We start from the raw sequence: 57,671 nt of genomic DNA on the forward strand, positions 1-57,671 counted from the left end.
GCGGGGAAAATCGTGATATTCTTGTTTACACGTGTGAACAATTCTGTGTACGGAATATGGCGATTTTTGCTCAAAATCGGCAATTTTGACCGATTTAGAAGAAAAATCCGGCGGTTACCTGTGCATGGGTGGGGTGAAAGTTCGAGGTTTCCGTGCGCTGGAAGGCTGCCGTGAGGGCGAATTCGAGGAAGTCCCCGTAGATGCGGGTCTCGGTGCGGACTTGGAGCTTTTTCTGGGGGCTTGCTTCCGGCGCGACGAGAGCGATGCGGTAGCTGTTCCTGCGGCTGCCCGCGTTTTTTTGGCCGCTTTTCCTTGCGAGAATCTCGTCTAGTTCGGCGGCGATTTCGAGACGCGGCGCCTGCCAGGAATTGCCGGAGCGCTCGTGCCGGGTGCGCGCCCCGCCGGTAAACGTTGCGGTTTTTTGCCCGAAGGCATGCGAGGAGGCTATCTTGGCCTGGTATACGGTCTGGTCGCAGTCGCTTGCCGCTTCGATGCATGTGACTTTTATGGCGGGGCGAGCAATTTCCGGCCCGCCGGAAATGTCGATGGAGAATCTTCCGGAGATACTGTCGGAACGGAGCGGCCTCGTGGCCCTCGCGCTCACTGTTGCCTTCGTGTTGAGGAAATCTTTTGCGTGCAGGGTTAAGTTCTGCGTCGACCAGAAACTGTTCTTGAGGATGCTTGTGCTCAGGCGGGCCGGGGCCGGGATGGAATCTCCGTGGATATAGCCTGTCGTACTCCACGAGAAGGCGGAAGTGTTCCTGGTGCGGAAGGAGAATCGCACCAGCGGGGAAGATTGCCCGGCCTGGTACCATGCGGTGATTCTTCCGGAGGGGACTGTGAGCGTGAGGCTCCCCGATGGTGAATCCGTGCTTGCCGAGTCTCCCTTGCTGTACCAGATTGCCGCCTGTGCCGTAAACTTGGAAAACGGGCCTGCCGTAATCCCTGCGTATGTTACTTTGGATGTATCGAACGCTGCGGAAAGCCTGAATTTTCCGAGGGAATAGGAGATGGCGGTGCCCCAGAAGGTATCGAGCGGTATTTCGGAATGCAGTTCTCGTGAGGAGACCTGCCCGAAGTGCGCCTCGCCCCGCTTGCTCCTGTAGGTGAGGAGTTCCTGCGTACCGAGCCTGAGGGTGAGTCTGCGGAATGCAAGCTCGAGTTCCTTGCGGTGGCTCGAGACTGCTCCTGTGGAATCGAGCCGGAGTTTCGTTGTGTAGTGCCCGTGGTAGAACTTGCGTACGGAATCGGGCATGGGTATGGCCGGATCCCCGCAGGGCTCGTCGGAGTAGATTTCGGCAAGTGCGCATGCTTCCCGCATGTTGCCTTCGTCCATCAGCGAAATAATCTCGTTCGCCTCTTCGGGTGCGATTAAACCGTCGTCCCACCATTCGAAAACCTTGGCCTCGGTGAGTTCCGCAGCCAATACCTGTACGGCAGCCATCAGTGCCATGAGTAAAAGTCTCTTGCCCATTTCTTCTCCGCAATAGTGCTCTACTTATAAAGACGGTTTCGCGGGCAAAATAAGCCGTTTGATGACCTTTTTTCGTATCTTTTTTAAATTTGGGGTATGGCAAGTTCGTCCTGGTCAAAAAAAACATTCGCTCGCGCGGGCAGTTCTGCGGGTCGCGACTTTGTTCCGCATATCAAGGCGCCGCGTACCGATTTCCCGCTGTTTAATGGCAAGCGCGTGAAGCCCTCGCTTGAAGGCCTCGACAAGCTACTGCATTACTATGGCGTGGAACTTCAGGAAAGTTCCCTCAAGCAAATATGGGAATTTCACCAGTTGCTACGTGCCAACAACGAAGACCAGGACTTGACTCGCCTGAATGCGTTCGAGACGATGGTGGAACGCCACTACGCGGACTGCACTCTCATTAATGCGTTTGTTCCGGAGTGGCCCGCCCGCATGATAGATGTCGGGAGTGGCGCCGGTTTTCCGGGGATTCCGCTGAAGTTGGTGAATCCGCACATCCGTCTTACTTTGTGCGAACCGCGCCCGAACCGCATCAACTTCCTCAACATGGTCATCGAGAAGATGGGCCTTAAGGGCATCGACGTGTTCGGCCACAAGGTTACGAGCAGGAGCATGACCATCCCTGTGGATGGCGTCATCAGCCGTGCGTTCGAACTCATGGAGAAGACTCTCCCGCGCATTGCAAATTCACTCAAGGTCGGTGGTCGCGTCTACTTTATGAAGGGTCCCGGAGTGGCCGACGAACTCGCGGTATTCCACCCCGAAGATTTCGGATACAAGTTTGTCGGGAAGCATTTCTACACCATCCCGAACAGCACGCAGGACCGCGCCCTGATAATACTCGAACGTGTAGAATAATCCGCGCTTGTATTGAGGAATGAAAAAAGTCGGGCCCGTTGCCCGACTTTTAAACTATTGTCTAGTGACTGATTAGAACTTGAACAGGGCGCCGAAGCGCATCTGGCCGTCACGCACGCCGTCGTTGTCGCCCACGTCCATGATGGTCGCAAGGTCGAACTGCAGCATATCCGAAATCATGAATCCGATACCGAAGTCGGCTTCGTTACGCTTGCCGGTCCGGTCATAGAGGTAGCCGAGGCGGAGAGCCACGGTGTTCGAATAAATGAATTCCAGGCCGGTGTTGAAGACACCCTGTAGCAGCGAGTTCTTGAATGCGGTAAATCCGTGACCGCCGCGTTCGGGGTGCCCGATGGATTTCCAGCAGGCTATGTAGAACGGCTCGGGGTCGCCCTTATCGTCGTCGTACACGACTTCGCGGTTGTAGTCCGCGGCAATCGTGAGCCTGTAGTCGGCAAGCGAGAGGATTTCGTAGGAAAGTCCCACGCGCCAGGTGAGCGGAATCGGGTCCTCGATGGTCTTGTCTACGTAGTAGACGCTCGGGCCGATGTTCGCGAGCACGAGAGCGAAGTTCAACTTGTCGATAAACAGGTCCTTCTTGAGGATGCCGATATCGAATGCGTAGCCGAATGTTGTCGCTTCTTCTTCGCCGGCACCTGCACCGGAACTCAGGTCGGAGTAGAACAACTTGATGGAGAGGCCGAGACCCCAGTTGTTCGGGAACCGCGTGCCGTAGCTTACGCCGCCCACGATTTCGGAACTGTTGTAGGCCACGAGGTCGTCGGCGTCTACGTCGCCCGAGACAACGGTGGAACCGAAACTCACGAAGTTCACGAAGAACCCGAGTGTTCCCCATTCGGCAACGGGGACGGTCATGCCGCCGAAGAGGTGGTAGAGGTCGGGAATGTTCAGGATAGGCAGGAGCTTCTCGTAGAACGCGACGAGCTGGTAGTCGGCATCCTTGTAGAGTTCCATGCCGTTTGCGGTACTGAACCACACGTCGCCGCCCTGCGGCAGGACCTTCCATACCTTGTTTGTGCTGAGTCCGTTACCCGAATGGAAATGCAGCCACTCGTCTTCTTTCTTGACGCTGCCTTCCTGTTCGGCGACTCCGCGTTCGAGTTCTGCCTTGCGTCCGCTTGCGGTCGCGTAGTCGGGCAGGTGGCGCCACACACCCTTGTCGGTTGCAATCCAGATATGGCCCTTCTGGTCTACGGAAATGTCGTTCACCACGTTGCCGTCGAACTGCACCTGTTCCCACTTGCGCAGGTTGAAGTGGCTAAGGCCGCCCTTGTGCGCCGCCCATACGTGTGCGGAACTGTCTACGGCGAGTGCTGTCGGGTGCAGGTCCATGATGCCGTCCTCTTCGGTGAAGAGGCTCCAGCGGTCCTTGTCGTTGATACTCTTCTTGGGCACGAGGCGCGCGATGCCGGCGCCGTCGACTGCAACGTAGAGTTCCTTGCGTTCCTCGGACCACACGAGGTCGTTAATCTTCTGGCTCGGGAGCACCTTGCCCTTCTGCTCGAACTGCCCGTTACGGTACAGGAACAGGCCGTTGTCGGTACCGATCCAGAGCGATGCGCCCTGGTTCTCGAGTGCGTTGATACGGTGCGACCCGAGTTCGCTTTCGTAGCTCTTCCAGGCCTTGCCGTCGAAGCGGTAGAGCGCCTTCGGGGTGCCCACCCAGAGTTTTTCCGTGCGGCTCTCGTAGAGGAGCGCCGTGATGGTGTCCTTCACCACGAGGTTCCACGGGATTTTCACTTCCACGACATGCGATTCGTCGTCGGCGTTCTTGATGTCGTTGAACTTCTTGACCTGGCGGGTGTATTCGTCGAGCCCGCGCTCGGTGCCGGCAAACACACGCACGGCGTCCTTGACTTTCGCGTTGCCCTGGAGCGTCACCGTGTGGTAGTCGACCCACTGTTCGCTATCGTATTTCAGAATGCCGTTGACCGTACCTGCCCAGAGCTCGCTCTTGGAGAAGAATCCGTTCTTGGAACGGCTTGCCATCTGCGTAAAGTGGGGAGTCTTCTTGCCGTCGGCGGGGTACGAGACCTTCCATTCGTCGGCGAGAGGCCCGAAGGCGAGGCCTGCGGGGTTGTAGAACATGGCCGAAGCATCGTCGGCAAGTGCGGCACCCGCTTCGCCCATGCCGAGCTGGCGTGCGCCAACGGGCATTTCGAGGGTGATGATGGCCGAACCTGCGGCTAGCGAGATTGCCGGTGCAAAAAGTAATGCAGAAAGTAGAGATTTACGCAAGATGCCTCCAGTCGGGGACGTCGTAGGAGCTTCCGTGGGTGGGGACGACCGCTTTCCAGCCGGACTTGCTCGGGTTTTCCCAGGGCTGCTTGGGCAAAAGCTTGCAGTCGCAGCCGAGCACGTATGGCGGCAGTATTTCCGCATGGTTGCGGATCTGTTCGCGGGTAATAAAGTTTTCTTCGTGGACGAACTTCACGTATTCCTTGCCCTTGGGGCCGAGTTCAATCCTGTAGGTGACGGTGCCGTTCTGGTCGCCGTCGTCGATAGTCTTGATGGTTTCCTCGATGGAGGCGTTCCACTTGTCGAGATATTCCTTCCGCTGTTCGGGGGTGAGCTGTTCCTGCGTCTCGAGCCAGGCGCGGATGGAATTTTCGGAGGGTTTCACGGCTGTGATGGATTCCCTGGCCGGGCGGACGACCACGGCGTATTTGCCGGACACGTCGATGACCGGCTTGACTTCCTCTTTTTCGTCGGCACTATGGATGACTACATAGGCTCCAATTCCTGCGAGGATGACGGACAGGATGATGATAACTATGACAATGATGACTGATAGCATAATCTTTTCCGTTCTATATTAGAATTCCTCTTTTCTCAAAAACTAGCATTTTCTATCTTGTGGGGTAGGAGTTTTTATGTTAAAAATGAAGTTTTTTCTTGTTCTGTTGTTTTCTGGCATAGTATGGGCCATCCCTTTCAATGTAGAAGTGGTAAAAACAGGTGATGGCGACGAGATTCGTGCGGGCCAGCTTATCAAGGTGCACTACAAGGGCTACCTCTATGCAGATATTGTAAAGTTCGATAGCCTGAAGGTCGTGGCGGATTCCATTGCCAAGGCCGATTCCGTAGCGAAGGCGGCGGCACCGAAGGCCGATGCAAAGAAGGGCTCGAAGAAGGCAGACAAGAAGGTTGAAGAGGTTAAGCCGGATTCCGCTGCCGTGGATAGCCTTGCAGAAGAGGCTCCGGTCGATACGCTTACCCCGTTTGCCGATACGTATGCAAGTGGCGATCCCCTGGAATTTACTATTGGCGTGGGCCAGGTGATTGCGGGCTGGGACAAGGGCATTGTCGGGATGAAGGTGGGCGAGGTCCGCAAGCTTACTATCCCTTACGTGATGGCATACGGCGAGAATTCGCTCGAAGGCATCCCCCCGTATTCCGACCTTTATTTCGAGGTGGAACTCGTGGCCGCAGAAAAGCCCATGGAACCGGACGTGTTCCCGGCTGATTTGAACAAACTAAAATGGTCGGACAAGGGCAAGGGCCTCAAGATTTACGACGAGAAGGTCGGTTCGGGCAAACCGGCGATGATTGGCACGAACCTCAAGGTGCACTACACGGGTTGGCTCGTTTCGGGCCGCAAGTTCGGCAGTTCCAAGGATATGGGCAAGCCGTTCGAGGTGGTGCTTGGCGCGGGCAAGATGATCAAGGGCTGGGAACAGGGCCTTGACGGCATGCGCGAAGGCGGTGTGCGTTGGCTGCGCGTGAGCCCCTCCATGGGTTACGGCGCGACCGCGTTCACGATGATTCCGCCGAACTCCACTCTCGTGTTCCGCGTCGAACTTGTAGAATCGATGGTCGACCCCGAGATTGCTGCCAAGATGGACTTTTTCCCGGATACGACAACGCTCGCCTTCGAGCACGGTTCCGAAGGACTGCGCTATGCGGTTATCCAGAAGGGCGAGGGTGAACCGGCCCGCGCTGGCGCGAACGTGAAGGTGCATTACACGGGCTGGCTCACGAACGGTTACAAGTTCGACAGTTCGCGCGACCGCGACCAGGCATTTGTGTTCCCGTTGGGCGGTGGTCGCGTGATTCGCGGCTGGGACCTCGGTGTGGCGGGCATGCTTCCGGGTGAAAAGCGCATATTGATTATCCCGCCGGGCCTCGGCTACGGCAGCCGCGGCGCGGGCCCCATTCCGGGCGGTGCAACCCTCATATTTGCAGTGGAGTACCTGGGCGAATAATGCTCAAGATTCTGGCCGAAAAACTTAGGGAGGCTTTTGCGTCGGTTTTGCCAGTGACGCTCATTGTGCTGGCGCTCTCGTTCACGCCTCTTGTTGACTTTACGGCCAAGGAACTTGTGATTTTTGCGGTGAGCGCGGTGTTCCTCGTGATGGGCATCGGGCTTTTCAATTTGGGCGCCGACCTTGCCATGACCCCGATGGGCGAGCATGTAGGTTCGGGCCTTACCAAGTCGCGCAAGGTGCTGCTGCTCCTTTCTGTATGCTTCATGATGGGTGTGCTCATCACTGTTGCCGAGCCCGACCTTTCGGTGCTGGCCGAACAAGTGAAGAACGCTGTTGAACCCATGTTGCTTATTGTGACGGTGGGCATTGGTGTCGGCCTGTTCCTGTTGCTTGCCATCGTGAAGATTGTCTGGAAAAAGGACCTCTCCACGATTATCATATTCTTCTATATGGCGCTGTTCATGATAGGCATGCTCATGCTTACGTTCGGCAAGGAGGCGTTCGTGCCGCTCGCCTTCGATTCGGGCGGCGTGACGACCGGCCCCATCACGGTGCCGTTCATCATGGCACTCGGCGTCGGTGTCGCCGGCGCCATCGGCGGCAAGAACGCAAACGAGAACAGCTTCGGGCTTATCGCGCTCTGCTCCATCGGGCCTATCATTGCGCTCATGGGGCTTGTGCTCTTCTCGAAGGGCGACCTCACTTACCGCCTTGTGGAATCGAGCTATTCCATCGATGCCTTCCTCGGTGAAAACTTTATCCCGACGGTAGCGGGTGTCGCGAAGGAAGTGCTCATCGCCCTCGGGCTCATCATCGTGTTCTTCCTTGCCCTCCAGTTCGTGGCGCTCAAGCTTTCGCGGGCGAAACTCGCCCAGATGTCGTTCGGGATTTGCTATACGTTCATCGGGCTCGTCATCTTCCTTACGGCGGTGAAGGTCGGCTTTATGCCTGTTGGGTTCCAACTCGGGTGCGCTCTCGCGAAAATACCGCGGCTCCTCGTTGTTTCGGGTTTTGTCATCGGTATGGTGGTCGTGCTTGCCGAACCCGCGGTGCACGTGCTCAACAAGCAGGTCGAAGAAATCACCGGCGGGCTTGTTACCAAGCGCTCGATGCTCATCGCGCTTTCTGTGGGTGTGGGCATTTCCATCGGGCTTTCGATGTTGCGAATTTTCTACGGTTTCCCGCTTGTCTACTACCTCATTCCGGGCTACTTCATTTCGCTCGGGCTTTCGTTCTTCGTGCCCAAGCTTTATACGGCCATTGCCTTTGACTCCGGTGGAGTCGCGAGTGGGCCATTGACTTCGAGCTTTATTTTGCCGCTTGCCATCGGGGCGTGTTCCGTAATCCACGACGGCGGCGATTCCATACTGAGTTACGCGTTCGGCATTGTGGCAATGGTCGCGATGACCCCGCTTATCACTATCCAGGTGCTCGGTTTCAAGGCAATCGCCTCGAAGAAGATAAAAAACCGCCTGATGATGCGCCGTATCCAGGATGCCGACGACGAACAGATTATAGATTTTGTGTAGGTTGGAATATGGCAGAAGCTAAAAGGACAGGAATTGCGAGAAGGCTATACGGGAAGGCGAGTGGGCGTTCGCGTGTTACCATGAACCGTCTCAAGATTCTCGTGACCATCGTGAACCGCGCGAAGGCGGATTTCTACATGGACCATATCCAGTCCTTTGGCGTGAACATGCAGATGGTCGTGTTCGGGAAGGGTACCGCCCCGCGCGAGATCGCGACGGCGATGGGCCTCGCGGATTCGGACCGTGCTGTAATCTTCAGCATTATTGGCGAGGACAAACTCCGTTCGGCGCTTGACAGCATCGAGGAAAAATTCAAGACCATCGTCGGTGGCAAGGGCATCGCCTATACAATTCCGATGTCGAGCATCATCGGCAAGTCCATTTTTAACTTCCTGAGCGACAACCGCGATGCGGTACGGAGGAACGAAGCATGAGTGCAGTCAACCACGAAGTCATTTTCTGCATTGTGAACACCGGCTTTTCGGAAACCGTGATGGAAGCGGCGAAGGATGCCGGGGCGCGTGGCGGTACTATCCTGAATGCCCGCGGTACGGCGAACAAGGAGGCCGAATCGTTCTTCCACATAGCCATCCAGCCCGAAAAAGAGATCGTGATGATCCTAGTGGATGCCAAAATCAAGGATGCGGTGCTCCATGCCCTCTACCAGAAGGCGGGACTTGACACCATGGGGCAGGGGATTGCGTTCTCGGTGCCCGTGGAGAATGTCGTGGGGCTTACGCCGTGGAAGGCCGAAGAAAAGCCCGAGGCTGAAAAGCCTTCTAAAAAAGCCGAAACAAAATAACGGCACCCGCACAGGCATTGCCTGAGTAAACGAATAAACGAATTCGTTTACTATATTATTTCATTATGAACATCCTGGTCTATTTCCTGTTTGCCCTTTCCGGGTTTGCTGGCCTCATTTACGAAGGCTCGTGGGCCCGCTACCTCAAACTCTTTCTCGGGCATTCCAGCTACGGCCAGGTGCTCACGCTCTGCATCTACATGGGTGGCCTTGCCATCGGTAGCTTTGTTGCAGGCAAGATGGTCGAGAAGGTCCGGCGCCCGCTGCTCGGGTATGCCGCGGTGGAACTAGCCATCGGTATAGGCGGTGTGGCATACCACCCGCTCTACAACTTGCTCACGGGATTCTTCTTCGATAGCGAATGGGTCGCGGGCCTCGGCTTTACCGGCGCTGAAGTCGCGAAGGTCGTGCTGGCTACGGGCTCTACGCTCCCGATTGCGATTGCGGTGGGCATGACGTTCCCGTTCATTGCTGCTGGCCTTATGCGCAAAAGCGGTGCCGAAGTCTCGCTCCCGATGCTCTACTTCACGAACAGTTTCGGTTCTGCCATCGGCATCTTGGTCACAAGCTACATGCTCATTCCCGAACTCGGGAACCACGTTACGTTGTGTGTTGCCGCCTCCATAAACTTCTTGCTGGCGATGGTGTTCGGGTTTATCGGCTTCATGACATCGCCGACCCGCGAAGAGGATGAGGAAGACCTCCCGTTCGTGGGCGAGGGCAGCGCCGAACGCGAACCCCTGAACGAAGACTATGTGGCAGAACACAAGCTTGCGATGCCCCCGAAGAGCATGTGGTTCTGGATTGCGGGCATTACGGGCCTTACCTCGTTCATTTATGAAATTGTCTGGATCCGCCTGCTCAGCCTGCTGATGGGTTCTTCGAGCCACAGCTTCGACCAGATGCTTTCGGCGTTCATCCTCGGGCTTGCCATAGGCAGTGCCGTCTCGGGCAAGCTCCTCAAGAAGGATTCGCTCGTCGTGCTTTCGATGGCGCAGATCCTCATGGCGTTCTTCGCGCTGTGCACGCTGTACTTCCACAAGCCCTTCTGGGGCATGATGAACGAGGCGAACCAGATATTCAACCCCACCAATGACGGCTATGTCTGCTGGAGCCTCTTCAAGTATGCGCTCTCCGTGCTGTGGATGGTGCCTACGAGTTTCTTTGCGGGCATGACGCTCCCGCTGATTACGATTATCCTCACGCGCGCCTTCAGGAGCGAGGCCCCCATCGGAAAGGTGTACGGTTGGAACACCGTCGGTTCCATTATCGGTTCTGCGGGTGGCGGACTGTTGCTGCTCCCGCTGTTGCAACTCAAGGGTGCTCTCGTGCTGGCTGCCGTACTCGACTTCGCGATAGGCTTTGCGCTGCTTGTCATCTACCGCAAGCGTTTCCGCTATAGCGTGCCGTTCTACGTGATATGCGCCTTCATGATCTTGCCTTCCATCTTTATAGGCTTTGACCCGCACCTGATTACTTCGGGCGCCTTCCGCGCCTACAAGAACCTCCACCCGGACGAAAAAATCATAGTGCGCGACGGCAAGACGGCTACCATCAGTTTCCACGAATCCGAAGTGCATTACTATATCAAGACGAACGGCAAGGCGGATGCCAGCCTGGGCAAGAACCGTGAAAATCCCATCGAGGGTGACGAGCTCACGCAGGCTGCGACCGCGTTCATGCCGATGGCGGTAAAGACCGAACCCTACGACGCCGCGATGGTTGGGTTCGGAAGCGGCATGGGTGCGCACTACCTGCTCTCTGACCCGCTCTTGAAGGATTTCGACTGCGTAGAAATCGAGCAGGAGATGATGGACCTCGCGAAGGGGTTCTACCCGTGGAACTCCCGCGGTTATGATGACCCGCGCATCCATATCTACATCGACGATGCGCAGACGTTCTTCCTCACGAACCGCCGCCAGTACGACCTGATGATCAGCGTACCTAGCAACCCGTGGGTCTCCGGCGTGGCTAGCCTGTTCAGCCATGAGTTCTACACCAAGATGCGTCGCTACATCAAGCCGGGCGGACTCTGGGTGCAGTGGATCCAGACATACGAGTTCAACGACCAGCTGTTCCTGAACATCTTGAAGGCGCTCGACGTCGCATTCCCGTACGTGAGCCTCTACAAGGCGCCCGAAGAACCGGACATCATTATTATCGCAAGTGACGAGCCCGTATTCCAGAAGGGTATCGGGCGATTCAGTACCGACCCTGTCCTTGTGAAGGAATTCAACCGCATCCACCGTGACCCGGAATTTTTTGGCGAGCAGAACTTCTTGTTCACATCCAAGATGGTGAAGTCGCTACTGGACGGCGTGGCCCCGAACAGCATCTTTACGCCTATCGTAGACAACAAGGCCGAAGAGGCGCGCTTCGTACATTCGCAGGCGCATATCGTGCAGGTGTTCGACAGCTGCGAAGTCTGCTGGCCCGAATATCTCGACTCTACAGAAAATGAACTTCGCCGCCCGTTCCGCGTGAAGCAGATGATGCAGGCCGGTGTCGATCCGTACAAGAAGCTTGGCTTGCTCGCTTACCTCGACAGGGTGCAGGCGCAGGTGGATTCTGCGGTTGCCGTGAATGCTGCAAAGCAGGCCCAGGAAGCCTCTCGCGCTCCGGCCGACTCGACCGCGGACAGCGTTGCGGTTGCCGACACGACAAGGCCCGCTCTGCACTTCATGGTGGCGGAACGTTCGCCGGAATGGGTCAAGTTCCGCATGGAATATATCGAGTGGATCCGTGGGGTTCCGATGGAGGCCCGCGACAGCAACGAGGTGTACAACCGCGTCCGCGACCTCGTGGATATGGGCGCCTTCCCGGCATCGTTCACCGACGAGTTCAACATCCTGGAGGTCGCCCGCGTCAAGGATTACCCGACGGCGTCGCGCCTTGTGGCGGACTTCTACGAGAAGTACGAGATCAAGGAAATGGACGAGTTCTTCCTCAGGAACGTACTGCTCATCTCGCTCCTTGCTGGCGAACCCGAGCTCGCGAATGCCATCTACCAGGATGCCATCAAGAATCACGAGAGCTTCTTCCCGGTGGAGAAGTTCCTTATCGAGCGTGAGATCGTGAAACTCCGCCGCAGTTCTATCCGGAAATAAGCCAAGGTCATTTCGCAGCCCCGTAGGGGCAAGAGTGTCCACTGGCGTTAATCTCCCTACGTCTCACGCGCAGTGCCGTAGGCACAAGAGTGCCCACTAGCGTTAATTATCCTGCAAAGCAGTTTAGAACAGGAAGCAGATGCCTACGGAGGCGTAGCTTGTAAGGAAGTTCGAGTCCTTGAAGGAGGCCTCTGCGTTCAGCGTCTGGTTCAGGAGGTTCGTGAACCCTTGTACCAGGCGGATATTCAACTGTACCCAGCGCGTAAGCATGTAGCCCAGGTCGACCGCCGCACCGAGTTCGAAGCCCGTTGTCGCGATGGTGTTGGAGCGGGTCTTGTCTTCGCCCAGGTCAAGGTTCTGGTTGAATTCGGAGGAACCGGAGAGCTTGAGGCCGAGGTTCAGGCCGAGGCCTACGAACATGTTGAGGTCCACAAACGTGTAGCGCACCACGAGCGGGATTTCGAACATCATGATGTCGATGCTGGCATCGTCGTCACCGAAGTCCGTCTCGTTCGCATAGCGGTAATGGCGGTACGTGAACACCAGTTCGGGGACCATGTTCAGGTTCTTGACCCCGAGCGGCAGTGTCACCAGAAGGCCGGCGGATCCCTGGAAGCCGAGTCCCCATCCCGAGGTCTCGTTGCCGATAAACGTGTTGACGCCGGCGCTAGCGCGAACGCCCAGCAAGATGGAACGCGCGAAACCTTCGGCACGCTGCTTGTTGATCTCGGCTTTCGAGGTCTTTTCTCTTCTGTATTGTGCATATTCGGCTGCGTATTCCGCGTCGTCGGCGAATTCGCTTGCTGCCGAACCGTCGTACGACTCCGAACTGCTCCTTTCGGTAGAGGTTGTCGTTTCGTCATTATCGAAATCGTCAAATTCGTCTGCGAGGGAAGGCACAGTTGCGGCGAGCATTGCCGCGGCCAGGAAAGGTACGATTCTCAGGTTCATGCTTGAATTATAACAAAAGAAGGTTAAACACCTTCTCTATTATAAATATCTTTGCCGCAAAAAGACAGGGGGCAAATTTTTTTTTACCTACGGACGGAACTTTTTATGCCGTTTTTTCGAGTTTTTCCTACAGGAACAGCGAGATGCCGATGGTCGCGTGCGTTCCCAACAACTTCGCATCCTTGACAGAGGATTCAAAGACTACGTCGCTGTTCAGGAGATTTGTAAAACGCTGTATGACACGCAAGTCCACGGAGACGTTCTTGTTCACGATGTAGCCGATCTCGAGGACCGCGCCCATCTCCAGTCCGGCGGTAGGGAGGGTGTTGTCGTGAGTATCGTCTTGTTCCGTAGTCGTACTCGTGTTGATGGTCTGGTCGAATTCCGAGGAGCCCGTGAGTTTGAGGCCCAGGTCGAACCCGAGACCGAGGGTGATATTGCCGCCGCCGATTGCGTACTTGATGATGACCGGGATCTCGAACAGTGCGACATTGACCTTGGCTTCGTCTTCTTCGCTGTAGTCGTCGAACTCGAAGTCTGCCTCGTAGCGGTAGCGGAAATAGCTGAAGGAAAGCCCGACTGATGCGAACAATCCTTCGATGCCGAGTTTTGTCTGTGCGATGATACCTGCCGTGGCCTCGTATCCGATTCTCCAGTCATCGGTCTCTTCGCCGATGAAAAACAGGTTGAAACCGCCACCGAACCTGAACCCCAGGCTGAATCCGCTCGAAAATCCCTCACGGCTTGCGCGGCTGATGTCGGCGTTCTCGTTGGTGTAGCGGTCGTAGGTGTCGTCGTCGTCATCATCGTCGTCGCTGCTAGCGACCTTGGTCTCGGACGCGGAATCCTTGCATTCTGGGAGGAGCGAGTCTGCGGGGGTGCAGTCCTCTTCTTCGTCGGAATCGGCCCCTTCGTTTTTAGTTTTCTCCGCGGCTGATTCGGCTACGGCCTCGTTGCTGGCCTGCTCCGTGGTGGATTCGGCAGTGGCCTCGCCGCAGCCATCCCCGATGCATTCGGGGTTCGGTTCGTCGGAACCGTCGTTCATTTCCGTGCTGCCACCGTTCTGCGAGGCAATCCATGCGGAATCCACGTCGGCCTCGTAGGAATCCTGTGCGAAGGCAGAACAGACAATCCCCGAAAAAATGATGGTGGTAAGTACCCTAAACAATTTCATGGCGATGAATTTAGAAAAAAAGGAGGTGGTCAAGGGGGCGATTAAAGGAAACGGCCGCCAATTTCGCACATTTTTCTTACAAAGTACCCGCATAGGTGTCTTATGGATAAATTTATTATATTGACAATTGTATTACAAGGGGACTTTCCGCATGTCACTAACCTTCCGCAACATCCCTCTTTCGGCAATTGCCTTTGCAGTTGCCATGCCGCTTGCCCTTGTCGCCTGCGGCGACGATTCTTCGTCTTCTGCAAGCGATAACGAAGAACAGCCGGGCTCATCTGCAATCGAAGAAGAACAGCCGGGCTCTTCGAGTGATGAGACGCTCTTGTCCAGTTCCTCGAATGTCGACGAAGAAGATGAATTTGCTCGAATCGAGACGATGTGCATCACTGCCGGAACGAAAATCGGTGGTGTATGCGGTGTTTATGGGTATATTCCTGTGACGGGGTCGGTTTTCAGAGATTGTTATCTCTATACTGAAGATGGATGGGTTTCCAAGGGCCGGTCTTTTTCGTACTGTAGTGAGTATTTAAGTAACTCAGAAGACTATACGGATGTGGGCGCGACTGAGGGATGTCCTGCCGAAAGCGAGGGTGTGTACAAAACGGTGTTAGATACGATTGCCGTGTATGACAATGGGAACGTAATGGAATGGACTTCCTATTATCACTGTGAATCGGGAGAGTGGGTAAAGACTGAATGCCGTGACCCGCTCGACGCGTGTACTGCGGACAATGAAGGAGAAATGAAGAATGTTGTATGCTCGCAGCAACCGGACAATCCTAAGGCCGCAAAGACCGAGTGGGACTTTGTATGTAAAGATAAAAAATGGGAAAAAATGTCTGCTGAAGAATCAAAGACGGCTCGAATCAATGCTCAATGCACTACGGCCGATACGAAAATCGGGGATGTTTGCAGTATCGTATCTGGTGGAAACGTGTCTTTCGGGATAATGCCCAACCTTCTAACTTGTTATGTCTATACCGAAGAGGGGTGGGTTTCGAAGGCTAGCGGCAGCGTTAGCTCAACTTGCGAGGAACTCTTGAACGCTCCGGCGGATTCTACGGAAACACCTGCGGATTCTACTGCCGCGGAAGATTAGAATTAGCCGTAAAATGAGAATCTTTTTGTTTAAAAAAGATCGAATTTTGTTTATAATTTTGGATTTTTTTTAATTATTTTTCAAAAACTGCCTAAATTCGCTCAAAAAGGCCATTTCTGTTTTTAAAATAGTATTGCGCTACGTGGCGCGTTTTTTTTATTTTTATTATCATGCAGCCTGTTACCGAATACAAAGATTATCGTGAATATTTGTTGGATTATTATCGCGAACGAAAGCGCAGTTCCGCGTTTACGTGGCGCGAATTTGCAAAATTGGCGGGGTTTGCTTCGGGGGCTCATTTGAAACTTGTTTGTGATGGCAAGATGCGGCTTCGCGAAGAAGGGGCGAAGAAAACCGCACAGGCAATGAACTTATCCGCGTTTGAGCAGGAATATTTTGTCTTGATGGTGCGTTACGAACGGGCGAAAACGGATCTCGAGAAGAAGAAATGTTTTGAAGAAATGCAAGCGCTCTGTGAAGCCAATCGTGTGAAAATTCTCGGAAGCGAACTTTATTCCTACTATGAAACATGGAAACATTCTGTCGTCCGTGAGCTTGCTGTAGCGATGCCGGGGGCAAAGCCGAGCGAAATCGCCAAAGCATGCAAGCCTCCGATTTCTGCTGCAGATGTCAGCGAAAGTTTGTATTTCCTGGTGAAGTCTGGGCTTTTGACGCGCGATATCAAGGGGAACTATCACCAGACAAATCAATCGCTCTCGTCTGGACGCTTGAACGTTGTCGCTGTGGCGGTTCACTCGCTATTGCGCCAGATGGGCGAATTTGCTCTCGAGGCATTGGATAAATTGCCTATTTCGGAACGAAACTTTAGCGGTATTACCATGGGCGTGTCTGCAGAAGGTTATGCTAAAATTGTTGAAGAACTTGCCCAGTGTCGCAAACGCATTGTCTCGATTGTCACAGAAGACAAGAACGTGGAAAAAGTTTGTCGTTTGAACATGCAGCTTTTCCCGCTGACGGAAAATATTTGCAATGGTACTTCTGTAAGAGGCCCCAAAATAAATTGATTTTAAGCGAGCGAGTGAGAATATGAAATATTTGTTTTTATTTTCAATTATAGCTTTATTTTTTGCCTGCTCCGAAAACAATATGGCAGGTGGCACAAGCGAAGAAGCCGAAGGCATTGTTGCGATTACGGATCGTGAAATTGCAGGTGTAACGCAGAAGGGACCTTTCTTGGTGGGGTCCTCGGTGACGATTCAGGAACTCGATGGAAAAACTTTAGTTCAAACAGGTAGAAGTTTCAAGACAAGCGTAAAAAGTGATTATGGCGATTTTTCTGTCAAGAGCGTGAATCTCGCATCGCAGTATGCCTTGCTTGAAGTGACCGGGTATTTTTATAACGAAGTTACTGGGAAAAAATCTGAGGGAATGATTTCCTTAAATGCCCTTACGGATTTGACAAACCGCAATAACGTTAATGTTAATGTGCTTACGCATTTAGAGGCGGATCGTGTTCTTAACCTCGTTCAGAAACAGGGACTGTCTTTTACAAAGGCAAAAAAACAGGCTGAGTCAGAAATTTTTTCGTCATTCCGTTTTACGGGTAATCTAGGGTCTCCAGAAGATATGGATATCTTCTCGGAGGAATCTGATGGGGCGTTGTATGCTTTGAGTGTGCTGATGCTGGGAGATGGCTCTGTAGCTGATTTTTCTGAGCGACTTGCTTTGGCTGCTCGTTCTTTTGCGGAAAAAGGTGAATGGCAAGGTGCAGAAAAAGATGAAGTGGCGGATTGGGCGTATCAGATTGAAAGTTCTGCAGACCGTTTGGAAGAGATTAATCGTAATTTGGCGGACTGGATGGAAGAAAAAGTGGGTGATAAAGATGCTTACATCAATCTACCTTATATAAATGAACTGCTTTATAGGTTTTGGACAAATGAATATCACCTTGGACCATGTGATAGAGATCATTCTGGAGTTACGAAAAAAATCTCCAATATTCATAGCAAATACTATAATAAAGACTTTATATGCTACTCCAATAGTGATGATACGTGTACTGATGATGGTTTCGGATGCCGGTGGTATTTTGCGGAGGAACCGATGGAATTTAATGATGATTCTACCGATTATCTTGGACACATGACGATTGGGGATGTTTTTTGGACGGCCAAAAATCTAGAATATGATTTTCATGATACGGTTAATGCGAAACAAGCGTGTTATCGCGATGTGCCTACGTATTGCAAAATGTACGGAATGCTCTACGACTATAGAACAGCTTTGAAAGCGTGCCCGGTTGGATATCGTTTGCCTAAATATGGTGAGGTTGAAAATCTTTTGCAATATTATGGTGGCGCGGGCAAGAATGCTGCCGACTCTCTGCTTGTGATGAACGATTATGAACGTGGTATTTCTGGTTTTCAGGCTTTGCTTGGGGGGCATGGCGAATATGAAGGTTTGAATGAAAATACGGCGTTGTGGATTTCTTCGGACGATTCTATTGGTACAAGATATGTTTTATGGATTGATTCATCTACGGCAGAAATTAGGCCATATTCATCTGAATTAGCCTACGTTCGTTGTGTCTTGGATATCGATAGTCTTGTTGCCTCGCAGGAATACGATGAGATGAGAGATTCTCGAGATAAACAATTGTACCATTATACCAATATTCCGTCGGAATTGCCCGGAAGTCTTTGGCGAGATATTCTGATCTTTGTTGAAAATGTGCATTATGACGGTGATTCGCTCTATTCTTGGAACGATGCTGTGGAAGTTGCTTGTCCTGAAGGATGGCGACTGCCTACTATTGAGGAGTGGAAGGGTATTTTCACATGGAATGGGGATAATCCTTCTAACGTTCTTTCTGGGGATAGTTCACAGAACGTGGAGTATTATAATGTTTCTAGAATAGATGATCCATTTTACGAATTGTTTGGGAAAGACAAAAAAAATACTTATTGGACAAGTTCTGCGGGGACCTTTGTAAATTCTTTGGGTGAGAATATCTCGGCAGGATATGCGGTGAACATGAATACAAATGAGCATAATAGATATGAAGTGAGAATATTGTTGGATGATAAACAGGAAAGACATTCTGTTCGTTGTGTTAAAGATGAAAAATTATATAACATTTAAGGAGCGCTAAGAAGATGTGTTACAAAAAATTTATTGTGTCTAGCTTGATTCTTCTTGTTGGAACATTCTTTTGGGCATGTTCGTCCGAAAGTGCTTCTGGCGGTAACGAGCCCTTTGAGGGCTCAATTAACGGTGTTTCTCAGAAGGGGCCATTCTTGGAAGGTTCGTCGGTCGTGATGCAGGAACTTGAGGGGAAATCGCTTGCCCAGACAGGTAAAAGCTTTAGAGGGAAAGTGATAAATGACAGGGGCGATTTTTCTATCGAAAATATTGCCTTGGATTATCCCTATGTTTTGCTTGAAGTGAACGGCTATTACCGTAATGAGGTTACCGGTAAAAAGTCGAATGGCTCAATATTCATGAAGGCTATTGCTGATGTAAGTGGCCAGTCAAAAGTGAATATAAACCTGCTTACGCATCTTGAATATGAACGAGTTCAGACTTTAGTGGAACAAAACAACATGTCCATTGAAGAAGCAAAACGACAGGCGGATCGCGAAATTTTTGCAGCTTTTTATGCTGATGTCGATTATGATAAGGTAGAACACTTGAGCATCTTTGGAAATGGCGAAGGGGATGCTGCGCTCTTAGCAATCAACGTTCTTTTACTTGGAAACGAGTCGGAAGCTGATTTCATGGCGCGTTTTGCTACGATGGGCCAAGATTTTGCGGCAGATGGCGTTTGGAATGATTCCTTGCTCAAGATTAAAATTGCAGATTTCGCTTGCGAAGCGAGCCGTTCGGGAAAGCTTGCTGAGATCCGTCGAAATATCGAATCGTGGAAAATTGCCGATGTCCCGCCATTTGAAACCTATGTGAATAGCTTTTGGGCAAATCAGTATCGCCTTGGCAAATGCGATGCTTCGAATCTTGGAATGAGAAAATTATTTGTTGATAGTACAGAAAGTTCGGTTTTTCAAGATTCGGCGTTTAAATGTAGCGAAAACGGGTGGATCCCTTATACAAATGGTGAAGTCTATTCTAAATCAATTGCGGAGGAATGTACTGCAGAAAATGAAGGCGAGGTCAAAGTTGTGTGGGAAGGGAACCCCAAATACGGATACAATACTTACAATAGGTGTGAAAGCGGCTTGTGGGTTCGTGGGAATATTAGCCTCACTTGTGATACTGCTGGCGTGCAGGTGGGGGACCTTTGCCGAAAAACTGGAACGATAAACATATTCCAAGCTGGTATGAATGTTACGCCTTCTGAAAGAACATTCGCTTATGTTGGCAACGGCGTTTGGGAAGAATGTGACGGCTTGACCAAAATAACCAAGGAATGCACCGCCGAAAACGTAGGAGATAAAGAAAAAATTGTTTATGGTCGTGATGATAATACATTGTCTATGTATTACCAGTGTTCTAGCGACGGGTGGACTGAAATAGATGAGGCTACTTTTTACAACTGTGCGGATTCTGTCTCAGTTAGTGGAACCTGCTCATTTGAAGTAGATGGAAAAATGGTGTACTATAAATACAATGATGAAAAATTTTGGGTTAATGGCAAGATGGTGGATAGCGGGTGGGTGAAAGCCGGCTACGATCCTGAATTAGGTTTTTGTCCAATGTACTATTCTTTGTCTTCCTCATATAATCTGCCAAAATTGCTCGATTCCGGTTATTACTATTGCTGGGCCGGGCAATGGGAAAAAGTAAATCTTGTACCGAAGCAATATACGGACCCTCGAAAAGAAGGCTTGACAGACGAGGAATACGATGTCCTGGATTTGCCCAAGGATGCCAAGGTAGGCGACCGTGCCGGCGGTTTGCTGGAGACATGCGAGTATAATCAGGATTTATATACGGTAAATGGTTGGGAAGTGTATGATTATTGCATATCTCAAAATTATTACCGCTATCATGAAGATGGTTCTTGGGCAATAGAAACGACGGATGATTTTTTTGACGATATAAATTCCTCTAGTTTTGAATGTAACGCAGAAACAGAAGGCCAACAGAGGATTAGAATGCCGGACGAAGATCAACCAGGTACAGTTTTGCAATGTGTTGCCGTTGATAATGGGACTATTGAATATGATGAAGTAATTGTTGAATACATCTTTAACCGGTACGAAAAGAAATGAATCCCCCTCTTTTAAGGGCTTTGAACATCGGGATGGCTGACCGCCATCCCTTTTTCTTTCTAAATTTAACCCCGAAAAATTTAATGAGGCCGCGGCGGCATAGCCGGGGCACTAGAGGATAAAATGGCAAAGTACAATCCGCAAGAGATCGAAACCAAGTGGCAGGCCTACTGGGAAGAACATCAGACTTTCAAGACGGGCACCGATAAGTCCAAACCCAAGTATTACTGCCTGGACATGTTCCCGTACCCGAGTGGCGCAGGCCTCCATGTGGGCCACCCGGAAGGTTACACCGCCACCGACATCATTTGCCGCTACAAGCGCAGCCGCGGTTTCAACGTGCTCCACCCGATGGGTTGGGACGCTTTCGGCCTCCCTGCTGAACAGTACGCCATCCAGACCGGTACGCACCCGGCCATTACCACCAAGAAGAACTGCGACAATTTCCGCCGTCAGATCAAGCGCCTCGGCTTAAGCTACGACTGGAACAAGGAAGTCAACACCACCGACCCGAAGTATTACAAGTGGACGCAGTGGATTTTCAAGCGCCTTTACGGTACCTGGTTCGATGAAGACCAGCAGAAGGGCCGCCCCATCGAAGAACTCCCGATTCCTGCCGATGTCGAAGCAAAGGGCAAGGAAGAAGTCCGCAAGTACAAGGATTCTAAGCGCCTCGCTTACTACGCCGACGCTCAGGTGTGGTGGTGCAAGCACTGCAAGATTGTGTGCGCGAACGAAGAAGTCTTGAACGACGGCTCTCACGAAAAGTGTGGCACCAAGGAAGTGGAACGCCGTAACCTCAAGCAGTGGCTCATGCGCATCCCGCTGTATGGCGACCGCCTGCTGAAGGGCCTCGACAAGCTCGACTGGCCGCAGGGCGTCAAGGACATGCAGAAGAACTGGATTGGCAAGAGCTACGGTGCCGAAGTGGATTTTGCGATTGCCGACGCTAACGGCAAGCCGACCGAAAAGAAGCTCCGCGTTTACACTACCCGTTGCGATACGCTGTTCGGTGCTACCTACATGGTCGTTGCCCCGGAACACGCGATGGTCCCGGAACTCACGACTGCCGAACAGAAGGCCGCCGTGGAAGAATACGTGCACGCAGCCGCCTTGAAGAGCGACCTCGACCGTACCGAACTCGCCAAGGAAAAGACCGGCGTGTTTACCGGTAGCTATGCCGTGAACCCGCTCACCGGCACCAAGATTCCGGTGTGGGTCGCCGACTACGTTCTTACCGGCTACGGCACCGGCGCCATCATGGCCGTGCCCGCCCACGATACCCGCGACTTCGATTTTGCGAAGAAGTTTAATTTGCCCGTCATCTGCATCATGGAACCCGATGCAAGCTGCCCCGAAGACGTGAAGCCGCTCGTACTCAAGGGCGATGCTTGCTGGGCTGCCGACGGCACCTATATCAACAGCCAGAACGACACGCTTTGCCTGAACGGCCTCAATAAGAAGCAGGGCATCGCGAAGGTCATCGAATGGCTCGAAGCCAACAAGATCGGCAAGGCCACCGTGAACTACAAGCTCCGCGACTGGCTCTTCAGTCGCCAGCGCTACTGGGGCGAACCGTTCCCGGTCATCCACTGGGAAGACGGCGAAATCTCTACTGTGGATGATGCCGAACTGCCGGTGTTGTTGCCGGAACTCAAGGACTACAAGCCGGGTGACGGCGGACAGTCTCCGCTTGCTAACGCCACCGAATGGCTCCAGGTGACCGACAAGAACGGCCGCAAGGGTATTCGTGAAACGAACACCATGCCGCAGTGGGCTGGCTCCTGCTGGTATTACCTCCGCTACATCGATGCCTGCAACGGCGATGCATTTGTGGCAAAGGAACTTGAAAAGTACTGGATGCCCGTGGACCTCTATGTGGGCGGTGCCGAACACGCTGTGCTCCACCTGCTCTACAGCCGCTTCTGGCACAAGGTGCTCTTTGACCTCGGCCTCGTCTCTACCGACGAACCGTTCCAGAAACTCTTCAACCAGGGCATGATTCTCGCCTTCGCTTACGAAGATGCCGCTGGCTCCAAGGTCCCGACCGACGAAGTCGAAGAGAAGAACGGAAAGTTCTTCAAGAAGGGAACCGACATCGAGCTCAAGCAGATTGTGGCCAAGATGAGTAAGTCCCTCAAGAACGTCGTGAACCCGGATGACGTGGTGCGCGACTACGGTGCCGACAGTCTTCGTTTGTACGAAATGTTCATGGGTCCGCTCGATGCCGTGAAGCCGTGGCAGACCAAGGGCATCGAAGGTATGAACCGCTTCCTCGGCCGCGCCTGGCGCTCCGTGGTGGGCGACGACGATGCCGCTCCGGTCTACGTTGACGAAACCGCTCCGGAAGCAATCGAGAAGGTGATGCACCAGACCGTTATCAAGGTCACGAGCGACATCGAAAACATGAGCTTCAACACCGCGATTAGCCAGCTGATGATCTTCAACAACGAAATGATGAAGATGGACAAGCGCTACCGCGAACCGTGCGAAACGTTCGTCAAGCTGTTGCACCCGTTTGCCCCGCATATCGCCGAAGAAATGTGGAGCATCCTCGGTCACAACGAATCGCTCACGAACGTCGCCTGGCCGGAAGCTGACCACTCCAAGGCCGTGGAAAACACCGTGGAAGTCGTGTTCCAGGTGAACGGCAAGGTCCGCGCCAAGGCCTCTGTCGCCAAGGACATGGACAAGGCCGCCCTCGAAAAGCTCGCCATGGAAAATGACCGCATGAAGGAATTCATGAACGGCAAGACTGTCGTGAAGTCCATCGTGGTTCCGGGCAAGCTCGTGAACATCGTGGTGAAGTAAATTCGCAGCCATGTTCCATCCGTCTGCCTTCGTAAGCCCGCAAGCCAAGGTCCATGAGTCTGCCGTTATTGGCCCGTGGTGCATTGTCGATGCCGGCGCGGAGGTGGGCGAGGGCGTGGTTCTCGAATCGCGCGTACACGTTTATGGCGGCGTCTCCATCGGGGCGCACACGCATGTGTACGACGGCGCCATCCTCGGCGCTCCTCCGCAAGATCTCAAGTATGCGGGCGAACCGACCCGCCTTGCCATAGGCGAAAACTGCACCATCCGCGAGTACGTGACAATCAACCGCGGCACGGTCCAGGGCGGCGGTTGTACTCGTATTGCAGACAAAGTATTAATCATGGCGTATTCGCATGTCGCACACGATTGCGACATCCATGAGGGTGTTGTCATTGCGAACGGCTGCCAACTGGGCGGCCACGTGCGTATCGGGGAGTACGCCACCATCGGGGGCGTTACGGGAATCCAGCAGCGCAACCAGGTGGGCGCCTATGCCTTTGTGGGCGGCACCCACAAGGTAGACCGCGACGTGCCCCCTTGCGTCAAGGCTTCGGGTAACCCGCTCCGTGTGGGGGCACTGAACCTGCATGCACTCCGCCTGCACCCCGAAGAATTCCCGGAAGAGCGCATCCAGGCGCTCCAGCGTGCCTACCGTGAACTTTACCGCAGCGGCCGTACCATCGCCGATGTTGTCGAGGAACTGAAAAAAGGCCCGGAACCTCTGTTCCAAGCCTTTTTCGACGAGCACTGGGGCGGCACCTTGGTCCGCCCGTAGTGAGCATTAAGCTTATTACTGATTGAACAGCTTGCCCGTATAGCTGTCGAACACTTTCTTCATTTCGGGGAACCATTCGTCGTCACCCTGGTTGTACGCCTGGAATCCGCTTGTCTTGCCGAATGCCCAGTAGTGCCAGCTGATGCCGTAGTTCTCTGCGGCCTTGATGACGTAGTTCGTCCACTGGGCGCGCGAGGCTTCGCTCGGGGCTTCGCTGGCGCACTTCGAACCGGAGCGCCCGATGGCGCCGAATTCGCCCATGTTGACCGGCACGCTGTGCTTGCCGTCTACGTCGGGGAAGTAGGCCTTGATGGAATCCGCGTACTGCTTGAAGTCCGATGTAACCTTGCTCAGGTCGGAACTGGAGAGCGAGGCGCCACACGGGTACATGGTTGCCGTACCTTGGTGGGTGTATTCGTACGGGTCGTAGTAGTGGCCGCTTACGATGATGTTGCCGTCCTGGGGTAGGTTGAGCTGCTTGATGGCCCCGAACTTGGAGTATCCGTTGGCTTCGAACATCACGGTCTTGTTCGGCGCGACTGCACGGATGGCGGTGTAGCCTGCGGTCATGATGGCGTTCACCGTAGCGGCGCTCTTGATATCGTGCGGCTCGTTCATGATCTCGAATACGATCATGCTGTCCGGGAAGTCGTTCAGGCCGGCGGCGATGTCGAGCCACATGACGGCGAAACGCTTCAGTTCATCGTCAAAACCCTGCGGGTCCTTTTCGTAGTTCACCGCTGCCGCGTTCAGCCCGACATGGTGATGGCAGTTGATGATGACAGGCATGCCGAGACTTATGGCGAGGGCTACGTCTTCATGGACGCCGGCGAGGCGGTCTGTATCGATGTGCCCTTCGATATCGGCGTCGTTTTCCCAGCGCACGGGGATACGTACGGAGTTGAAGCCCGCAGCCTTAACAATCTTGAGATCTTCGTCGCGCAGGCAGTTGCCCCACCCGCAGTCACCGTTGCCTCCGGTACCCACGGATTCCCAGGAGTTGCCCATGTTGATGCCGCGTCCGAGCCTCTTGTTCATGGCGCGTCCGAGCGAGTAGTCAACCTTGACGCGGTTGAGCCCCGGTTCGTCTTCGGGCGTAGTGGCCCTGGCGAGACCCTTGTTGCCGGAGTCGCAACTTACGAGGAGTACGGCGGCGGCGCAAATGGCGATGTTTTTCAATAAGTGCATAAGAATCCTGTCGTTTTCGTGTTACATATAGAAATTTAGACATATTTGCCCTGGTAGGCGCTCTTTTATAAAATAATTCGGTTACTATGGTAAACGAGTGAGATTTCGCAAATTGGCTGTTTTTTTTGTTTTTTGGCACATATTATAGCGATTTAGTACGTCTGTATACACCTTTTCGAAAAAAGTGGGAATACAATGCCCTAAAAACAAGTTATATTGTAAGCCATCGAATTTGGAGATTTTGTACCTTATGAAATCACATCTGCAGACCATCATCTGGAAGTGCGCCGTGGGCTCACTCCTTCTTGCGTCTTTCTCCTTTGCTAGTTTCAGCGATTATAGGGATAGGGACAATTCCCGCTTCGTCACGCGCGAAGCCAAGCCTTTCCGCCCGGATAAGGACGTGGTGAGCGTCGTTATGCGCGAAGCCATCCCGCGTGGTGGTGGATACACCTACCAGTACCCGCGCGAGAACCCCGAACCGATTCTCACGGACAAGTATGCCATGGAAGGCGCCCTTTCCATGGAAATTGAGCTTATTGCAAGCGACTACTCCGGTGTGGCTATCTGTATCGCCGGTTCTGTCGACCTGACGCCCTATTTCGAGGAAGGTGTCCTCGAGTTCTGGATCAAGGGCGAAAAGGGTGGCGAGAACGCCCTGTTCGTGCTCGTTGACGATGGCGTGAAGAGCAACGGCGAATCCCTCCAGGTGAAGCTGCGCTCCAAGAGCCTTGGTGAAATTACCACTGAATGGAAGCATTTCAGCATTCCTCTCAAGCTGTTCGGCAAGACCGGCGTGTACTGGGATGCGAAGAACACCCGCGAAGTCATGCTCCCGTTTGCCTGGGAAAACTTCAAGGGTTTCCGTCTTGAAGTCCGCAAGGACGAAAACGAGTCCTTCAAGGTCTGGATTGACGATATTGTGATCAAGAAGCACGGCAAGCCTTACGAAGGGCCGGCCAACTACCCGTTCCGCAACGCGATTTAAGAGGTTCCCATGCGTAAATTACCGATACTCTTTACGACTTTGCTTTGCACTTCCCTGGCCTTTGCTCAGGAAGAAGAAGCCGCATTAGATGCCTCCGCACCTGAAACTGAAGCGGTGGAAGAAGCCCCTGCTGCCGAACCGGCTAGCGAAGAACAGGCTGCTCCCGAAGAACCCGCTCCTGCGGAGGAGACCGTTTCTGAAGCCGCTCCGGCCGAACCGGCAGCGGAGGAAAGCGCTCCTGTGGAAGAAGCCGCTGCCGAACCGGTGGCCGAAGAACCCGCAGAAGCCCCTGCTGAAGAAGCTGCCCCGAAGAAGGAATTCGCCTCTGCCGCTCCGGTCAATACACCGGCTCCGGTGGTCGATGCCCCTGCGACACTCGCCGCCGACAAGCAGCTCGAAGTTGCCGAAGGCAACATGGATAATATCGCCGATAACCTCGAGTCCACGCTCATGGGCAAGGACGACGCTCCTCTCGCCGTGTCCGGCTTCATGGCCTTCCGCGTCAAGGATTTCAGATACCCGAAGGCCTCTGAATACCTCGCCAGCGATAAGGCCCGTACCTCGGTCGACGCTATGTTCAAGGCGAACATCGTCGCCATGCCGAACTCCTACATGACCCTCTGGACCAACCTCACGTTCCCGTTCGACCTTACGGGTCTGTTCGTCAACAACCTGGGTACCCAGCCGACGAACGTGCCGACTTCCAACGAGCGCGTGCTGTTCGACCACTCCACCGACTACTACTCCTCGACTATCGACGAAGAAATGAACTTCGGTATCGATATCCGTGCGGGCGTGTTCGGCGCCTATGTTACGGCCGGCGGCGTCATCTGGGCGAACTCCTCTCCGCTCACCATGTGGGAACGCGAGACCATGCCCCGCTTTGCCTGGGTGTACGAGACCTTCGAAGACGAAAAGACTGTAAGTACCTACTACAAGGAAAAGGTGTTCAAGCCGGTGAAGGAAGGCGGACGTGCCTTCTGGACCAACCGCTCCTTCGGTGGCGTGTTCGTGAGCGCCTACCAGCTCCCGTTTGACATGACCGCTCAGGCAATGGTGTCCCAGCCGGCCGACATGGACGTCGGTACCCGTGACGGTCTGCGTATGTACGGTGGCCAGCCGGGCGAACTCGAAATGTCCGGTGACTACGATCTCCGCGGCGCCGTGTACCACGGCCGCCTTGCCAAGAACAAGATCGCCGACAACCTGAGCGTTGGCCTTAACTACATGGGCATCGTCTTCGACGAGGCTCTCGTCTATGAAAGTGAATTCTACGGCCAGTACAACAAGCTGAGCGTCGACCCGACCATCATGAACACCCATGTGGCGTCTGTCGACTTCAGGGGTAACATTACTCCGAAGCTCTACTTGATGGCCGATGTGGCCTTGAGCATGACGGATTCCCTCAACTACTACAAGACGGGCCTTTCCAAGCACGGCTCTAGCTACGAGAAGAACTCCTACGATTCCGAATGGAGCATGCCGCAGGTCGGTGTGTACGTGAAGGCCCAGAGCAAGTACCTCGAAGGCTGGCCGATGACTCTCGAAGCCATCTTCCTCCAGAAGGACTTCTACTCTCCGTTCTCCATGAGCAACCCCTCGCGCTACGTTGCCTGGCGCAGGGATGAATTCGCCCTCAATGCGGGTTCCATGCGCTACACCCCGAACATGGCGGGTATCAACCTGAAGATCGAACCGGAATTCAACCGCGGTCACCTCGACATCCAGTACGGCCTGCATAGCCAGGTCGAGGAAGGTGCCGACGTGCTCCTCTTCAACTACCGCCTCAATGGCCGTAACCTTTGGGAATCCACGAACTCCTGGACCAAGCACAAGCCGATCTTCTGGGCAGACTCGGGTAACGCCCGCTACAACGGCTACGTGGAACGTGCCGGTGTGCTTACCCCGGGTATTGGCCTCAAGATGAACCGCCAGCAGGGTGGTCTCCGTGGTGGTACGTGGGAAATGTGGGAAACCTTCACCGCATACGAGAATGCCCAGCAGATTCAGGATAGCGTAGTCCCGACCCACACCAAGTGGTCGACCTACCTCTCCCTCGCCGGTGGTTACGATATCGGACACTGGTTCGGCACCGACAGGAACATCGTGATGAGCGGCTACGCCTCCATCTCGGGTGTCGCCAAGTCGTTCGCCCCGATTGCCTACAGCGAATCCCAGAGCGACATGCTCCTGTGGAGCTTTTACGGTCAGCTTGAACCGGCAATCGCCATTACGCCGACCTTCCACCTCGTCGGTATCCTCGGCCTCGAGAGCTTCCGTTCTGAATACGGCTACCTCATCGACTATATCGAGAACAACATCGACAAGTCTACTGATACGAAGCCCACGCACTATGGCGATGTGAACACTATGATGTTCCGCAAGGCTCCCATCAACTACCTGGAAACGGCCCTCGGTATCGGTTTCGACTGGAACTTCGCCGACCGTGCCGGTATTCACGTGCGTTACAAGTGGGCTACCCATTCCGACGAAACCGTGCCTGATAATGACTGGTCTGGTCATTACATCTACGCCGAAACTAAAGTATGGTTCTAATGGAGGCGCGAGAAGAGTATGAATTTTAACAAAAGTGCTTCAAAAATGATGACTAGAACTTTGAGTGTCCTTGCGCTTACCGCAGGTGTCGCTGCCGCTTCCGTGGCCGACAACAAGGACCTGATTGAAAGCAAGGTCGATTCCGCCAACGCTCACCGCGGCCTCGAGGTCACGGGTGCCATCCGCGGCGTTGCCCAGGCATCTTATTACGGCAACTCATCGTATTTCGGAACCGACGGCGATGCCTACGCCTCCCAGACGATGCCCGATGTCGAAAGGGACGAGTTCGTCAACGCGGACTTCAACTTCGGCTTCCGCCCCTGGGAAAGCGTCCGTGCGAACGCGATGCTGCGCCTCTACGCCGGCATGCAGGACTACTTCGCCTCGGCCGCCAAGATTATTGAGGTCCCCTGGATCAATGTCGAAGGCCAGATCGGCAACAACTTCCACTGGATCGTGGGTGATTTCCGCCAGCAGTACTCTCCGCTGACGTTGTTCGCCCCGGATGTCGACATCATGTACGAACCGCAGGTGTTCGCCCGCAAGCGCCACATGGCCGAAAAGCAGCAGCTCCTCGAGGGCAACCAGAGGAACCTGCAGGGTGCGAACCTCCAGTTCCGTATGGACCTGAACGACATCTTTGGCCAGGTCCGTGCCGAAGGTATCTTCGCCCGAGTGAACCGCGCCCAGGCTCTTGACCTTTCCGGTGCCGAAGGCAACATCCTTCCGAACGAAACCATTCCGGGTGCGACTCAGGCTGCCAACATGGACAAGTTCCTCATTGCCGGTAACCTGGAACTCCTCCCGCTCAGGAAGAACGCCTACCTCGCCGGTACGATGATGTACATCTTCGACAACGAGGATTCGCGAGCCTACACCTACCGCCACTACAATGCGGACGGTGAACTGAGCCTCAACACGAAGGATCCCTACCAGATATCCGCCATCAATCCGTACGAACTCGACCCCCAGAAGACCCTCGTCCTCGCTGGCCGCGTGGGTGGCGATGTCGCAGGCATGATGAATAACAGGGGGCTCATCCTTGACGCTACGGCGGAACTCGCCATGTCGATGGACGATGTCATCAACCGTGATTACGTCGTCACGACGGCTGACGACCCGCTCGCATTCACGCTCGACGGAATGACCTTCTATAAGAGTGTCGAAAATACGGAAACCAACAACGGCCTTGCGGTCAATGCGACCCTCAATGCCGGATACAAGACCGATTCCTGGAGCGTCAAGCTCGTCGGCGACATTATCTTCAACGATAGCGCATGGTTCAACAACCTTGCTCAGTCGCCCAAGTTCTTTGCCCAGCGCATCCTGAATTCTGACTACGACGGCGAGACTGTCAAACACAGCGTAAAGTCTCCGCTTTACTCGACCTTCGACGCTCTCTACAATTTCGCCCCGAAGTTCTCTCCGGCTCCCATTACCATGAGAACGGATGACAACGGCTTCAAGCAGCAGCCGTCCAGCTACAACATTGCCCCGTACAACAAGAACTCCTGGACTGGCAACGTCTACTCCAAGGCTCAGATTGCCCTCCTCAATGCGATGGCCGATCCGAACATCCAGATGGTCCTCCCGAACGGCATGGCTTCTGCGAACCGCGAAGGTGGCCGCGCGAACCTCATCGGCAACGTGGGTGAATGGTTCGAGGCTCAGGCCCTGTTCGGCATCTACACGCAGGTCGCCCCGCTCTACGGGTTCACCGATATCTCCTACACGGAATATGGTGCTGGCCTCAAGGCCGACATCTTCAAGGTGCTCGGGTTCTCCAAGCCTCTCGAGATTTCCGGTTCTTACAAGCATTCCGAACGTACCATGGAATTCGACCCGACGCTCCCCTTCATGGGTACCCCGGTCGACGGCAAGGCCGAGTTCAAGACGGACTTCATCAATGCCGGCCTCTACGTGCAGTACCTGCCGCGCCTTGGTGTGACTGCCGGCTTCCAGATGATCAACATGGAAATGAACGACCTCCAGCAGAAGCAGAGCGTTGCCGAATACGCCGGCATCGCAGCGACGGTCCCGATGGTCAAGGGTAAGCAGATGCAGTGGATGGTCGGCCTCGACTACACGCTCGACAAGAGCGCCTGGCTCTCCCTGAACCTCGGCATGGTGACGGTTGAAAATACCTACAACACCGATCCGGCGCTCTATGCTGCCGATGGTGCGGTGAACTTGCCTGCCCATGCAGAGGATGTGAAGGTCGGTGGCGTCTGGCCAACGGAATTCACGAACAAGTTTACACAACTTATTGTTGAAGCCTCCATTAACGTGGAATTTTAATGGGAGGGATGAAAGATGATGAATAACAAGAAGACCACGCTCATTTTTGCGACCGCTCTTATGTTCTCTGCAACGGCGGCCTTCGCTGAAGCCGATTCCTCGGTTGTCACGAAGCAGACCTCGTTCCTGCAGAAACTTGATTCCTTGAACAAGTCCATCCTGGGCCTCCGTTTGGGCGGAACCGCCAAGGCCGGCGCCCTCACCTCCATGGCGACTTCCGACCAGTTCCTTGACAATTCCGCCACTCAGGAAAACCAGGCCTTTACCGACGTGAACCTCAAGTTCCTCGCCCAGCCCTCTTCCGAGACCCGCCTCGACGTGCAGGTCCGCCTCCACAAGGATTGGCAGAGCGGCGTCGACGAGAACAACAACCCGGTTATCGGTCACTGGTTCAGCTACGATGGCAAGATCCTGAACAACCATGTCGATTTCAACTTGGGATACATGCGTGTCGGTTACACCCCGCTCACCATCAATACCCCGCAGGTTGAAATCCTCCAGGAGCCCGAGATCTTCGCTCAGAACCGAGTCGAGGCTCTGTCCTACCGCAATCTCGACACGACGTCCCGCCGACTCATGCAGGGCCTGAATGCCGAGTTCCATAGTGGTAACGTGGGCGCCCTCGACGATATCTATGCACAGGCGACTGGTGCGCGTCTGCGCAACACCGCGAAGAAGAACGACCAGGTGTTCTTCGACTTCGACTGGGCCGACCGCTATGCCTACGGTCTCCGTACCGGTCTTAGCGCCTTCGGTGCCAATCTCGGTGCGAACTTTGTCGGTGCGCTTGACCGCCGCCTCACCACTCGCTCCCGTGACCTCGGTCTGAAGGATACCATCTTCTACGACAACAACAGCGTCCTCTCTGTTGAACTGGGATTCAACTCGAAGAAGCTCCTCCCGCATCTGCCGGTTAACTTCGGCCTCAATGGGGAATATGCGATGTCCTGGTGGGAAGTCGATGCCGAATACATGGACACTGACCCCTCCTTCGATACGCAGATCAAGGAAGCCCCCGTTCCCGATGGCGATGTCATGACGAGCATTGTGTACGTGTCTTCGACCGTGAATGCCAAGGACGCCGAAAGGACTACGGTTGACCTGATGGACGACAAGGGCACGGCCCTGAACGTGCGCCCCTTCGTGGAAGGTTCTGTTGCCGGCGTTAACTTCAAGGTGGACGGCATGTACCTCATGAACGATAAGGAGTTCTGGTCCGACCTCGCTTCTTCGCCGAACTACATGAACAATGGGATTATCTTCAACGCGAACGCCCTCTATGGCGATGCCGACCAGGAAGTGGCAAAGAACTTTGCCTCGGGTAACCTCGAGAACCTCTACTTCATGGTCTACAACACCGACCTCCTGACGGCCGCGACGCTCATGTCTTCCGGTACCAAGACGGTTCTTTCGGGTTCTTCCGAAGCCGTGGAACTCTACTACCGCCTGTACAACAACTACAAGCTCGCTCACTTCTACCGCAACGCTTACGATGCCAACACGATGAAGAAGCTCGAGGCCGCCCAGGCGCTCCTCCTGATGGACCCGTCCGTGAACCTCGCCATGCCTTACGGCCTCGCGACGCCTGACCGCAAGGGATTCGCCGCATCGATCGATGCAGATTGGAACGATGCCGTTGAAGTCAATGTCCGCTTCTCCCAGTACACTGCCGAAGCTTCCGACAACAAGTACACGACAATCGGTGCCGGCCTCGGCGTCGACGTCGGCCGCCTTGTTCCGTCGCTTGACCGCAAGATCAAGGTTTCCGGCTCCTTCGAGAAGGCTACCGAGGATTCCTACCTGCAGCGCTCTTCGCAGCGAATCGTAGGTGGCTTCTCTGCCGATATCTGGGGCCCGATTGCTTTGGAATTCGGTGCCCAGATGCTTAACAAGAAGTTCGAGGGCAACGTGTTCGGTATCGCGGGTCTCCCTGTCGGGATGTCCTTCATCCAGAAGGTTGACGAAATGCTCATCCTTGCTGGTCCGCGCGTCCGCATCGCTCCGGAATCCTACATCACTGTCCGCTACGGCATGCTGAAGAACACCGTGGGCTACAAGACCCCGAACGCTGCCGCAGCCCTGGATGCTACCTTACCCCCGTACGTGGATAAAGAACTCTCTGTCGACAAGAACATTATCTCCGCCGATGTGACGGTTAATTTCTAGTGAGGTCGAAAATGAAGAATATAAAGATTTCTCTTCTTGCTGCCGGCGCTACCATCGCGCTCCTGGCTTGCTCCTCCTTGGAAGTCAGCAATCCGGAATCCGAGAACTACCCGGAAGGCTGGTCTACTGCTGAATACATAAGCATTAACCCCGACCTCCGTGCACTCCAGATTGCGGACCAGGTCAACATCATGAACACCCTTTCCGGTGCGGCGTCTGACGAAGCCGACTTTACGGCCGATACCGTGCTGATGACGAAGATTGCGCTTGAGTATGCAGCCTTCACCGAGAAGAATCTCGACTTTAGCGACAAGTCGAAGATGAAGTACCTCAAGCAGTTCAATATCAATGGCGTGAGCAACGAGCCTGCCGTGTTCGACACGCTCACCCTCGACTCGTCCGTGTTCGCAAGGCAGTTCCTGGTATATGGCAAGGTCGAAGGCCGTCCGTACCGCAAGTGCAAGGACAGCGAGAGCAACCTCGTTAAGAAGGGCTCCTGCCAGTCCGACGAGGCTAATGCGAATATCGGCTATATGGCGCACCTCTACTGCTCCAATGCCGGTGTCACGTACTGCATCGACTGCGCCGTTACGGATGAATGCCCCGAAGTCATTATCGACGAGCCGGAAAGCTCTAGCTCCGAGGCCGCTCCGGAATCTTCCGAGACGGCGGGTGAAGGCGATTCTAGCTCCAGCGAGGGCGCCGAACCCGAATCTAGCGAAGCTACTGCCGACAGCTCGAGCAGCGAAGCGGCTGGCGATGAAAGTTCAAGTTCTGTTGCTGAATAAAAGGTGGGATTACTATGAAACTCAAACTTTTTGTAACGACTCTTGCGGTTGCCTGCGTGGCGATGTCCCAGGCTGCAGCCGACAAGGTGATTGGCTATTTCCCCTACTGGAGCCAGTATTCCCAGTTCTACCCGAAGGATATCCGCTATAACACGGTTACCCACATTCACTATTCTTCGCTCATGCCTGCCGAAGACGGCTCGCTCGCTTTCCCCGACGAAAACGACGCTCCTAACTACGACTCGCTCGCGGCCATGTGCGCTGCTAACAACGTGCAGCTCGTGGTCTCCGTGGGTGGCATGGAAGCCGAAGGCAACCTGAAGGCTATCGCCGGTTCCGACGAAACGCTTGCTGCCTTTGTCAACAACCTCAAGACTTGGGTTGGCGAACACAATGCCAAGGGCATTGAACTCGACTGGCAGAACATGGCGGCTGAAGATGCCGAAGGCTATGCCAAGATGGTGAATGCCCTTACGGATGCCTTCTCTGGCTCCATTGTGGCTTCTACCATGTACCCCTTCGTCGCGATGGAACCGTACACCGCCGAAGTGATGAACAAGCTCTCCTACATCAACGTGTTTATCCCTGACCAGATGAACGAAGACAACTCTACGCTCGTTCCGAACCAGGGCGGCAAGATTATTGCCGAAACGCTCGATAAGGCTGCAGGCGCAGGCATCCAGAAGGATCTCCTGGTGCCGGTGGTCTACTTCTACGGCAAGTCCTTCCTCGGTGCGACCGGCTTCGGCTCTTCTCACCAAGGTGTGGGCAGCGGTAACGAAGGTTACCTCCCGTACAAGGAACTCATGAGCAAGTTCGATACTCCGGACTACAAGGTGACCTTCGATTCCGAATCGCAGTCTGAACTTGCTGTGAGCAAGGAAGAGGCGATTGTGTTCATGGGCATTCCTTCCGTGAAGGCTGTGGCCGAGAACGTGAAGAACAACGGCTTTGCCGGTGTGGCGGTCTACGACGTGTCGCAGGACCATCACGAACCCATTGTCTCCGTGCTCGTGACCATCGGTTTGGAACTCCGCCCCGGTGTGAACTACAAGACCGCGAAGAAGTAATCCTTACGTAGGTGATGAATTTAGGAAGGCGCCCAATGGGCGCCTTCTTTTTACGTCATGGCGGGCTTGACCCGCCATCTCCTTGCATAATTATGTAAGTGAGACCACGGTAACGTCATGGCGGACCTGATCGCAATAGCCACTTGCAGTTCTACTGCTTAGTGGCTATGATCCTCGGCAACGGGGACGCCATCTATAAAGAAGAAATCGGAAGGTTGCCTATGGGGTTGCCTTCCTCGAGTTTCTTGAACAAATCGGCGGTTACGCCAATGTACATTACTTTGCCGTTATTGTTTGTTAAGATGTATGTGTAGCTTTTGTTCTGCATAGAAGTTGTTCCTGCAGTAAATCTAACATAATGGTTTGTCATATTATGACATCAGGGAGATGGCGGCTCGTGGGCCGCCATGACGTAAACGAAAAAAATCCCCGGACGATTGTCCGGGGATTGGAATTTCTAACAGCTAGCCAGGATTACTTGACCTTGATGCTTACGCTCTGGATCTTGCTTCCCTGCTTCACGCGGACAATGTACTTGCCTGCGCTGAGTTCCGACATCGGGATCCAGTTGCTGCCTGCGCCGAGTTCCGATTGCATGCTCTTCGCAATCTGGCCGAGGGTCGTAATCACCTGGATGGAAGCCTTGCCGCTCTGGCTGGTGGTCAGGAGCAGCCCGCCGTTCACGAACTTGGCGCTGAATACGTTCTGCGGCTTCTGGAGCATGATCGGCGTGCCGTTGCCGCTACCGATGGTGATAATAATCGTGGAGTCGATGCCTGCCCATTCATCCGTTTCCTGGGTCGTAGCCCTGATGGTCACGGTGGCGTCCACATCGCCGGCGCAGAGGAATCCGTTGAAGTTGATGGCGTATGGAGAGACCTCGGCACCGTCAAAGGTGTAGGTGATCGGGGACTTCGCCATAGGAGTCTGTTCGATGAACACGTTCTCGGTGCTAGAACCCTTCTCGACGGTCATCGACCTGAAGTTCTTGCCCAGTTCGTCCATCATCTTGCCGTATTCGACGGTGATGGTGTCGCTCATGGCGATGTAGCCGGTCGTTGCCGGTGCGGTCGCTACGATTTTTGCGGTGCCGATTGTACCGGTAAACTGGTACATGTAAACGGTAGCTCCATCAGCCTTGCCGAAGCATGCCGCGGAGTTAGAGCACTTGGCCTTCTTGATCTTGACGATTTCGGGGTTGAGCGATGTGACCGTGATGGTCGAACCCTGGTCCGTCTGACCAGTTGCAGATACGATAACTTCGTCCTTGGTGCCGTCCTTGTCCAGGTCTCTCATGCTCTTGCTCTTGGTGCAGGAGCCGCCGATGAAGCACTTGAAGTCTTCGAAGTCGCTGATAGTCTGTCTCGGTTCGGCGGTCACGGTGATGATGGACTGGGAACCGTCGTTGCCGGTCATGATGACAAAACCCGGGTTCTTGACGGCGCCTGCAGAGGTCACGACGGTTTCGTCGCTGGAGGTGTAGGTACAGCCGGACTTGAATGCGCTAGAGGCACTGCCTGCGGTTTCCTTGACGGTAGTCGGAGTGAAGGAGCAACTGCCGCTCTTAAGTGTCGCGGTGAATTGGCTTGTCCAGTCCGTGGCGTTCTTGGTGAGGTAGCTCTTTACAAAGTTGCCCGAAGCAGTGTAGCTTGCGCTAGCGAGCTCGGACTGCTTGGTGAGGGCCTTGTCGCCGGAGAACAAGGCGGAGCCTTCATCGGAAGCGTTTCCAATCTTGGTCACCTTTTGGCGGAGGCTCCAGTTGCAGTTGCTAATCTTGTTGCTTTCCATGAAGCTCGTCCATTCGGAGGACGGACCCGTTTGGGCATCGCTCTTACCGTCGGCGGTAGTGGTACCCCATTCGGTAATGAATACGGCGTTGCCGCTATTCTTTGCGCTAGTGATTTTAGAACCAAATTGACCGACCGTATGTGTTCCTGCATAGAAGTGGAATACGTAACCAACGTTTGTTCCGCTTACACCACCATATTGGTCGAGCTGAGACCAGCTAGGTGTGCCGACTAGTACCAGGTTTTGGGACTTTGCGCGAATTCCTGAAATAACGGCGTTAGCATAGTTCTTAATACTGCCCCAGTCCTGGCCTTGACGGGGTTCGTTAAACACTTCCCAGATGATGTTGGGGACGTTTGCATATTTTGCAGCCATTTCTGTAAAGAACGGCTTTGCGAGGTCTTGTTCGTAGTCGGCTCTATGACTGTGCCAGTCGATGATGATATAGATGTCGTTTTCAATGGCGGCTTCCACCATGATGTCGATCTTGCTCTTCTGCGTGTCAGGGTTACCCTTATAGGAGTAGCCTGCATCGAGCTTGTTGCTTGTACCGCCATCGCTGTCGTAATATTCGATACCCATGGCGTAGCGGAACACGTCGATCTTCAGGTTGTCGACGGCCCACTTAATCACTTCCTTGTTGTAGTACTGAATGCCGGTAGCATCGGACCAGAACATGCTCATGCCGCGGATCATTGCTTCCTTGCCGCTTTTCTGGCCCACGATCTTGCCGCCGTCAGTTCCTAGGGCGCCGTGGACCTGCACGGGACCTACGCGGAGGGGTTTGGCCGTGGATGCAGCCGCATTGGCCTCCATCGCGCCCAAGAGGAGCGCGCCTGCGGCCAGTGCCTTTATCGTATTGCTAATCCTAGTCATAAAAGACTCCTTTATATGCCAAAAAAAATAGATTATGTTCACCCATCCAGGCTGTAAAATATAGTTTCGTTGTTTACTTGTGTATCCGCGAAACTATTCCCGAATAAAAGATATTTATAGTTCGTAATCTTTCCTTGTAAAGATGTTTTTACAGTGATGCAGGTCGCACGGAATGGAAACCGGCGGTGGAGGTTCGGAACGGAATGTCCCTATTTTGGGGTGGAGTGGCCTGCTATTGAAAAAGTGTGACGAATCGAACTGTTTTTCGAAAAAAGTGTTTTTTTTACTTTTTGTTCTTGCTTATCGCGAAAAAAAAGATATATTTGCGTTAAACCATGTCCCCTCCGGGGGGCTTTCACAAATAAAAAAAGAGAGAGATACTATGAACAAGAAAATTACACTCGCTGCTCTTGCCGGCGCTGCCATGGCTTTTGCTCAGGGTCCCGTTGATCCGGAGTTCCTTTGGGACGGTGCTACTGACACCCAGGGCCAGGTGATTACCGGCTCTACCGAAACCAAGACTTCTGGTTACTGGTACGATTACAACGATAAGAACGACGGTGGTTCTTCTGCCTTCACGTTCCCCGCCGGAATCGAAGCCAACACCTACGGTAACTTCTACGGCCCGCTCGTTGAAGCCTACTACGGTATCAAGGCTACCATCACGATGGGCGAAGGCTACGACTATCCGTATGCCGGTATCGGCTTCAACATTTGGAGCGAAGACCAGGAAGGTGTTGACATTTCCGCATGGGGCGGCATCTGCTTGGCTTACGAATCCACCATCGGTTTCGGCATCGAACTCGGTGTTGAAGACGAAAAGAACGTGACTGGCTACGATAACTACAAGGCTACCGTTGCTAAGTCCCCGAGCGCAACTATGGCCAACTTCGCATGGGCCAAGTTCAGCCAGGGTGAATGGGGTAAGGTCGTCTCTATCGACGACGTCCTCGCCAAGACTGCTGCCATCAAGCTGAAGTTCGAAGGCACCGCTGGTACTTCCGGTAACTTCCGTATCTGCCAGATCGGTTCTCTCAACAAGTGCACCAAGTGCGAAGCTGAACCGATCGGTGCAATCAAGTCTGTCGCAGCTGCTAGCTCCGTCAAGGCTCAGCTCTCTGGCCGCGTCCTCTCCTTCCAGGGCATCTCTTCTGCCAAGGCCGAAGTGATCAACCTCCAGGGCCAGGTCGTGAAGTCCGCCACTGTTAGCACCTCCATGGACCTCTCCAGCCTCGACGCTGGCATCTACATGGTCCGCGTTGCTGGCAAGAACGTGAACCTCGCTCAGAAGATTGTCCTCAAGTAATCTGCTGACTGTAGAAATTCGACACCCTGACCTTCGGGTCGGGGTGTTTTTTTATGCGAAGGAACAAGGGATTCTGTATAAGGTATTGCATTTGTAAAACGATGAGTTTATATTCACGTTGAGGTGGTCCACGATTTAGGGAGGAATTCGATCATGAAAAAATGGAATGTGTTTGCAGCTGTCGTTTTTACGGCCGTGAGCATCTTTGCTCAGGGTCCCGTTGATTCGAAATTCCTTTGGGATGGCGATACTGACACCCTGGGCCAGGTGATCACCGGCTCAACCGAAACCAAGACTTCCGGTTACTGGTACGATTTCACCGATAAAGGTGATAGCGGTACCTCTGTTATTACATACCCTGCAGGAATCGAAGCCAACTCCTACGGTAACTTCTACGGCCCGCTCGTTGAAGCCTATGGTGGCATCAAGGCTTCCATTACGATGGGCGAAGGCTACGAATATCCGTATGCCGGTATCGGCTTCAACATCTGGAGCGAAGACCAGGAAGGTGTTGACATTTCCGAGTGGGGTGGCATCTGCTTGGCTTACGAATCCACCATCAGCTTCGGCATCGAACTCGCTGTTGAAAACGAAAAGACCGTGACTGGCTACGATAACTACAAGGCTACCGTTGTCAAGTACCCGAGTAGCCCTGCTATCAACTACCCATGGTCTAAGTTCAGCCAGGGTGGCTGGGGTACTGAAGTTCCTATCGATGACGTTCTTGCCAAGACTTATGCCATCAAGCTGAAGTTCGAAGGCACCGCCGGTACTTCTGGTAATTTCCTCATTTGCCAGATTGGTTCTCTTAACCAGTGTACTAGGTGTAGGCAAATATGTTGCCTTCCTCCTGATACTTCGATTAGCGTTCCGGTCCGGGCGGCCAGTTCCGTCAAGATGTCGCTTAATGGACGCATGCTCTCTTTTGAAGGGATTGCTCTTGCGAAGGCCGAAGTGGTTGACCTGCAGGGCCGCGTCGTAAAGTCCGCTACAATCAGCACTACCATGGATCTTGCTGGCCTCGATGCGGGAATTTACATATTGCGTGTTTCAAGTCACGGGTTTTTGCAGACAAAGAAAATTTTCCTCAAGTGATTTTCTAGTGGCAATTTTTTGACACCTTGATTTATGAATCAAGGTGTTTTTTTTGTATGTAAAATAAAATTTCTTTTTAGAACAAACGAATGTATATTAGAGTTAGGGTTAAACTTTTTTATCAGGGGAGGTTCATTATGAACAAACGAAGTACTCTCGGCATATTAGCCTGTGCAGCGACCGCTGCAATTGCCGCAGGGAATGTATCCAGTGGTCTTTATTGGAATGGCGCAATCGATACTGATGGTCGTGTCAATACGGGGTCAAATGACTTGACATCCGGTTATTGGTATAACTACAGCGATGACAATGATGGTGGTACATCTAGATTGGTTTTCCCGGCAGATGTCGAAGCGAATACCTATGGTAATTTCTTCGGGCCGCTTATCGAAGCCTATAGTGGCATCAAGGCGCACGTTTCGCTCGGTGACGGCTACGATTATCCGTACGCTGGTCTCGGCTTTAACATCTGGAGTGAAAACCAGGAAGGTGTAGATATCTCTTCTTGGGGTGGCATCGTAATCGGGTATGAATCTAGCCTTGGTTTTAACACCATAATCAGTGTTGAAGACGAAAAGAGCGTGACTGGCTACGATAATTACAGGGCGCGCGCACCCAAGGCTCCGAGCGGCAATCAACTGGTACTGCCGTGGTCGGAATTCAAGCAGCAAGGCTGGGGTACTCCGGCTGACCTGAATTATGTCCTTACTCGTGCTAACGCTATTAGACTGCAGTTCGAAGGCACTGCAGGTACGAGCGGTGACTTCCGTATAACCAGCATCAGGTCTATCGAGGGTACTCCCGGTACCCAGATTGTGCCGCCCGATACAGGGGTCGTTCCTCCTGTTATCCCGCCGGTCATTCCGCCTGTATCGCAGTTTGCTTCCGATACGCTCTACTGGGATGGATCCGTGGATATGGACGGCCGTGTCAATACGGGGTCGGATGATTTGACTGCCGGTTACTGGTACGAGTATACCGATGAAAATGATGCTGGCACATCCAAATTCATATACCCGTCGGATGTCGAAGAAAATGAATACGGTAATTTCTTTGGCCCGCTGGTTGAGGCTTATGGTGGCGTCAAGGCTCATGTTTCGCTCGGTGATGGTTACGACTATCCGTATGCCGGTGTCGGATTCAATATCTGGAGCGAAAACCAGGAAGGCGTAGATGTCACCTCTTGGGGCGGCATCGTACTAGAATACGAGTCTACGAGCTCCTTTACGCTGCAAATTGTGACCGACAACGAAAAGGATCTGGGGTACGACAATTTCAAGGTGTATGTTCCCAAGTCCACTACCGTTCGTGAAATTGAATTCCCCTGGTCGGCGTTCAAGCAGAGTGGTTGGGGTGAGGAATTCGATAGGGATTCTGCCCTTGCACGTATTGCCGCTGTCCGCATTCAGTTTGAAGGCACTGCCGGTATGCAGGCTGATTTCCGTATAACCAAGATCAGGTCGATTACGAGCGGCTCTGGCACGGTTGTTCCGCCCACTCCGATTGTAACGGAACTTGTATCCAACTCGATCTTCTGGGATGGTGCACAGGACGATATCGGCAGGGTCAGCACGGGTTCGGATGAACTGACTTCCGGTTACTGGTACCAGGAAACCGACGAAGACGTGCATGGTCGTTCCAAGTTCGTATGGCCGGCTAATGTCCATGAAGACGAGTACGGTAACTTCTTCGGCCCGCTCGTCAAGGCTTATAACGGTGTCAAGGGCCGTGTGAAGCTGAAAAATGGTGCTCGCCATCCGTATGCAAGCCTTGGCTTCAACATCTGGAGCGAAGAGCAGGAAGGCGTTGATGTCTCTGCCTGGGGCGGCCTCGTCATTGAATACGAATCCACTATCGACTTCTCTGTAGAACTCGTGACTGACGACAACAAGAAGGCTCCCTACTACGGTACCTACGTGGCGTCTGCACCCAAGTCCCGCCACCATGTCCGCCAGCTGGTGATTCCTTGGTCGAAGTTCAAGCGTTCTACGGGTTGGGGCCTCGCTGTTAACAAGACTTCTGCCCTTAAGCACATTGCAGCAATCAAGTTCAAGTTCGAAGGCCATGCCGGTACTGTCGGTGACTTCCGCATAACCAAGATCAGGTCGATCAACAACGGCTATGCAGTTGCCATTAACAAGCCTGAAGCGGTCGAAGTTGCTGCCGTGGAACCGGTGAGCCGTCCGGCGGCAGATGCGAAGGTGATCCTCTCCGATCGTACGCTCTCGTTCGAGGGAGTCACTTCCGGCAAGGCCCAGGTGGTCAACCTCCGCGGCCAGGTCGTGAAATCCTTCGACGTCGGCGCTTCGGCGGACCTCTCGAATCTCGATGCCGGTGCCTACATGGTCCGCGTTGTAGGTCAAGGGGTTTCGATGACAAAGAAGATTGTGCTGAAATAATCGGGTGATTTCGTTCACATAGAGGGCCCGGAGCGTGTGCTCCGGGCTTTTTTTTTGATTATTTCGTAGATAAATGCCGAATAGAAAGGTATATTATGGGAAAAATGACGAGGAATTCTCAGATGAAGAAAAATTGGCTTTTCCCGGCGCTCGCTATCGGCGCCGCCGTGATGCTTTCTGCTTGTGGCGATGATCCTTCTTCGCCGACTCCTGCTCCAGTTCCCCCGGCAAGTAGCGCCGTTGTTCCTGTGCCTACTTCGTCTGCCGGTGGCAGTGGCACCGTACAGACCCCTTATGGAACCCTGCCCACGACGGCGGATCCCAATGCCGCCTACACCTGGTACGGTGTCTGGAAGGGCATCTACTACAAGACTCTCCCGGAAGAGGCTGCGCTTTACCCCACGCTCGCGAACGACTGGAATGTCGTTTTCGGCAACTACATCGCTGCCGGCATGTACCCGGCCCGTATCGTTTGGGATACGCAGAACGATTCCTACTGCCTCATAGACGAGTGCACGAACGGCTACAAGAAGCGCGGATGTACCGTGTCTGAAGGCATCGGCTACGGCATGCTGCTTGCGTTCTTTATGGGCGATATGGACGCCCTCAATTCCCTCTGGTACTACAGCAAGGGCTATCGCGAATATCAGGCCGGCCCGAATCTGACTCCGTGGAAGGTGGGGACGTATTCCTATGAATCCCTCGTGATGCCGTCCAACGCTTCGTCGGCGACGGATGCCGACTTGGACATTGCGACGGCCTTGATTCTCGCCTATTACAAGACGGGTAACGAGGTGTACCTCTCCGATGCCCTCCTGATTGCGGGCTCCATCTGGCAATATGAAATCAGCCCGACGGGATTGATCTATTCCGGCAACATGGCGATGTGGAAAAAGGACGGGAGCGCGTACAACCCGAGCTATTTCTCACCGATTGCGCTTAGGCTGTTTGCCCTTGTGGACAAGTCTCACGACTGGATGGGCGTGCTCAACACGATGTACAACTACATGCTGGGCGTGCAGGCGAAGGGCCCTGGGCTTCTTCCGGACTGGAGCGATGCGAATGGCAACGCTGTTGACCCGAAGAACGGCAGTGCTCCCTTTACTTACTACAGGTTCTTCCATGAAGCCGTGCGCGTGCCGTGGCGTATTGCATGGGACTACTACTGGACGCAGGACCCGCGTGCTCTGCAATTGCTCAAGGGCATGAACGACTTCATTGTGGGCAAGACGAATGGCAATCCGGACAACCTCCCGACCACTGCGGGTGCGATGATCTACTCTGCGGTGACGGGCATGCCGGACAGTACGCTCAAGAGCGCGAACCTGCAGCCGCATTTCCATGGCGCATGGTGCCTCACGGGTATGGGTGTCAACCAGGCTTGGGTGAGTGCTTGTACCCAGGCGTTCAACCAGAAGACCATCAGCGGGTTCAGCTACTTCCCGCACATCCTCATGACGATGTTTGGCGAACTGCTGAACGGGTACTTCATCAAGCCCGAACTGCTCCCGCTGTAACGGTCGGCTTTCATAGGCATTTAACGCTCCGCAACCTTGCGGGGCGTTTTTTTGTAGATTTGCATGTATGGAAAATGATTCTTTGAATACGGAAACCGTGTTGAACGATTCTGCAAGCGCTGTGCCGGATGGTGCGGCGAACATGCCGGATAGTGCTGCGCCGGCGATGAACATGCCTACGCCCGAGCAGTTGGGCATTACGGTGAAGGCCGGGCCCGAGGGCGGCATGCCCACGGTTACGGTGGGCGATACGTTTGAATTTCCGGTTACGGTGAGCTGGAGCGTGCAGGGTAGCGCCCTCTTGGTGGTGCCCGCAGGCTCCGCGAACGCGAAGGGCCTTACGCAGGTGGCCATGTCGCAGGAGTCGGCGCGGTCCGTGAAGGACGGCGCCGAGGTGGCCTCGATTACCTTTACGTACAAGATCCTGGCGGCCGATACGGGCAATTTGCATATTCCTGCCATGCGGTTCGAGATTCCGACGCAAATGGGGCAACCGCTCGATTTGCGGAGCGAGAGCGTGGATGTGCGCGTGAACGAGCCCTTTAACCCGCTCCCGCTCGTGGTGGGCCTGGTGGTGGCTGTCTGCGTGCTCTGTGCGGGCCTGTGGCGTGCCAAAAGGCGTGCTGCGGCGAAGGCGGCTGTTGCCGCAAGGAATGCCGCACAAGATGCCCTGCGCGAAAAGATGATGGTCCTGAAGCAGCGCGTGAATACGGCCGATAGTCGCGAGTGGCTGCTGGAACTGGAAGGCGTCTGCAAGGAATTTGTCGCGGAAAAGTTCGGGATTTCCGCGGTCAACCTGGAAACTCTGGTAAAGGACGGCAAGCTCGAGGGCTGGGAAGGCCTCGTGGAGGAATTCGCGCATGCCCGCTATGGCGGCGGCAAGCGCGACGGCTTCGAGAACAGGGAAACTTGGAAAACCGCCGTGAAACTTATGGGAATCTCGGAAGAAGATTAGGTTTTGGCGTCTGTAGATTTCATATCTTTCAGATATGGCCTCTTCAAAATCCCTTGTTGCTTTTTTAGCCCTGTTCCTGGTGCTTTCGTCCTTTGCGTTTGCGGGGAACCCGGTCGCTCGCCCCTCGACGAGCGGCAAGTTGCATGTAGTGGGCACGGAACTCTACGACGAGAACGGTAAACTCGTGATGCTCCGCGGGCCGAGTACGCATGGCCTCACGTGGTACCCGCAGTATGTGAACAAGAAGCTTTTCCACCAGCTGAGTACGGAATGGAATACGAACTTGATAAGGCTTGCGATGTATTCCGACGACTACGTGAACGGCGACCGCGAAAAGAACCTGGAAATCTTGCGCAGGGGTGTGGAGTACGCGATTGCAAGCGACATGTACGTGATGGTGGACTGGCATATCCTTACGGACAACAACCCTAACGAGAATTTGGCCGAGGCGATTGCGTTTTTTAACCAGATGGCAAAGGAATATGCGGATATCCCGAACGTGATTTTTGAAATCTGCAACGAGCCCAACGGCGACTGTACCTGGGAAGACATCAAGGAATATTCGAACATCATCATTCCCGTTATCCGCAGGCACAAGCCCGATGCGTTAATCCTTATCGGCACGCCGAATTATGACCGTGAAATTCAGTTCCCGGCGAAGGACCCGGTGGAGTTTGAGAACGTGATGTACTCGTTCCATTTCTATGCGACCTCGCATAAGGAAGATTACCGCGCGAAGTTGCGAGAAGTCGTCGGGAGCGGCACTCCGATTTTTATTACCGAAAGCGGCCTCTGCGAAGCCTCGGGCGACGGCAAGATTGATTTCGAGAGCGTGAAAATCTGGTACGCGCTGCTCGATTCGCTCCACCTGAGTTATACCATTTGGAGCCTCTCGAACAAGGAGGAAGAATCCGCGATGGTGAAGGACGATTCGCCGGCGGAAGAATTCCTGACGGACGAAGACCTCACGCTTTCGGGCCAGTTCGCGAAGCATATCTTCCAGGGCAAGGACATTGCAGAAATCTCGCTTGTCTATACGCCTGCGACGGACTTCAAGATTATCGCCCGCAGCAGGCCGTACATTGCCTGGTGCATATTTGCGGCCCCGGTATTTGTTTTGCTGTTTATCATATTCGCGGTGCAGAAGATCAAGAAGCGGCTCAAGCAGAAGCATATCCGGACATACGACCAACTTCTCCAATACAGTAACAGGGAAGAGGCCGGAAGGTTCAATTCTAGGCCGGGCCAGGTCATTTTCGGCGACTTGCTTTTGTTCCTGAGTGCGTTCGCGACCCTGATATACCTCTGCTGGCGTGTGACCTGCTCCATCCCGTATGCTTACGGCTGGATTGCGGTGGCCGGGAGCATTGTTTTGCTGGTGGTCGAAATTTTCGGGTTTGTCGAATCGCTCATTCACAATAGTGCCATCCTCAAGTTGCGTGAACATCCGCTCCCGCATATCGAGGATGCGGACTTCCCGGACGTGGACGTGTTCGTATCGACCTACAACGAGCCAACGGAACTTTTGCGCAAGACTCTTGTCGGCTGCAAGCACATGGATTACCCGGACAAGTCGAAGGTGCATATCTACCTGTGCGATGACCATCGCCGGCCTGAGATGCGTGCGCTGGCCGAGGAACTTGGCGTGAACTATTTCGACAGGCCCGACAACGAGGGAGCGAAGGCGGGCAACCTGAATGCGGCGCTGGCCCGCAGCAGTTCGCCCTACGTGGTCACTTTCGATGCCGACATGATTCCGCAGCGCAAGTTCTTGCTCAAGACCATCCCGTATTTTGTGGATGCGGAACGCATCAATGCGACCCTGCCCGAAGAACGCCGCCGCCCGCTCGGTTTTATCCAGACTCCGCAGAGTTTCTACACGCCCGATGTGTTCCAGCATAACCTCTATGCCGAAAAGAACGTCCCCAATGAGCAGGATTATTTTTACGACGTAATCGAGGCCGCGAAGACCTCTACCAACAGCGTCATCTACGGCGGTTCCAATACGGTCATTTCGCGCAAGGCGCTCGAGGCGATTGGCGGTTTTTACACGAAATCCATTACCGAGGATTTTGCGACGGGTATGCTGATAGAATCGGCAGGCTTCGTGAGCCTCGGGCTTTCGGAACCGCTCGCTTCGGGCATCGCGCCTTCGTCTTTCCGCGAACACGTGCAGCAGCGCACCCGCTGGGGCCGCGGCGTGATTGCGACGGCGAAGCAGTTGAAGTTCCTGCGCAACCGCAAGCTGAACCTTTCGCAAAAGCTGAGCTACCTGAATTCGGTTGTCTACTGGTTCTCTCCGGTCAAGAATTTGGTCTATCTCGTTTCACCGCTGATGTTCGCTGTTTTCTGCATCCCGATTTTCAAGTGCACGCTGATTGACTTGGCTCTTTTCTGGCTGCCGATGCACTTGCTGCAGATGGTCGCCCTCAGGGTAAGCAGCCAGGGCAAAATATGTGCCCGCTGGAGCGGCATTTACGAGACCTCGGTCATGCCGTTCCTGCTCTTGCCCATTGTCAAGGAATCCCTGGGTATATCGCTCTCTACGTTCAAGGTGACCAGGAAGGACAAGCCCGGCGCAAAGAGGAGTATCGACAAACGGAGCCTTGTGCCGTTCATCATTCTGCTCTCGCTTACCCTTGCCGGCCTTGTCCGCATGACGTATATGCTCACCGTGCTGGAATATGTCGGCGTGCTCGCGGTGATGTTCTGGCTGTTGCGCAATGCGTACTACCTGACGATGTGCCTGTTCCTCGGGCTCGGCCGCGATACCGATGGCGAAAACGTCAAGGTGTTCGCCGCCGAAAATATAGCGCTCACGAAAAATGACGGGCAACGTTTCGAGGGAATTACGACCAAGTTAACGGAACATTCCGTCGACATCTTTACCGACGAGATGGATGTCCTCTATCTGGGTGAAGCCGCCCGGCTCGAGATAGTCAAGAAACATTACCGTTTGGAACTCAGGGGAACTGTAGTCTCTATCCGTCATTCGTGCAGCGAGAATGTCCCGAGCGTGTACACGTTCGAGATCCTGGACTTCGGCGAGAATAGGGACGAATACATCCAGATGCTCTACGACCGCACACCTACCTTGCCGCAGCGCTTGCGCCTGGGCGACGGCTATATCAGGAACTTCTGGAAGAATTTCAGTCAGCGCATCGCTGTGAAGTAGGTGTATGAAGATTGTCCGAGTAACGAGGGAAAGTGAACGCGCGGGAGCGTACTACGTGCGCATCCAGGCGATGATGCGCAAGCACCAGATTCCGCTTGATGCCGAAATCGATTCGCGTGACGGCGCGGACTGCCATTACGTTCTGGCGCTGGACGACATTTACCCGGTGGCCACCTGCCGCTGGTTTGAAGTTCGTGAGGGCGTTGCCGAAATCGGGCGCGTCGTGGTGCTGCCGGAATACCGCGGGCAGCACTTGGGCCGGGCCGTCGTCGCCGAGGCCGAAAAGTGGATGCGCGAGGCCGGCTTCAGGAAGGTCGAGATTTCGAGCCGCGTGAACGTCGCGGACTTCTACGAAAAAATGGGCTACCGCTTCAACGAAAACGGTAAAGCCCATCATGACACGTTCGAGTGCGTGTACATGGAAAAGGTTCTGTAAGCCTAGTAGAATACTTTTACGAGCAGTGTGCCCACGATTGTCGAGACGATGACGCTCACGAGGCCCGGTCGCATGAAGCTGTGGTTCAGCAGGTACTTGCCGATGACGGTAGTGCCCGAACGGTCGAAGTTCACGGTCGCGATGTCGGAGGGGTAGTTCGGGATAAAGAAGTACCCGTACACGCTCGGGAGTACGCCCAGGAGCACGGGGCCCGGGATGCCGAGGCTGTAGGCGAGCGGGAGCATGGCCACCACGACGGCGCCCTGCGAGTTGATAAGCACGCTCACTGCGAAGAAGGCGAACGCGATGGCCCACGGGTAGTGCTGCACGATATCCTTGAGGCCGCCCTGCATCACGTCGAGGTAGTTCGCGAAGTAGGTGTCGGCAAGCCACGCGATTCCGTAAATCGCGACGACGGCCACCATGCCGCTCTGCCACACGGCGCCTGCCACGGCCTTCTTGGGGTTCGCCTTGCAGAAGATAACCATGAACGCGGCAGCCGAAATCATCACAATCTGGATGATGATGTTCATGGCGAGCGGCTTTACCTGTGCCACGCCGTCGACGACCTTGCCGGTGGGGAATTGCGGGCGGATATCGTGTCCGATAATCTGGAACACGGAGAAGAGTACGATGACAGCGAGGGCGCCGAGGAAGATGAATACGGCGCGCTTGGCTTCCTTGGAGACTTCCTTGTCGAGCACGGAGGCGGTGCTGCCGTACATGTATTCCTTCATCTGCGGGTCCTTGAGACGGGCCTGGAAGGCGGGATCCTTGTCGAGGTCAAGCCCGCGCTTGTACGAGACGGCGGCCGCGGCCATGAGGCCGCAGAGGCAGGCGGGGATCGTAACCGCGATGACCTGCAGGTTGTTGATTTCGAAACCGTTCGCATTCGAGATGATGACAAACGAAGCAACTGCGGCGGCAATCGGCGAACAAGTGATGCCCACCTGCGAGGCGATAGAGGCTACACCGCACGGGCGTTCCGGACGGATGCCCTTCTTGAGCGAGATGTCGCAGATGATTGGCATTAGGGTGTAGACCACGTGGCCGGTACCCACGAGCACCGTGAGGAAGAACGTGCAGAGCGGGGCGAGGATCGTAATGTGGTTCGGGTGCTTGCGCAAGAGCCGCTCTGCAATCTGGATAAGCCAATCCATGCCGCCCGATGCCTGCAATATGCCGGCACAGGTTACCGCCGCGATGATGATGTAGATGACGTCGGTAGGGGGCTTGCCCGGCTGCAGGCCGAAGCCGAGCACGAGAATCGCAAGGCCGATTCCGGAAATGGCACCGAGGGCGAGACTCCCGTAGCGGGAACCCACGTAAAGCGCGAGAAGTACGACTAGGAGCTGGATAATCATCAGTGCCATGGGGGCCTCCATTTCGGTTTATCTTAATAAAGATTAATAAAAAAAATGGAGAGGTCCAATGAATCTAGTGGATATCCATCTTCGAAAACAGGTTCAGGACCGCCACACCGGAGATGATCAGGATAAGCCCTACGATGGCGCCCAGGTCGGGCGTCTGCTTGAAAAAGAAGATTCCGCTGATGGTTATAAGCGCGATGCCGAGTGCCGACCAGGTGGCATATGCGATGCCGATGGGGATGGTGCGCAGGCAAAGGCTCAGCAGGTACAGCGACGCCACGTAGCAGACGAGCGACGCGATGGACGGGACGAGTTTGGTGAACTGTTCCGACATCTTGAGGAGCGTGGTGCCGGCGGCTTCTGCGACAATGGCGAGGATAAGGAATACGTAGTTGAGCATAGGGAGAATATACAAATTAATTTTTTATATTACAATATAAAATACGTCAAGGGGTATAAATGCCGAGATCTGAAAAGTTCCGTGACCACGTTTTGGAGCAGTTCAATGGGAAACTGCTTGAAGGTGGTTTCCGCGTGACGACCCGCAAGATGATGGGCGAGTACATTCTGTATGCCGACGGGAAAGTCTTCGGCGGAATTTACGATGACCGCCTGCTGGTGAAGCCCGTGCCTGCGGCGCTTAAGCTGTTGCCGAACGCGAAAAAGCAGCTACCCTACGAAGGTGCAAAGCCCATGCTCCGCGTAACCAACGAACAGATTGCCGACAGCAAGTTCTTGGCGAAACTCCTGGACGCGATGCTTCCCGAACTCCCCGCCGCAAAAGCGAAGAAGAAATAAACGACGGGTTGTCATCTCCGGCTTGCGCAACGTCATGCCGCATTTGATGCGGCATCTCCTTGCAATAAATAATCCCGACGAACGCACGGAATTCGCAGATAACCAACGCTCGTTTTCAAGCGCAATAGTATATCTTCATGTATATGGAGATGTTGCATTAGAGTAAAATGTAGGGGTTAGGTATGTTCTCGCCGAAACACAATTTGCGGATGATTCTGGCATGCGTGTGCATGCTGGTTTTACCGGCGTGGGCGGAACCTTCGAAATCGCGCAGCGATGATGATAAGCCTTCCGTGCTGGAGGTGATTTGGGGTGTTGTCGATATGGCGACTTCGTGCAGAGACGACGATTATGATTGCAAAAAGCGCCAAGGTGAATATCACAAGCGCGAAAATGAGGAGAATGCGCGCCGTGCCAAGGAAAACCAGAAAAAATGGCGCGAGAAGAATCGAAAGTACAAGACGGGCTACTTGGGAATTGCACTGACCATGCCTTTCTTTGCTGAAGAAAAAGATGTGGCGGGCGGTGCGGATCTTGTTTGGGGCTTTGTTTCTCGGTTTGGAGAGCTTTTTATGTCGTTTGGTGGCGGCACTAATTTATCGATGGCATTTGTCGATGCAAACGCCTTTTACAGGCCGCCAATCGACATGAACGGTATTTGGAAAATTGCGCCCGAAGTCGGTATTGGCGTCACATCCTATGAGCCGTTTGAAAGCGAAGAGTATGTTGAACCGTTGTTCCACTACTCGCTGGGCGTCCGTTACGAGCATACCCTGCAAAGCCGCAAGAACATCATCGAGGACGAGGACGTGCTTATCAATGGCGTGAGCGTCGGGTGCGCCGTGTGGATGAACTATGCGGAATTCGCGGGCTTCAAGTGCGACGTCCGATTTGGACTGTATTTGTAGGGACCATTTTGTTGGCGTCAGCAATATGGTCGGCTTTATTTAGGAGAATCGCGGTTTTCGTTGACTTCTTTTTTGAGCCATCGGGTGAGTTCATCTTCGGCGGGGAGGTTCAACTTGTATTTTTGCACAAAAAGAGATTCCTCGATTCCCGCTGTTGCGTATTCCACAAGTTCCTTGCCTGCCTTGGTACACATTAAAATCCCTACAGGGGGATTGTCTCCCTTTTCCATTACGTTCTTCCGGTAATAGGCTAGGTACAGATTCATCTGCGCAATGTCGTCGTACTTGATTTTTGTGGCTTTCAAGTCGATTAACACATGACATTTGAGAATCCTGTGGTAAAAAACTAGGTCGCAGAAAAAGTAGTCATCATCAACGAGTATGCGCTTTTGCCGTGTCTCGAAACAGAATCCATTGCCCAACTCCAACAAGAACTCTTCAAGGTGGTTCATCAAAGCGTTTTCCAAATCGGATTCTTCGACAACGTCTTTGTTGCTGAGTCCGATAAATTCGTAGACATACGGACTTTTGACCAAATCTTTTAAGGCCGGAGTATGTCCTGTCTGGGCAATACGGGACTGGACGATTGCACTCATTTTTGCAGGGTTCTTGCTCAGGGCAGTGCGCTCGAAATAGTTGGAGTCGATTTGGCGCTTGAGTTCACGAGAACTCCATACACCTTTTATTGTTTCAAGTTCGTAAAATGTCCGGGCCAATGGGTTTTCCAAGGCCATGATAAGGGACAAGTGGGTGAACGGGAGCTTATTAAAGAGTGTTTCAGGCGGAATTTCGATCTTTTCAGATTGGGCAAGCACTGCTTGCCCAATTTGGCAATCACCGCTTGCCAAATCTGAACCCATAGGGGACAATGCCTCCAGATTGGCACCCATATCGGCTGTTGGTAGCCTGTTTGAGCCGAATTCTGAAGCCGTGAATTCAAGAACCGGACGCGCCAAATTCTTGAATTCCATGTAGAATTGGCGGTAAAGACGCAAATTCCTGTAAGAAAGTGATTTCTTGTTTAGGCGTTCCGCTAGTTTTTGGAGCGTTTTAGCTCCGTACGTTGCCCTGTCGTTGCCGTTCTGCTCGTAATGCACAATGTAGTAGCCGGTAAGCCAGTTGCGGGCGGTCACGTTCTTGTTGATTGCCTTGGCGGTGTTTTCGACAAAGGCCTCGTCGATTTGCGCGATAGCGTTACAGAGTCCGTTGAAATCGATATTTTTAGCCATGATATGCTCCTGTTTTTTTTGCGGTTTGCAAACGGGAGATATGCATGTAGAGCGCAGAACACCGGTTCACAAACCTGTTAATGACAGATTGATGATCCCACAAAATGTGGGGGTGCTCTACGTTGATAGCCGTGGGGCCGGTTCCCCACAGGGCAACTGTCTTGATTCGCGATGTTGTCGATTTCGCGAAGGAAGACGACCTCAAGCAGATAGTTGAACTTCCCGCCCTGAGTTTATCGGTGTCGGCGGGGTTAATTGCTACTACTATGGGAAAATATACAAAAAATCCTGCGGATAATGACTCTTCTTATAAATGAGGTATGGATCATTTTCCCCGCGCCGGGAATATGGTCTTTTTATTTGATGAAGTCCACGAATTGGTGGATGGAATGAATCCGGGTTTTGCCTAGATATTCTATTTTATAGATAATGGCTCGCGGAATTTTATGGATTGTGTTGATGGTGTGCGCCCTGCTGCTTGCGGGGTGCTCAAGTCATCCGCCTTCTGCAGCGCAGTTTATGAATGTGAAAGAAGACGGAACTGCTATTGTTATCGGAGGGACTGCTAAAGTCGGTGGCCTCCATCGAGGCAAGAATCGGTTGCAGAGTGACTATTCTGATGTAGAACTCTTTGGTGATTTAGATGTTTCTCTTTTGTTTAGATACAGCCATTTGGTTCTGGGATTTTATTCGGAAAATCTTTATTCGATAAGCGGCCTTGCTGGTTCCCGATGGGAATACGTAGGCGTTCAAGGCTGGTTCGGTATGTCTGTTTTAGTGGTTGACAAGCAAGTCCCTATTTACGGCGGATTGATGTTAATCGAAGAATATCCTGTAAGTAAAAATCTTAGAGTGGGGCTAAGTGAACACATTTCGCGTAATGCCCACGGTGTAGATAAGAATGAAGCTGGTTTAGGTTCTCCGGCTACGGGTTTTTATCATGAGTTTGGTACCGGAATTTATCTGGCGTATAAGGATTTTTCAGCAGAGTTTCGGTATGGACGGGAAATTGATGAACCGAGAAATCGCTTTTATTTTATGATAAATTATGGCTTTGATTCTGATGGCTAGTTTTTTAAAAAGGGCGGTTCCCCCGTCTATGCCTTTACGAAAAACAGCTTTTGACGCATGCTTCGAGGATTGCGGCGAAGGCGAGCAGGGTTATGCCGTACTTGGGGCGGAGCCTCTTGATTAAGGGGAAGAATGCGTTGATGATGTACAAAGTAGATGCGACCAGGTAGCCTAGCGCGATGATGTATGCAGGCTGGCCCAGGCCGGAATAGAACAGGCCGTTGTATTCCCCGCGGGCGAAAGTTTCTAGGGAAAAGAAGAAAAAGAACGAGGCGATGCTTAGGGCAATCTTGAAGTTCCTGAGCCAGAAATCTTTGGGAGGGAGGTTCGCTGACGGATCCTTGTCTTTCCAGATGTGCTTATTGAAAAAGGGGATGCATGTCGAATACCAGATGAAAATCCCGATTGCGGGGAGGAACTTGGCAAATTCGAAAACGTGCCAAAGTTGAAGGCTATTGATTACGGAGGGGTCGCTGGCGATGGTGAACAGTAAACCGTCTTCAGGGCGGCCGCGTGGTCCGCGAAGTAAAACGAGAACGTAGATTACCAATACGATTCCGATGAGTATCAGGAATTGCTTAAATCCCCTTTTGTCGGGCAGGGGCTGCGGCTGCTTGAGGATTTTTTCTTCGTAATTTTTGAGTTCTTCTTCGGTAAAACGTGCCATATTCTGCAATAAATGTAACATAAAGGGGCGTAATTTGTTTTTCTCGGGGCAATTTTTGTATTTTAATGTCCGTAAAAATCATAGAGGTTAACTAAATGGATATTCAGGAACTTTCGGAAAAGGTGCGCCAGCAGAGCGCATTCTGCATGAACTTGCTGCGTGAAGTGGAAGGGACGGTGATTGGCCAGAAGGCTCTGGTGGAAAGCATTTTGACGGGTATTTTGGCCGACGGTCACGTGCTGCTGGAAGGCTTGCCGGGCCTTGCCAAGACGACCGCGGTGAAGGCTTTTGCCGATGCCGTGTCGCTCGACTTTAAGCGCATCCAGTTCACTCCCGACCTGTTGCCGGCCGACTTGCTGGGTACCACGATTTACAACGCGAAGGAAGCGAAGTTCGAGACTCGCAAGGGCCCGCTCTTCACGAACCTCGTGCTCGCCGACGAAATTAACCGTGCTCCGTCGAAGGTGCAGAGCGCCTTGCTCGAAGCCATGCAGGAACGCCATATCACCATCGGTGACGAGACGTTCAAGCTGGATGAGCCGTTCCTGGTGCTCGCTACGCAGAACCCGATTGAACAGGAAGGTACGTATCCGCTGCCCGAAGCCCAGGTGGACCGTTTCCTCTTGAAGGTGAAGGTCAGCTACCCGAACAAGGCCGACGAAATGAAGATCCTCGACGCCGTTGCCGGTGCGGGCCTCCGTCAGCCGCAGGCTGTCGCCACGAAGGAAGACATCCTGGCCGCCCGCCAGTTGGTGAAGCAGGTGTACGTGGACGAACGCGTGCGCGAATACATCGTGAACCTCGTGCTTGCGACCCGCGATCCGGGCAGCATCAAGCGTAGCGAACTGGTTGGCTTTGTGGAAGTGGGCGCCTCTCCGCGTGCTTCTATTGGCCTTGCCCAGGCTTCGAAGGCTCATGCATTCATTCAGGGCCGCGCCTACGTGACGCCGGAAGACGTGAAGGCCGTCGCCATGGAAGTGCTCCGTCACCGCATTATCCTGAGCTACGAAGCCGAAGCGGAAGAAGTCTCTGCCGAAACCGTGGTGCAGAAGATTCTCGACAGCGTCGAAGTGCCGTAATCGAAAACGGTACGAGTGTCGCGGGTTGCGCAACCCAATTGTCAACCCCATTAAAAAACGCTCCTTACGGGGCGTTCTTTTATTTTGCGATGACGTCTGTCTTGGCGATTCTGTCACCAATGCGTTTTCTCGTGATGATGAACGCGAATATCTCGATCCAGTTCAGTAGCCAGGGGACGTTGCGCAGGATTCTCCTGCCGGCGGATACGGGTACCTTCGTCTCGGCGTCGACGACTTTCAGCTTCATTACCATTTTTCCGATGCTGCCACCGCTCGGCAGGTCGCGGAAGATAAGGTAGAGCATGGCAATCATGCTTGCGATAAGTGCCCTCGACATGAGTTCGGTAGGGTCCTTGAGGCCGTTGTCCTGCATGGACGGCAGGATGATCAGGAAGAAGAACGGGATATTGTTTATCAGTGCCGTTATGACGAGGTCGATGAGGATTGCGGCGAGTCTTTTGGAATCCATCTTGTTTCCTTTTTTTGCGTTTTTATTTCCAGCGGAACATGCCGGTGATGCCTGCGGGCACGGCGAACACAATCATCGGAATCTGGATGAGTTCTGTCGGCAAGAAGGCGAGCATGCGGCGCTTGGAATGCAGCTTCCAGGAGGCAATCATCAGGAATACAAAGTCCACGACAATCTTCGGCAAGATGCTGAAGGCGCACCACTGCCACGGGCAATCCAGGAATGCGACGCACCATGGGCTGATAAACATCCAGATGTAGTACGTATAAATTAATGTCAAGAGCAGAACGTATGCCTTGCTCTCGTAGTTCGTGCCGTTGCTGCTCCAGCGGGCGCGCTGGTTGAATAGCTGCTTCCAGGTATGCACCGGCGCGGTCTCGATAACGGCGTCGCGGTCCAGGTTGTAGCAGACCTTCGTGCCCGGGATTTTCATCATCTTGTGGATGAGCATGTCGTCATCGCCGCTCGAGAGGTTGATGAGGTCGCCGAAGCCGCCGACTTCGAAGAACAGGTCCTTCTTGTAGGCAAGGCAGGCGGCTGAGGCGACAATCGGGTGCCCGAGGCTAAAGCCGGCGGCCTCCATCGCGGTGTACCCGAGGGTCTCCAGCTTTTGGTACAGGTGGGGCATGGAACGCGAGCCGTTGTTCTGCTTGGGCCCCTGCACGATGCAGATGCCGTCCACGAATCGGCCCGCCATGGCGGTAATCCAGCTCTTGCGCGGGATGCAGTCCGCGTCCATCGTGAGCAGCACATCGTTTTTCGCGATCTTGAATGCGCTTTCGAGGGCGCGCTTCTTGGGGCTTGCTATTACGGGCAGGTCCTGCGGCAGCGAGAGCACGCGGAACTTCGGGTGCGTCGCGGCGAACTTCTCGAGGATTTCGCGGGTGGAGTCCGTCGAGCGGTCGTCTACGCAGATGACTTCCCACTCGCCGGCATAATCCTGCTCGGCAAGCGCTTCCAAAGTACGTTGTGCGAATTCCTCTTCGTTCCTCATCGGTACGACGACCGATACGCTCGGGGTGGCCTTCGGGCCCTTGTAACGGTGCGTGCGGACAAGCCCTATTATGAAGAACAGGAACAGGAGCACGTAGAGCGTGGTCAGGCTTGCGACGATAATGCCACCCATGTGCGAAAATGTAGAAAAAATCGTCGTTTTTCCCTGCTTCATTTGTGTGTTTAGGAAAATTCTGTGTGCAGCGGCGTAGAAATGGAGTTATTTTTATTGGTAGGATGTCTAATAAGTTAAAGAGAATAATAGCTTGGACTTTGGCCGTCTGTTTCTTGGTCTGCGCGCTGGTTGCGTTCCTGATGGTTCGCGGGTGCGGCATTTCGCCATCGATTACCCGCCTGGACAACCGCGGGGTGGCGTTCTTTAGAGGCGATACGCTCGAAGTCCCCTCCATTTCGAATTACATGTCCCCGACTGGCACCCGCTATGGCGATTCCATTGCCCTGCGGTTCGACCTGCC

Annotated in this window: 44 protein-coding genes (1 of these 44 only partly in view); 30 read left to right on the forward strand and 14 right to left on the reverse strand. The window is 53.7% G+C overall.

Annotated elements, in window-relative coordinates; translation table 11 throughout:
- Positions 1 to 94: 94 nt before the first annotated feature.
- Positions 95 to 1,474, reverse strand: a complete 1,380-nt coding sequence (locus B7994_RS09355) for a hypothetical protein (RefSeq protein ID WP_144063824.1) — start codon at positions 1,472 to 1,474, stop codon at positions 95 to 97.
- A 96-nt stretch (positions 1,475 to 1,570) separates the two neighbouring features.
- On the opposite strand from B7994_RS09355, the gene rsmG reads away from it, so the two are divergent.
- Complete coding sequence (gene rsmG, locus B7994_RS09360; protein ID WP_233143146.1) at positions 1,571 to 2,335, forward strand: 16S rRNA (guanine(527)-N(7))-methyltransferase RsmG; 765 nt, start codon at positions 1,571 to 1,573, stop codon at positions 2,333 to 2,335.
- Between the two features lie 72 nt (positions 2,336 to 2,407).
- Here the strand turns inward: rsmG and B7994_RS09365 are convergent, their stop codons facing one another.
- Together B7994_RS09365 and B7994_RS09370 are read right to left on the reverse strand one after the other, a co-directional pair.
- Complete coding sequence (locus B7994_RS09365; protein WP_088638197.1) at positions 2,408 to 4,594, reverse strand: PorV/PorQ family protein; 2,187 nt, start codon at positions 4,592 to 4,594, stop codon at positions 2,408 to 2,410.
- On the reverse strand, positions 4,587 to 5,153 hold the full coding sequence (locus B7994_RS09370) for a hypothetical protein (protein ID WP_088638198.1): 567 nt from the start codon (positions 5,151 to 5,153) through the stop codon (positions 4,587 to 4,589). The genes B7994_RS09365 and B7994_RS09370 overlap by 8 nt, the downstream gene beginning before the upstream one ends.
- 85 nt (positions 5,154 to 5,238) lie before the next feature.
- On the opposite strand from B7994_RS09370, the gene B7994_RS09375 reads away from it, so the two are divergent.
- From B7994_RS09375 to B7994_RS09395, 5 genes are all read left to right on the forward strand, one after another.
- Complete coding sequence (locus tag B7994_RS09375; protein ID WP_088638199.1) at positions 5,239 to 6,561, forward strand: FKBP-type peptidyl-prolyl cis-trans isomerase; 1,323 nt, start codon at positions 5,239 to 5,241, stop codon at positions 6,559 to 6,561.
- A complete protein-coding gene (locus B7994_RS09380) occupies positions 6,561 to 8,093 on the forward strand; it encodes a DUF1538 domain-containing protein (RefSeq protein WP_088638200.1) in 1,533 nt (510 codons plus the stop codon). The genes B7994_RS09375 and B7994_RS09380 overlap by 1 nt, the downstream gene beginning before the upstream one ends.
- An 8-nt stretch (positions 8,094 to 8,101) precedes the next feature.
- Entirely contained in the window at positions 8,102 to 8,527 is a 426-nt protein-coding gene (locus B7994_RS09385) for a hypothetical protein (RefSeq protein ID WP_144063826.1), read from the forward strand.
- A complete protein-coding gene (locus B7994_RS09390; RefSeq protein WP_088638202.1) occupies positions 8,524 to 8,895 on the forward strand; it encodes a P-II family nitrogen regulator in 372 nt (123 codons plus the stop codon). Before B7994_RS09385 ends, B7994_RS09390 begins: the two co-directional genes overlap by 4 nt.
- Before the next feature lie 65 nt (positions 8,896 to 8,960).
- Positions 8,961 to 12,002, forward strand: coding sequence for a spermine synthase (locus B7994_RS09395; protein ID WP_088638203.1), 3,042 nt, complete (start codon positions 8,961 to 8,963; stop codon positions 12,000 to 12,002).
- Between the two features lie 123 nt (positions 12,003 to 12,125).
- Here the strand turns inward: B7994_RS09395 and B7994_RS09400 are convergent, their stop codons facing one another.
- Both B7994_RS09400 and B7994_RS09405 read right to left on the reverse strand, forming a co-directional pair.
- Positions 12,126 to 12,953 carry an outer membrane beta-barrel protein gene (locus B7994_RS09400; protein WP_088638204.1) on the reverse strand — a complete coding sequence of 276 codons (828 nt, stop codon included), beginning with the start codon at positions 12,951 to 12,953 and terminating at the stop codon, positions 12,126 to 12,128.
- Positions 12,954 to 13,080: 127 nt separating this feature from the next.
- Positions 13,081 to 14,127, reverse strand: coding sequence for a porin family protein (locus B7994_RS09405; protein ID WP_158213122.1), 1,047 nt, complete (start codon positions 14,125 to 14,127; stop codon positions 13,081 to 13,083).
- A gap of 151 nt (positions 14,128 to 14,278) precedes the next feature.
- Here B7994_RS09405 and B7994_RS09410 point away from each other — a divergent pair, with 151 nt between their 5' ends.
- The 6 genes from B7994_RS09410 to lpxA all read left to right on the forward strand — a co-directional run bounded on the left by B7994_RS09410 (position 14,279) and on the right by lpxA (position 24,010).
- A complete protein-coding gene (locus tag B7994_RS09410; RefSeq protein ID WP_088638206.1) occupies positions 14,279 to 15,232 on the forward strand; it encodes a hypothetical protein in 954 nt (317 codons plus the stop codon).
- A 170-nt stretch (positions 15,233 to 15,402) separates the two neighbouring features.
- Positions 15,403 to 16,257 carry a TIGR02147 family protein gene (locus tag B7994_RS09415; protein WP_233143148.1) on the forward strand — a complete coding sequence of 285 codons (855 nt, stop codon included), beginning with the start codon at positions 15,403 to 15,405 and terminating at the stop codon, positions 16,255 to 16,257.
- Between the two features lie 22 nt (positions 16,258 to 16,279).
- Positions 16,280 to 18,334 (forward strand): FISUMP domain-containing protein, encoded by a 2,055-nt coding sequence (locus B7994_RS09420; protein ID WP_088638208.1) that lies wholly within the window; start codon positions 16,280 to 16,282, stop codon positions 18,332 to 18,334.
- 35 nt (positions 18,335 to 18,369) lie between these two features.
- On the forward strand, positions 18,370 to 20,421 hold the full coding sequence (locus tag B7994_RS09425) for a hypothetical protein (RefSeq protein WP_158213123.1): 2,052 nt from the start codon (positions 18,370 to 18,372) through the stop codon (positions 20,419 to 20,421).
- Positions 20,422 to 20,544: 123 nt separating this feature from the next.
- The gene (leuS, locus tag B7994_RS09430; protein WP_088638210.1) at positions 20,545 to 23,232 is read left to right on the forward strand and encodes a leucine--tRNA ligase; all 2,688 of its coding nucleotides are present in this window, start codon (positions 20,545 to 20,547) and stop codon (positions 23,230 to 23,232) included.
- A 10-nt stretch (positions 23,233 to 23,242) separates the two neighbouring features.
- A complete protein-coding gene (lpxA, locus tag B7994_RS09435; RefSeq protein ID WP_088638211.1) occupies positions 23,243 to 24,010 on the forward strand; it encodes an acyl-ACP--UDP-N-acetylglucosamine O-acyltransferase in 768 nt (255 codons plus the stop codon).
- A 15-nt stretch (positions 24,011 to 24,025) separates the two neighbouring features.
- On the opposite strand, the gene B7994_RS09440 is transcribed toward lpxA, so the two are convergent.
- Positions 24,026 to 25,198: a glycoside hydrolase family 5 protein gene (locus B7994_RS09440; protein ID WP_088638212.1), complete on the reverse strand. Its 1,173-nt coding sequence runs from the start codon at positions 25,196 to 25,198 to the stop codon at positions 24,026 to 24,028.
- 250 nt (positions 25,199 to 25,448) lie between these two features.
- Here B7994_RS09440 and B7994_RS09445 point away from each other — a divergent pair, with 250 nt between their 5' ends.
- The 6 genes from B7994_RS09445 to B7994_RS09470 are packed head-to-tail and all read left to right on the forward strand — an operon-like array spanning position 25,449 to position 35,064.
- A complete protein-coding gene (locus tag B7994_RS09445; protein ID WP_088638294.1) occupies positions 25,449 to 26,186 on the forward strand; it encodes a carbohydrate binding domain-containing protein in 738 nt (245 codons plus the stop codon).
- Between the two features lie 9 nt (positions 26,187 to 26,195).
- A complete protein-coding gene (locus B7994_RS09450; RefSeq protein WP_088638213.1) occupies positions 26,196 to 28,742 on the forward strand; it encodes a hypothetical protein in 2,547 nt (848 codons plus the stop codon).
- Between the two features lie 45 nt (positions 28,743 to 28,787).
- Positions 28,788 to 31,040, forward strand: a complete 2,253-nt coding sequence (locus B7994_RS09455) for a hypothetical protein (RefSeq protein ID WP_088638214.1) — start codon at positions 28,788 to 28,790, stop codon at positions 31,038 to 31,040.
- A 15-nt stretch (positions 31,041 to 31,055) separates the two neighbouring features.
- Positions 31,056 to 33,206, forward strand: coding sequence for a hypothetical protein (locus B7994_RS09460; protein WP_088638215.1), 2,151 nt, complete (start codon positions 31,056 to 31,058; stop codon positions 33,204 to 33,206).
- A gap of 11 nt (positions 33,207 to 33,217) precedes the next feature.
- Complete coding sequence (locus tag B7994_RS09465) at positions 33,218 to 33,994, forward strand: hypothetical protein (RefSeq protein ID WP_144063828.1); 777 nt, start codon at positions 33,218 to 33,220, stop codon at positions 33,992 to 33,994.
- Between the two features lie 14 nt (positions 33,995 to 34,008).
- A complete protein-coding gene (locus B7994_RS09470; RefSeq protein WP_088638217.1) occupies positions 34,009 to 35,064 on the forward strand; it encodes a glycoside hydrolase family 18 protein in 1,056 nt (351 codons plus the stop codon).
- Positions 35,065 to 35,257: 193 nt separating this feature from the next.
- On the opposite strand, the gene B7994_RS14470 is transcribed toward B7994_RS09470, so the two are convergent.
- Both B7994_RS14470 and B7994_RS09475 read right to left on the reverse strand, forming a co-directional pair.
- Complete coding sequence (locus B7994_RS14470; RefSeq protein WP_144063829.1) at positions 35,258 to 35,434, reverse strand: GIY-YIG nuclease family protein; 177 nt, start codon at positions 35,432 to 35,434, stop codon at positions 35,258 to 35,260.
- A gap of 104 nt (positions 35,435 to 35,538) precedes the next feature.
- The gene (locus B7994_RS09475; RefSeq protein ID WP_088638218.1) at positions 35,539 to 37,728 is read right to left on the reverse strand and encodes a cellulase family glycosylhydrolase; all 2,190 of its coding nucleotides are present in this window, start codon (positions 37,726 to 37,728) and stop codon (positions 35,539 to 35,541) included.
- A 382-nt stretch (positions 37,729 to 38,110) separates the two neighbouring features.
- On the opposite strand from B7994_RS09475, the gene B7994_RS09480 reads away from it, so the two are divergent.
- From B7994_RS09480 to B7994_RS09510, 7 genes are all read left to right on the forward strand, one after another.
- On the forward strand, positions 38,111 to 39,034 hold the full coding sequence (locus B7994_RS09480; protein ID WP_158213125.1) for a T9SS type A sorting domain-containing protein: 924 nt from the start codon (positions 38,111 to 38,113) through the stop codon (positions 39,032 to 39,034).
- Positions 39,035 to 39,187: 153 nt separating this feature from the next.
- Positions 39,188 to 40,129 carry a T9SS type A sorting domain-containing protein gene (locus B7994_RS09485; protein ID WP_088638220.1) on the forward strand — a complete coding sequence of 314 codons (942 nt, stop codon included), beginning with the start codon at positions 39,188 to 39,190 and terminating at the stop codon, positions 40,127 to 40,129.
- A gap of 137 nt (positions 40,130 to 40,266) precedes the next feature.
- Complete coding sequence (locus B7994_RS09490; protein ID WP_158213126.1) at positions 40,267 to 42,528, forward strand: T9SS type A sorting domain-containing protein; 2,262 nt, start codon at positions 40,267 to 40,269, stop codon at positions 42,526 to 42,528.
- A 122-nt stretch (positions 42,529 to 42,650) separates the two neighbouring features.
- The gene (locus tag B7994_RS09495) at positions 42,651 to 44,045 is read left to right on the forward strand and encodes a glycosyl hydrolase family 8 (protein ID WP_158213127.1); all 1,395 of its coding nucleotides are present in this window, start codon (positions 42,651 to 42,653) and stop codon (positions 44,043 to 44,045) included.
- 67 nt (positions 44,046 to 44,112) lie between these two features.
- On the forward strand, positions 44,113 to 45,000 hold the full coding sequence (locus tag B7994_RS09500; protein ID WP_088638223.1) for a BatD family protein: 888 nt from the start codon (positions 44,113 to 44,115) through the stop codon (positions 44,998 to 45,000).
- Between the two features lie 34 nt (positions 45,001 to 45,034).
- Positions 45,035 to 48,175 carry a cellulase family glycosylhydrolase gene (locus B7994_RS09505; RefSeq protein ID WP_088638224.1) on the forward strand — a complete coding sequence of 1,047 codons (3,141 nt, stop codon included), beginning with the start codon at positions 45,035 to 45,037 and terminating at the stop codon, positions 48,173 to 48,175.
- A gap of 4 nt (positions 48,176 to 48,179) precedes the next feature.
- On the forward strand, positions 48,180 to 48,611 hold the full coding sequence (locus B7994_RS09510; protein ID WP_088638225.1) for a GNAT family N-acetyltransferase: 432 nt from the start codon (positions 48,180 to 48,182) through the stop codon (positions 48,609 to 48,611).
- A 2-nt stretch (positions 48,612 to 48,613) separates the two neighbouring features.
- Here B7994_RS09510 and B7994_RS09515 read toward each other — a convergent pair whose 3' ends face one another.
- Complete coding sequence (locus tag B7994_RS09515) at positions 48,614 to 49,984, reverse strand: anaerobic C4-dicarboxylate transporter (RefSeq protein ID WP_088638226.1); 1,371 nt, start codon at positions 49,982 to 49,984, stop codon at positions 48,614 to 48,616.
- A 64-nt stretch (positions 49,985 to 50,048) separates the two neighbouring features.
- Positions 50,049 to 50,381, reverse strand: coding sequence for a multidrug efflux SMR transporter (locus tag B7994_RS09520; protein ID WP_088638227.1), 333 nt, complete (start codon positions 50,379 to 50,381; stop codon positions 50,049 to 50,051).
- A gap of 59 nt (positions 50,382 to 50,440) precedes the next feature.
- Here B7994_RS09520 and B7994_RS09525 point away from each other — a divergent pair, with 59 nt between their 5' ends.
- Positions 50,441 to 50,779, forward strand: coding sequence for a TfoX/Sxy family protein (locus tag B7994_RS09525; protein WP_088638228.1), 339 nt, complete (start codon positions 50,441 to 50,443; stop codon positions 50,777 to 50,779).
- Between the two features lie 182 nt (positions 50,780 to 50,961).
- Positions 50,962 to 51,687, forward strand: coding sequence for a hypothetical protein (locus B7994_RS09530; RefSeq protein ID WP_144063830.1), 726 nt, complete (start codon positions 50,962 to 50,964; stop codon positions 51,685 to 51,687).
- A 35-nt stretch (positions 51,688 to 51,722) separates the two neighbouring features.
- On the opposite strand, the gene B7994_RS09535 is transcribed toward B7994_RS09530, so the two are convergent.
- Positions 51,723 to 52,916 carry a YhcG family protein gene (locus tag B7994_RS09535; protein WP_088638230.1) on the reverse strand — a complete coding sequence of 398 codons (1,194 nt, stop codon included), beginning with the start codon at positions 52,914 to 52,916 and terminating at the stop codon, positions 51,723 to 51,725.
- Positions 52,917 to 53,345: 429 nt separating this feature from the next.
- Here B7994_RS09535 and B7994_RS09545 point away from each other — a divergent pair, with 429 nt between their 5' ends.
- Positions 53,346 to 53,987, forward strand: a complete 642-nt coding sequence (locus tag B7994_RS09545; protein WP_144063831.1) for a hypothetical protein — start codon at positions 53,346 to 53,348, stop codon at positions 53,985 to 53,987.
- 34 nt (positions 53,988 to 54,021) lie between these two features.
- Here the strand turns inward: B7994_RS09545 and B7994_RS09550 are convergent, their stop codons facing one another.
- Positions 54,022 to 54,654, reverse strand: a complete 633-nt coding sequence (locus B7994_RS09550; RefSeq protein ID WP_088638233.1) for a hypothetical protein — start codon at positions 54,652 to 54,654, stop codon at positions 54,022 to 54,024.
- Positions 54,655 to 54,749: 95 nt separating this feature from the next.
- Here B7994_RS09550 and B7994_RS09555 point away from each other — a divergent pair, with 95 nt between their 5' ends.
- The gene (locus tag B7994_RS09555) at positions 54,750 to 55,733 is read left to right on the forward strand and encodes a MoxR family ATPase (RefSeq protein ID WP_088638234.1); all 984 of its coding nucleotides are present in this window, start codon (positions 54,750 to 54,752) and stop codon (positions 55,731 to 55,733) included.
- A gap of 79 nt (positions 55,734 to 55,812) precedes the next feature.
- On the opposite strand, the gene B7994_RS09560 is transcribed toward B7994_RS09555, so the two are convergent.
- Complete coding sequence (locus tag B7994_RS09560; RefSeq protein WP_088638235.1) at positions 55,813 to 56,202, reverse strand: RDD family protein; 390 nt, start codon at positions 56,200 to 56,202, stop codon at positions 55,813 to 55,815.
- 22 nt (positions 56,203 to 56,224) lie between these two features.
- Positions 56,225 to 57,328, reverse strand: coding sequence for a glycosyltransferase (locus tag B7994_RS09565; protein ID WP_088638295.1), 1,104 nt, complete (start codon positions 57,326 to 57,328; stop codon positions 56,225 to 56,227).
- Between the two features lie 104 nt (positions 57,329 to 57,432).
- On the opposite strand from B7994_RS09565, the gene B7994_RS09570 reads away from it, so the two are divergent.
- Positions 57,433 to 57,671: the 5' end (the start) of a GGDEF domain-containing protein gene (locus tag B7994_RS09570; RefSeq protein ID WP_088638236.1), read on the forward strand. The gene runs 1,444 nt beyond the window's last position; 239 of the gene's 1,683 nt are visible here — the first part of the coding sequence; its start codon is at positions 57,433 to 57,435; its stop codon lies beyond the right edge, outside the window.

This window comes from Fibrobacter sp. UWR2, assembly GCF_002210285.1.
Lineage (GTDB): Bacteria > Fibrobacterota > Fibrobacteria > Fibrobacterales > Fibrobacteraceae > Fibrobacter.

Excerpts from the sequence above, each read along its gene's own strand:
- B7994_RS09355 (WP_144063824.1), bottom strand. The coding sequence starts at position 1,474 with ATGGGCAAGAGACTTTTACTCATGGCACTGATGGCTGCCGTACAGGTA.
- rsmG (WP_233143146.1), top strand. The coding sequence starts at position 1,571 with ATGGCAAGTTCGTCCTGGTCAAAAAAAACATTCGCTCGCGCGGGCAGT.
- B7994_RS09370 (WP_088638198.1), bottom strand. The coding sequence starts at position 5,153 with ATGCTATCAGTCATCATTGTCATAGTTATCATCATCCTGTCCGTCATC.
- B7994_RS09375 (WP_088638199.1), top strand. The coding sequence starts at position 5,239 with ATGAAGTTTTTTCTTGTTCTGTTGTTTTCTGGCATAGTATGGGCCATC.
- B7994_RS09380 (WP_088638200.1), top strand. The coding sequence starts at position 6,561 with ATGCTCAAGATTCTGGCCGAAAAACTTAGGGAGGCTTTTGCGTCGGTT.
- B7994_RS09385 (WP_144063826.1), top strand. The coding sequence starts at position 8,102 with ATGGCAGAAGCTAAAAGGACAGGAATTGCGAGAAGGCTATACGGGAAG.
- B7994_RS09390 (WP_088638202.1), top strand. The coding sequence starts at position 8,524 with ATGAGTGCAGTCAACCACGAAGTCATTTTCTGCATTGTGAACACCGGC.
- B7994_RS09395 (WP_088638203.1), top strand. The coding sequence starts at position 8,961 with ATGAACATCCTGGTCTATTTCCTGTTTGCCCTTTCCGGGTTTGCTGGC.
- B7994_RS09400 (WP_088638204.1), bottom strand. The coding sequence starts at position 12,953 with ATGAACCTGAGAATCGTACCTTTCCTGGCCGCGGCAATGCTCGCCGCA.
- B7994_RS09405 (WP_158213122.1), bottom strand. The coding sequence starts at position 14,127 with ATGAAATTGTTTAGGGTACTTACCACCATCATTTTTTCGGGGATTGTC.
- B7994_RS09410 (WP_088638206.1), top strand. The coding sequence starts at position 14,279 with ATGTCACTAACCTTCCGCAACATCCCTCTTTCGGCAATTGCCTTTGCA.
- B7994_RS09415 (WP_233143148.1), top strand. The coding sequence starts at position 15,403 with ATGCAGCCTGTTACCGAATACAAAGATTATCGTGAATATTTGTTGGAT.
- B7994_RS09420 (WP_088638208.1), top strand. The coding sequence starts at position 16,280 with ATGAAATATTTGTTTTTATTTTCAATTATAGCTTTATTTTTTGCCTGC.
- leuS (WP_088638210.1), top strand. The coding sequence starts at position 20,545 with ATGGCAAAGTACAATCCGCAAGAGATCGAAACCAAGTGGCAGGCCTAC.
- lpxA (WP_088638211.1), top strand. The coding sequence starts at position 23,243 with ATGTTCCATCCGTCTGCCTTCGTAAGCCCGCAAGCCAAGGTCCATGAG.
- B7994_RS09440 (WP_088638212.1), bottom strand. The coding sequence starts at position 25,198 with ATGCACTTATTGAAAAACATCGCCATTTGCGCCGCCGCCGTACTCCTC.
- B7994_RS09445 (WP_088638294.1), top strand. The coding sequence starts at position 25,449 with ATGAAATCACATCTGCAGACCATCATCTGGAAGTGCGCCGTGGGCTCA.
- B7994_RS09450 (WP_088638213.1), top strand. The coding sequence starts at position 26,196 with ATGCGTAAATTACCGATACTCTTTACGACTTTGCTTTGCACTTCCCTG.
- B7994_RS09455 (WP_088638214.1), top strand. The coding sequence starts at position 28,788 with ATGATGACTAGAACTTTGAGTGTCCTTGCGCTTACCGCAGGTGTCGCT.
- B7994_RS09460 (WP_088638215.1), top strand. The coding sequence starts at position 31,056 with ATGATGAATAACAAGAAGACCACGCTCATTTTTGCGACCGCTCTTATG.
- B7994_RS09465 (WP_144063828.1), top strand. The coding sequence starts at position 33,218 with ATGAAGAATATAAAGATTTCTCTTCTTGCTGCCGGCGCTACCATCGCG.
- B7994_RS09470 (WP_088638217.1), top strand. The coding sequence starts at position 34,009 with ATGAAACTCAAACTTTTTGTAACGACTCTTGCGGTTGCCTGCGTGGCG.
- B7994_RS14470 (WP_144063829.1), bottom strand. The coding sequence starts at position 35,434 with ATGACAAACCATTATGTTAGATTTACTGCAGGAACAACTTCTATGCAG.
- B7994_RS09475 (WP_088638218.1), bottom strand. The coding sequence starts at position 37,728 with ATGACTAGGATTAGCAATACGATAAAGGCACTGGCCGCAGGCGCGCTC.
- B7994_RS09480 (WP_158213125.1), top strand. The coding sequence starts at position 38,111 with ATGAACAAGAAAATTACACTCGCTGCTCTTGCCGGCGCTGCCATGGCT.
- B7994_RS09485 (WP_088638220.1), top strand. The coding sequence starts at position 39,188 with ATGAAAAAATGGAATGTGTTTGCAGCTGTCGTTTTTACGGCCGTGAGC.
- B7994_RS09490 (WP_158213126.1), top strand. The coding sequence starts at position 40,267 with ATGAACAAACGAAGTACTCTCGGCATATTAGCCTGTGCAGCGACCGCT.
- B7994_RS09495 (WP_158213127.1), top strand. The coding sequence starts at position 42,651 with ATGAAGAAAAATTGGCTTTTCCCGGCGCTCGCTATCGGCGCCGCCGTG.
- B7994_RS09500 (WP_088638223.1), top strand. The coding sequence starts at position 44,113 with ATGGAAAATGATTCTTTGAATACGGAAACCGTGTTGAACGATTCTGCA.
- B7994_RS09505 (WP_088638224.1), top strand. The coding sequence starts at position 45,035 with ATGGCCTCTTCAAAATCCCTTGTTGCTTTTTTAGCCCTGTTCCTGGTG.
- B7994_RS09510 (WP_088638225.1), top strand. The coding sequence starts at position 48,180 with ATGAAGATTGTCCGAGTAACGAGGGAAAGTGAACGCGCGGGAGCGTAC.
- B7994_RS09515 (WP_088638226.1), bottom strand. The coding sequence starts at position 49,984 with ATGGCACTGATGATTATCCAGCTCCTAGTCGTACTTCTCGCGCTTTAC.
- B7994_RS09520 (WP_088638227.1), bottom strand. The coding sequence starts at position 50,381 with ATGCTCAACTACGTATTCCTTATCCTCGCCATTGTCGCAGAAGCCGCC.
- B7994_RS09525 (WP_088638228.1), top strand. The coding sequence starts at position 50,441 with ATGCCGAGATCTGAAAAGTTCCGTGACCACGTTTTGGAGCAGTTCAAT.
- B7994_RS09530 (WP_144063830.1), top strand. The coding sequence starts at position 50,962 with ATGTTCTCGCCGAAACACAATTTGCGGATGATTCTGGCATGCGTGTGC.
- B7994_RS09535 (WP_088638230.1), bottom strand. The coding sequence starts at position 52,916 with ATGGCTAAAAATATCGATTTCAACGGACTCTGTAACGCTATCGCGCAA.
- B7994_RS09545 (WP_144063831.1), top strand. The coding sequence starts at position 53,346 with ATGGCTCGCGGAATTTTATGGATTGTGTTGATGGTGTGCGCCCTGCTG.
- B7994_RS09550 (WP_088638233.1), bottom strand. The coding sequence starts at position 54,654 with ATGGCACGTTTTACCGAAGAAGAACTCAAAAATTACGAAGAAAAAATC.
- B7994_RS09555 (WP_088638234.1), top strand. The coding sequence starts at position 54,750 with ATGGATATTCAGGAACTTTCGGAAAAGGTGCGCCAGCAGAGCGCATTC.
- B7994_RS09560 (WP_088638235.1), bottom strand. The coding sequence starts at position 56,202 with ATGGATTCCAAAAGACTCGCCGCAATCCTCATCGACCTCGTCATAACG.
- B7994_RS09565 (WP_088638295.1), bottom strand. The coding sequence starts at position 57,328 with ATGGGTGGCATTATCGTCGCAAGCCTGACCACGCTCTACGTGCTCCTG.